The organism is Vreelandella sp. H-I2 (assembly GCF_052959335.1).
In genome coordinates this window covers 1-57,671 of sequence record NZ_JBRAMC010000011.1, presented here as the reverse complement: position 1 = coordinate 57,671, position 57,671 = coordinate 1, and the positions used below count along the sequence as shown (strand labels likewise).

Below are 57,671 nucleotides of genomic sequence, written 5' to 3'. Positions count from 1 at the left end.
CCCTAAACTCATAGAGAACAGTAGTGCGGCAAAGATTCTTTTAAGTGTCATAGTCATCCTCGAGATCCTTTTAATAACGGTAAGTTGCATTTATTGCGTGAGCGAAGTTTAAAAGCGGTGATTACTTGTACGTGACTTACCAATTAGCTAGATAAACGCCACTACACTACTAACTTAGCGTTATAGCGTGGGCGTTTATGTCAGTGATATATGACAGTCGTTGTAAGTTTTTAGCTAGAGACATATGGCAAATGGCTTACACCATGAGGGCGCGAGGAGAGTAGGGAGCCTGATATAATGGCTGAAAACATATTTGGAGCGATATTGTGGCCACTGATTCCCCGATAATTATTGCGCTTGATTACCCGTCATTAGACGCAGCGCTCTGCATGGCCGATCAGTTAGACCCTGCTCGCTGCCGGGTTAAAGTCGGTAAAGAGCTATTCACTCGCAGCGGCCCTGCCGTGCTTGAGGCGTTGCATGGGCGTGGGTTTGAGGTGTTTTTAGATCTTAAATTCCATGATATCCCCAATACCGTTGCGAGTGCGGTGCAGGCGGCAGCTGAGCAGGGCGTCTGGATGGTCAATGTCCATGCCAGCGGTGGGCGGCGGATGATGGAAGCCGCCATACAGCGTCTGGAACAACGTGGCTTAACTACCCATTTAATCGCCGTCACTGTGTTAACCAGTATGCAGACTGATGACTTGGCCGATATTGGTATCAATGTCTCATTGGCTGAGCACGTGGAGCGCTTGGCGTTGCTGGCAAAACAGAGTGGCTTACACGGTGTGGTCTGTTCGGCCCAAGAGGCTTCGCAGCTTCATGTGTCGTGCGGTGAATCGTTCTTGAAGGTAACACCTGGTATTCGGCCAAGCTTTGCAGCTGCGAATGACCAACAGCGGATTATGACTCCTAGCAAGGCCATTGAAGCGGGTAGTAGCCACTTAGTGATTGGGCGACCCGTTACTCAGGCCGCCGACCCTATGGAGGCGCTGGAGGCGATTGAGTCGGAGTTAGGGCGTCGATAGTTGGCGTTGATTGATACACTGAGATGGTGACTATTCTCCCTCGACACCAATAACCGGCTTAATTGTTCCCCAAAAGCGACAACTGGGGCATTGCCACTGTAGGGAATCGCTGGCGAAGCCACAGCGTTGGCAGCGGTGGCGCGTACGGTTAAGAAGGAGCGCATCGGTATGATGCTTTAGTAATAGTAGGCGCGTATCCGGTGAGGTTTTTCCGCTAAGCCGCTGGCTTTCAATATACAGGTCAATCAAATAATCAAGCCCCCCTAAGCTCGGTACTGCGCGCAGGCGTTCGCCGATCAATTCAATGGCTTTGTCAACGCCGTCACGCTGATGAACGAGCTGCCCTAGCGCAATAATGATGCTGGTGTAAGGGGTTTGTTCAAGCAGGCGGTAGAGGTGGGCTTCGTAGCCTGCTTCATCATTATTACGCAAATAGGCGTGCTTGAGAGCAGGTAGCATGGTGGGAGTGTGGGCTGTGTCCTGGTGCGGAATGCTGTCTAATCGCTCAATAGCGCGGGTATAGTGCCCGTTGTCCATCTCTAGCTCAGCTAATAATAAGCTGGCACGAACGCATTTCTCATCCAACTGCAGGGCTTTTTTGAGATGCTTTTTCGCTAGAGGTCGACTGGCTTCACTAATTTCCTCCAGTGCCAGCTCGCATAGCCAGTGCGCCGCAGGGCGACGCATTTTCGGATGCTGTTTAAGCAGCGGCTGAATAACGTCAAGGGCTTGCTGCCACGCTTTTTCACGCTCTAATAAGTCGACGAGCAGCTGTTTGGCAGCATAGCGGTGATCATCATCCCCGCTATGTTCCAGCAGGGTAGTGAGTAGCCGCTGGGCGCGGTCATGAACACCCAGCGCCATAAAATCCCGAGCAAGTTCCAGCTGGATCTGTTCGTTGGTTTGCTGCGAAAGGGCAGGGCGAGCCAATAGGTTTTGGTGAATGCTAACCGCTTTGTCGGCCTCGCCGCGGGCACGAAATAGTTTACCCAAGGCGATGTGAGTATCCACCGTCTCGCTGTTAACGGCGAGAACATTGATGAACATATTGATTGCTTCGTCGGGTTGCTCGTTAAGCAAATAGTTAAGCCCGACGAAGTAATCTCGCGATAGTGCCTGTGAGGGCTGAGCTGGCAGTTGAGAGCGATGTCGGCGACGCCCTGCTTGGCGGTAACCTAACCCGTAACCGATGGCAATGGCGGCCACCAATACGCCTAGCAGCGCGACATCCAGCATTTATGCCAGTTCCTTGAACCCCTGGGTACGTAGGCTATCAAGCTCTTTACGTTGCTGCTTATTCTGTCGTTGACTACGGGCCAGGGTTGCTTTTAATCGGACGTAGACGCCTAACATTGCGAGCATGCCCAGCACGACACCAAACACTAATGTTGCGAGCAGCCAGACCGAGAGCGATATAGCGGGTAGCTCTAGCCAAATAAGATTCAAGGCAATCGTTTGCTGATTATTAACGGCAAACAGAATACCTACGAGTACTACTATCAGCAAAATGACGGCCAGAATCAGCCCTTTGATCCAACGCATTTGAATTTCCTAGTCTGTGACGTTCACGGTAGCACTATTGTGTACGACTCAAGCGGCGACGTCATCCCGCTGAAGGCCGGATAACCAATAGCCGCGTTTAGTAACCGAGTGCTCGACTAGCATCTACCTGTTCGCGTAGCTCTTTGCCAGGCTTAAAATGCGGCACATATTTGCCTTCAAGATCAACCGCATCACCTGTTTTTGGGTTACGCCCTACGCGCGGCTCCCGGTAGTGTAAAGAAAAACTGCCGAAGCCACGGATCTCAACGCGTCCACCGCTGGAGAGAGAGTCCGTCATATCGTCCAGAATAATACGCACCGCCGTTTCAACGTCTTTGGCGGATAATTCCGGCTGACGCATCGCAATTTGTTCGATTAATTCAGATTTAGTCATCGGTTAGCTCCCTGCGAACATTGAAGGCCGTGACGCGCTCTCGACCTCATAAATATTCAATTCAGCATACTGCTCAATTGAATATAAAACAATTCAGATAAAACAAGGTTCTAGACTCATTAACAGCATAGGCGAAGGAGGGCGCTGGCGCGACCCCACAGCTTAGGTATACTGGCTCCTCATTTATTTGATTGGAGAGGATGACGTTGAACGACGACAATTCCCCTGCTGCCATTTTGCGCAAACGGCTTTATTGGCACTCTCGGCGTGGTATGTGGGAGCTTGATCTGCTGCTTATCCCTTTTCTTGAACAGCGTTTTGACCATCTTTGTGAAGCGGACCAGCTTGCCTATCAGCAGCTCATTGAAGGTGAGGATCAGGACCTTTTTGTGTGGCTAATGCATCGCGAGTGGCCTGAAGAACCCAGCCAGCGGCGTATTGTACAAATGATTGTTGAGCATGCTGAAACCACCGATAATTCTGCCTATCGTACCCTCTAGACTGTGGCAGCTTACGCAATGCTGTCTGTTCATAGTCATTGCGATGCTGGGCTACTGGGTGGGAGGTAAGCTAGCCGCTTTGGCATTGATTGTGTTAGGTGGTGCTCTTGGTTGGAGCGCCTATCTACATCAACCTGAAGGACTACTTTCATTGACATCGACAGCGTCGGTAGTTCATGGCCGCTGGCTGCTGACACGCAATCGAAAGACGGCAGGAAGTGAGCCGATGCTAAGTGCGGGAGTGGGCGAAAAGCTAAATGAAGAGCTGGGTGAAGAGCATCAGGTGCGCTGTGACTATTTAGGACCCTGGTTAATAGGGCTTTATATCGGGAAGCAGCGGGTTTGGCTGTGGCCTGATAGCGCACCTTCTGAAAGCCTGCGTGAGGTAAGGCGGTTATTCCACCGCCCAGGCCGCTAAATCTTTCATAGTAAGCGAAGTGGCGATGGCCTCCGACTGCTGTTGGGGCCAGTCGGTGGTGAAGTGCAGCCCTCTTGACTCATGCCGTTGCTGTGCCGCCAGCACCGTTAAAAGTGCTAATTGAAGCGCTTGCTGTAAGCGTTTGCCTTCGGGGTCTGCTAGCGCTCCTTCCATCTCTTCCAAGCGGGTTAGCAGTATTTTTAAATGTTTCAAGGCGGTGCTTAGCCCGGCAGTACTGCGCACAATAGAAACCTGCTGGCTCATGATAGCCCGCATGCGATGACGCATATCGTTGAACACTGTTTTGGGTAAGGCAATGGCTGCGGCTTGAGCCGGAGGCTGAAATTCGACACTTGGAGAGTCGTCGCCTTGTTCCTTCAATGCGTTAGCACAGCTGCGCGCAAATACTAAACACTCTAGTAACGAGTTACTGGCCATTCGGTTGGCACCATGCAGACCCGTGTAGGCTGTTTCACCGATGGCATATAGGTTTGTAACGTCTGTAGCGCCTTGCAGGTTAGTGGCGACACCACCACAACTATAATGAGCCGCAGGCACCACGGGAATTGCTTGTTGGGTGATATCCAGACCTCGCGAGGCGCAGTGGGTCAAAATAGTGGGAAAGTGGTGATGAATCGCTTTTTCCCCCAAGTGGCGAATATCCAGCCACACATGGCCACGCGTGCCCCGCTGTATTTCGGCATCAATAGCGCGAGCGACCACATCGCGGGGGGCTAGTTCTGCGCGCTTATCTAGCGCTGGCATAAAACGCTGGCCATATTCATCAAGCAAATGCCCCCCTTCACCGCGAACCGCCTCGCTAATTAAGAACGCCGGGCCTTCTGGGTCATAGAGACAGGTTGGGTGAAACTGCTGAAACTCTAGGTTAATTAGCCGTGCACCAAGCGCTGCAGCCATCATCATGCCTTCGCCGCTGCTTGGCGCGGGAGTGGTGGTATGGCGATAAAGGCCACTTGCTCCGCCGGTGGCTAAGACAGTGTAGCGTGCAGTCAGCGAGCGCCATTGTAAGTGAGCATCACAGCCATAGGCACCGCGGCAGGCACCTTGGTTATCTTGCAGCAGACCTATGATTGTGAGGTCGTTGCGCTGAGTAATGTTGGGGTGTTGTGCAACGCTGTTTAATAGGGTGTCTACTACGGCGCGGCCGGTGGCATCGTCGGCGTGGATGATGCGCCGAGCATTGTGGCCGCCTTCGCGGGTTAGGTGATACGGGTAGCGCGCTGCAGGGTCGGTCTCTGGCGTAAAAGGAACGCCCTTATCGATCAACCACTGTATGGCAGCGGGGCCGTGGGTAACAGTAAAGCGCACCGCCTCTGTTTCACATAGCCCATCGCCAGCAATTAACGTGTCATTGATATGCGCTTCTAGGTCGTCATCTGGCGAGAGGACTGCAGCAATGCCGCCTTGTGCCCATCGGCTGGCGCCGTGATCATCTTGAGCGGGACGAACCAGGGTCACTGATAGATGATCAGCAATTTCCAGAGCAAGGGTTAATCCAGCGACACCGCCGCCAATGATAAGTACATCGGATGTTGGCGTGGTCATTTGACCGCTCTCCTTCATGCTGACCGAAATCTTGCACACACTAAATATAGCTAGCGTTTGCATAGCGCTAAAATACAGAAGGCAGGCATCATAGCGTAGCGATTAATGTTTAGCGATGTTTGAGGACCAGAAAAGAACGTTGTTCGCGCGCCGGAAAAGGCTGGGCTAAATGCAGCGTGAAGAGGTAATCAAAATAGGAGCTAAATGGCTGTGGAAGTAGCCAGTGATAGAAGGAGAGGTGCAGAAAAAGTAAAGATAGGGAAAGCGAAGATAGAGAAATTAATGCTAGATAATGGTGCCCGGAGCCGGACTTGAACCGGCACGGGGTTGCCCCCGAGAGATTTTAAGTCTCTTGCGTCTACCGATTTCGCCATCCGGGCAGAACATCACAATGCTGTTTCGCTGTTTAGAACAACACAACTGTACAAAGATGGAGGCTGGAGTCGGAATCGAACCGGCGTACACGGAGTTGCAGTCCGCTGCATAACCACTCTGCCATCCAGCCTCAAGAGTCGTTGGAGCGGGAAAGTAGATTAGATGGGGCTGCCCCCAGCCGGACTGGCGCACCAGCTCACGACCCTAGCCTGCTTTACCACACTTCCAAGTTGGAGCGGGAAAGGAGATTCGAACTCCCGACCCTCGCCTTGGCAAGGCGATGCTCTACCACTGAGCTATTCCCGCTCGACTCGAGGGCGAATTATACGGATCGCCACCAGCTTGTCAATCAATGAATTAACTAGAGTTCCTTATTTACTTATCAGCAGCTTACATGGAGCGGCTAAGGTGCGGCCAGGCGGCTTTGAGGTATTGAATCATCGACCACAGCGTTAAAATAGCGGCGGCATAGAGAACCACAATGCCTAAAAGAGCAAATTCATGTGCGGGAGGAAGTGCCAGCAAGATTAGCAGTGATACCATTTGCAGCGTTGTTTTTAGTTTGCCTACCCATGACACGGCCACCATGCCTCGCTTGCCCATTTCGGCCATCCATTCGCGTAACGCTGAAATGACAATTTCACGGCCAATAATGACTAGGGCGGGTAGCGTTAGCACTGCGGTATCAAAGCGCTCAATTAAGAGTGCCAGAGCAACGACGACCATGAGCTTGTCAGCTACCGGGTCTAAAAAAGCGCCAAAAGGCGTTGACTGATTCCAGCGTCGCGCTAAATAGCCATCCAGCCAATCGGTAATCGAGGCCAGACCAAAAAGGCCTGCCGCTACAGGCATGCTCCAGCTGAAGGGCAGATAAAACAGCACCACCAGTAGCGGAATAAAGGCGATTCTCGCCAATGTTAGTATGTTAGGTATATTCATCGCAGGGTGCGATCCTTGCCGGAAAATCAGAGGATTCGAAGTGTCTGGGGCTCATTCTATCCCCCTTGGCCGATAGCATCCATGCCGACGAGGAGTTTATCCGTTGAGTGCCCGGTAAATACTCTCGGCTAACGAGGCATTAATGCCAGGTACACGGGCGAGTTCGTCGCGGCTGGCCTTTTGCACCCCTTGCAGTCCACCAAAAAAACGCAGCAGTTCCCGCCTGCGTTTAGGGCCGATGCCCGGTATATCCTGCAGCGTTGAGGTGCGTCTCGCTTTGTCACGCTGGGCGCGGTGGCCTGCAATGGCAAAGCGGTGTGACTCATCGCGGATGTGCTGGATCAAGTGCAGGGCTGGGGATGCCGGGTCCAGATTGAGTGGGTTGTCGGCGGTTTCTAAAAACAGGCTTTCAAGCCCTGCTTTACGCGTTGTACCTTTAGCTACACCCAACAATATGATGTTGGTGATATCGAGCTCTTGAAAAACGTCGCGGGCCATATTGAGCTGACCCTTGCCGCCGTCGACAATCAGGATGTCGGGGGCGACTGCTTCCCCGCTTTTTACGCGCTTGAGGCGTCGTTTGAGAGCCTGCTGCATGGCGGCGTAATCATCGCCGGCAGCCACCCCTTCAATGCGGAAGTGGCGGTAGTCGCTTTTACGCGGGCCTTGATGATCAAACACGACACAGGAGGCAACGGTCGCTTCGCCATGGCTGTGGCTAATGTCAAAGCACTCCAAGCGCTGCGGCGTCTCTGCTAAGCCCAGTGCTTTCTGTAGCGCGGTAAAGCGCTGGGTTAGCTGTGTTTGATTGGCCAGTTGTGAGGCCAGCTGTTGTTCCGCGTTGGTAATGGCAAGCTGTTGCCACTGAGCACGGTAGCCGCGCACTTGGCTGGTTACACGAATGCGTTTTCCTGCATGCTGAGTCAGTGCTTCGGCGATAAGCTCGCTATCATCCAGCGGGTGGCTGGTAATGACTTCATTGGGAACGTTATGCGGCTGGCCAAAATAGTATTGACTAACGACTTCAGTGAGCAGCGTCTCAAGGGGTAGGTCCAGATCGTTTTTTGGCGTGTGATGGCGTGCCCCCAATAGCCGACCATCGCGAACGCTTAGCACTGAAACACCAAGCGCGCCAGGGCGTTGAGCGAGAGCAAAAACATCGGCATCTCCGCCGCCCGTGTCGACAAACTGACGCTGTTGAAGTTGCCGCAATTGCTGTACTTGGTCGCGTAGGCGAGCGGCTTCCTCAAAATTGAGAGCTTGGCTGGCGGCTTCCATCGCTTTCATCAATTCTTCGGTAACATGCTCACTTTTACCTTCCAGGCACATTACGGCGTGTTCAAGGTCGCGCTGATAATCCTCAGCAGAAATATAGTCGACGCAAGGGGCGCTACAGCGCTGAATTTGATACTGCAAACAGGGACGTGAACGATGGGCAAAGACACTATCTTCACAATTGCGGATTCGAAATATTTTTTGCATCAACGCAAGGCTTTCACGCACGGCCCCGCTGCTAGGGTAGGGGCCTAGATAGCGACCATCATCACTGCGTTGGCGGACGCGCTTATACTCAAGCGCAGGATACGAATGGCGGTCGGTAACAAAAACAAAAGGGTAAGATTTATCATCGCGGAGCAAAATATTGTAGGGCGGGCGCAGTTGTTTGATTAGCGTCTGTTCGAGCAGAAGCGCTTCGGTTTCAGTGCGCGTTACGGTTACTTGAATGTCGGCGATGCGTCCAACCATGGCCTGGGTTTTGGTGTTTAACTGGCCACGGAAATAGCTGGCCAAGCGTGCTTTTAAGCGCTTAGCTTTACCCACGTAGAGCGTATTGCTTTGTTCATCAAGCATACGATAAACCCCCGGAGAGGTGCTTACCGAGCTCAAGAACTGTTTTGAATCAAAAGTCATGTCAGCGTGTCGGTACCCGATAACAACAGGGGAATTTGGGATTATAGCTAGGTAGCGTCAAACCCCTCGACCAGCCCATGACGGAGCGCTAAATGAGTCAGCTCAACGTCAGTGGCAACCTGTAGTTTATCAAAGAGTCGATAGCGGTAGGTATTTACTGTTTTAGGACTTAAATGCAGGCGATCAGAGATATCTTGTACGCGCTGGCAGTTAACAATCATGAGGGCAATCTGAAGCTCACGGTGGGAGAGGTGGCTAAAGGGATTATCTTCATTGGTAAAGTGGGAAAGCGCTAAACGTTGGGCAATTTCCTGGCTTACGTAACGGCGACCGTGGAACACTTGGCGTATGGCGTCGGTCATTTCTAACGCATCCGCGCCTTTGCTTAGAAAGCCTGAGGCGCCAGCTTCCAACATGCGACGCAGCACACTGTCTTCCATATGCGCCGTTAGAATTAATACCTTAACGTCTGCCATCGTACGGTGAATGCGCCGAGTGGCTTCAAGCCCGCCGATGCCTGGCATGCGAATATCCATTAACACAATGTCGGGCTTCAAATGGCGGCACTGTGTCACCGCGGTTTCGCCATCGTCGACCTCGCCCACAATTTTAATGTCACACTCTTCGTTTAGCAGGTGAGCAATGCTAGTTCTAACTAGATGATGATCATCGGCGATAAGTACACTGATCAAGGGGCAGGCTCCTGCATGGAAACATCATGGGCTGAGGCGTTGGCCTTGTTCGCTACTCTATCTTGTTAATTGCATATAGATCTTATTAATTGCATGTAGATCTTATTAGTCGCATATAGAGTGCCACAGCTGAAGGCAAAGGGGAATTAGTTAGGCCTTATGGTGCAAAAACTTGACCGAGGGAAAGGTTCAACGTAGTATCCGCCTCGCTGTCAAAAAAGTGCAGTACGTGGGGCCTTAGCTCAGCTGGGAGAGCGCAACACTGGCAGTGTTGAGGTCAGCGGTTCGATCCCGCTAGGCTCCACCAATATGCAGCTTAACTGAATTCAGCTTCACCAAATTATAGAAAAAGCCTCGTTGATTAAACGAGGCTTTTTTCGTATTCAAAAAGCGTTAGTTCAGTAGTCTTTTGCTGACTTGCTATTTTCTCAGCAACTTACTCAGCAACCCTGCCTAGCAGTAAGAACTCAATCAATGCTTTTTGCGCATGCAGGCGATTACCTGCTTCCTGCCACACGACGGCGCGCGGGTCCTCAAGAAGCGTTTGGCTGATCTCTTCGCCGCGGTGTGCCGGCAGGCAATGTAGAAACAGCGCATCTTTGTTTGCCTGATCCAGCATGGCTTCTGTTACTTGAAAGCCAGCGAAATCTGCTTCACGTATAGCCTGTTCCTCTTCTTGGCCCATCGAGGCCCAGACATCGGTAGTGATCAGGTCAGCTTCTTTAACCGCGGCTTGTGGGTCATGTAATAAAGAGATGTGATCGCCTGCTGCCTCCATGATGTCGGCACGGGGCTCATAGCCTTTCGGGCAGCAGATGCGCAGGTGAAAGCCAAACTGGCGAGCGGCATTGATCCACGAGTGGCACATGTTGTTGCCATCACCAACCCATACCGCTGTGCGACCCTTTACGCTGCCACGTAGTTCGGTCCAGGTCATTACGTCAGCGAGTAGTTGGCACGGGTGGTAGTCGTCGCTGAGTGCGTTAATGACGGGGACGCTGCTGGCGCTGGCGTAGGTCTCAAGCCCGGCGTGTGAAAAGGTGCGGATCATTACCGCATCGACCATTTCAGAGAGGACGCGAGCGGTGTCTTCAATTGGCTCCCCGCGGCCTAGTTGGGTATCGCGGGGAGAGAGAAATAGCGCATGGCCGCCAAACTGTGCCATTCCCGTTTCAAATGAAACCCGCGTACGCGTTGATGATTTTTCAAAAATCATCGCCAGGGTGCGGTTGGGTAATGGTGTATAAACAGGACCTTGGGCTTTAAGATTGGTTTTAATCGTAATGGCGCGCTGGATCAAATAATCCAGCTCGTCCGGGGTCAAATCTAACAAGGTCAGGAAATGGCGTGTCGCCATAAGGGATTCTCTCCGCGCAAAAACACTATCCTAGCTATGCTGCAGGGGATGCGCAACGCGAACGGCATGCGTAGAATACCACTGACACGTTAAAGCTGAGCGCTCTACTCAGGTACTTTTTAAGTGCTAAGTGTGTGGGCTCGGCCATTGATAAGCGAGGAAATTTTATGAGCACGACTGCCGAAAACATTCAGCGCCAAATTAGCGAAAACCCGGTTCTGATTTACATGAAAGGCTCGCCCCAACTGCCTCAGTGCGGTTTTTCTGCCCAGACCGTTCAGGCGTTAATGAGCTGTGGCGAGCGCTTTGCGTTCGTTAACGTTCTGGATAATCCGGATATTCGCGCTGAATTACCCAAGATTGCCAATTGGCCGACATTCCCTCAGCTGTGGGTAGAAGGCGAGCTGGTAGGGGGCTGTGATATTGTGGTTGAAATGCATCAAAGCGGCGAGCTCGAAAAGCTGGTAAAAGCGGCTGCTCAGCGCGCCGGTGCTGCGGAAGGTAGTGATAACGCCTAGCGGTCGCCGAACACTCCGCACCAGGCGGTTGGCGGGCTGCGGTGCAGCCGCTAGAATGACGCTTGTTCCCGCATTGTTTTGTTATGCATCGTGGCACTTACTTCGCGCTGCCTAAGCGTGAGGTAAGTTAGCCCGCCGAAGGAAAGACAGCTTCATGAGCTATCAGGTTCTGGCCCGCAAATGGCGACCTCGCACATTCCACGAACTCGTTGGTCAGACCCATGTTCAGCGCGCCTTGGTGAATGCCCTTGATCAGGGACGCTTGCACCATGCGTACCTATTTACAGGTACACGTGGTGTGGGTAAAACCACCTTGGCGCGTATTCTTGCCAAGTGTTTGAACTGTACGGCCAACGGGCGTGGTGATGAAGGCATTACGTCTACCCCGTGTGGGCGGTGCGACAGCTGCCAAGCGATTGATGATGGGCGCTTTGTTGATTTAATTGAGGTCGATGCGGCGTCAAGAACCAAAGTGGAAGATACCCGCGAGTTGTTGGATAACGTGCAGTACGCACCGACTCAGGGGCGTTACAAAGTGTACCTGATTGATGAGGTGCACATGCTCTCGACCAGCAGTTTCAATGCGCTGCTTAAAACGTTGGAAGAGCCACCTCCTCACGTTAAATTTTTGTTGGCCACTACCGATCCGCAAAAACTGCCGCCGACGGTGCTCTCGCGCTGTCTCCAATTTACTCTTAAGCATATGCCACCAGAACGCGTGGTGGAGCATCTAACCTATGTGCTAGGGGAAGAGGGTGTCGCGTTTGATGAGAGTGCCTTGTGGCTGCTGGGCAAGGCCGCTGAAGGCTCGATGCGCGATGCGATGAGTCTCACCGATCAAGCGATCGCATTTGGCCAGGGAGCCGTTCGCCATGCGGATGTAGCTGCCATGCTGGGCACACTGGATCATCGCCATATTCTCGCCCTGGCTGAAGCCTTGGCCGATGTGGATGTACAGCGATTATTGGCAGAAGTGGCGCAGTTAGCAGAGCAGGGGCCGGATTTTGCCGCTGTGCTGGATGAACTCTCCAGCATGCTGCACCGCTTGGCAGTCGCACAGATGGTCCCGGACGCCGTTGATAACAGTCACGGTGACCGTGACGTCATCTTGCAGCTTGCGAGCCGCTTTACCGCTGAAGATATTCAGCTCTATTACCAAATCGGTATCCAGGGGCGTGGCGACATGGTACATGCACCTGATTTACGCAGCGCGTTAGAAATGACGCTGCTGCGCATGCTGGCGTTCCGCCCCCAGGGTGTGCCGAAACCACCACGTACGCAGCTACCATTGCGCCGCGAGCCTTCAGAAACTGTGGCTAATGAGGCGAATGCTTCCGTGCAGGTTGCTGATACGGCCTCATCAGTCCCGGAACCCTTGCCAAAAGTGAAGTCAGCGCCAGAAGCTGAGGTAGAATCAAGCTCAGCCTCATCAGGGCTGGAGATTAGTAATAGCCAAGTGGCCTCACAGCCTTCAGTGCCAGTGGTTCAAGAAGCGTCGTCTTATCAAGAAGAAACGCCTGCCCAAGAGTCGCCTCCCTGGGCTGTTGAGAGTGAAATGGCAAAGCCTGAACGTGAGGCAGCCGAGGCTGACGTTGCCCAGCAAACTTCTGAGCTAGTCACAGCTTCTGAAGCACCAGCGTCTCCGGTACCAACGGCACCTTTAACGCCAGAACCAGCCGATACACCAGCGCCTGTTTCTGTGCCGGTAGAGACGCCTGCTGTTACGACCACGACTGGCAAGCTGGATAATGCACAATGGCTGCAATGTTTTGATTCACTGGGCCTGGGCGGCTTAACGCGCAATTTAGCGGGCAACTGTTTAGTGGAAAGTGATGACGGTGCCCTGCTGACGCTCCGTTTAGACCCTAGTCAAGAGGCAATGCAGGCGGAAGTGCACCAGACGCGTATTGAGCGGGCATTGAAAGAACAGGGTATGCCGCGGCGGATAGCGTTCTACGTTGCCGAATTAGCGAGCCATTTGGAAACACCCAGACAACGTGAAGATCGCCTTAATCAAGAACGTCACGCGAATGCGGTTGATCTACTCAATCACGACCCCCATGTACAGAAGTTACAGCAGGCATTTGGCGCAACATTGATAGAATCCAGTGTTAAGCCTGCCGATGAGATGCGCTAAGTTCAACTTTATATACCCATGATATCAGCTGTACCTTTTAACCACCTTGGAGATATAGCCATGTTTAAAGGCGGAATGGGCGACTTGATGAAGCAAGCCCAAGAAATGCAAGAAAAGATGCAGCGTGCCCAAGAAGAAGTAGCCAAAGCCGAAGTGCAGGGTGAAGCGGGCGCAGGTATGGTCAAAGTGACCATGAACGGTCGACACGACGTGTCAAACGTATCTATTGATCCCAGTGTTATGGAAGAGGACAAAGAGTTACTGGAAGATTTGTTAGCGGCGGCGGTCAACGATGCTGTGCGCAAATTGGAAGTTAGCTCTAAACAAAAAATGGAAGAAGCGACGGCTGGTTTGAATTTGCCGCCCGGCTTTAAGATGCCATTCTAAGCAATGCGCTTCTCTCCTCTCGTTGAGCAGTTAATGGATGCTTTTCGCGTACTGCCAGGTGTTGGGCCTAAAACGGCTCAGCGGATGGCAATGCACTTACTTGAGCGTGAGCGGCCGGGTGGGCAACGCCTTGCTGCGGTCATTCAACAAGCGATTGAAGAAGTAGGCTACTGCCAAAGATGTCGAACGCTCACTGAAGCTGAAGTATGCCTACTATGTGAAAGCCCGCGACGCGATGATGCCTTGCTTTGTGTGGTGGAGTCGCCTGCCGATCAACTAGCGATTGAGGAGGCGGGAGGTTTTAAAGGCCGCTATTTTGTTTTGCATGGTCATCTTTCGCCGCTAGACGGTATCGGCCCCGAGTCAATTGGGCTGGATTTGCTGGAAGCGCGCGTCGCAGAAGGGCTGGTCGAAGAAGTGGTGCTGGCGACTAATCCTACGATCGAAGGTGAGGCGACGGCGCACTACATTGCCTCGCAGCTAGCAGAATACGGCGTTAAACTTTCGCGGCTTGCCTATGGTGTTCCTATGGGCGGAGAGCTGGAGTATGTTGATGGCGGCACATTGAGCCGTGCGTTTAATGGTCGCCTGCCTTTTGCCAGCGAATAAGCCTATCTAAACGCAAGCGCTTCGGCGTTTGCGCCAACTTGGAAGAATGCTTTTGTCCTCTCTTACTCCCTCTTTTCAATGGCTTGATACCCCAGAGGCGCTTGATGCCGCCTGCGATCAAGTAGCCGATGCTTCTGTGATTGCTCTGGATACCGAGTTTTTTCGAGAGAACACGTTCTTTCCAGTGCCTGCGCTGATCCAATTTACCGCAGGTGAGCTGGCTTATCTGATTGATCCGGTCGCCATTGCTTGTACCGATAAATTCCGCGCTCTGCTGCAAAATAGTGCGATTAAGTTGCTTCACGCCTGCAGTGAAGACCTGGAGGTTTTTCAGCACTGGGCGGGCGTATTGCCGGTACCGCTAATTGATACCCAGGTGGTACAAGGCTTTTTGGGTGAAAACCCGGGCATGGGGTACCAAAAACTGGTCGAGTTTTGGGTCGGTGAAACCCTGCCAAAAGAGGAAACACGCTCAAACTGGCTAGTGCGCCCCCTAACACCTGCGCAGTGCCATTACGCCGCGCTGGATGTTATCTATTTATTGAAAGTTTGGACGCTACAGGCTGAAAAGCTCGCTACGTTAGGTCGTCGCGAGTGGGTGGAGGCTGAGTGCGCCAGTTTGATTGAACAGGCAGGCCGCAGCGTTGATAACGATCAACAGTGGTATACCCGCCAACGCCAACTATGGCGCTTGATGCCTCGTCAAATGGAGGCGTATCGGCTGATGACCGCATGGCGGGAAGGCGAAACACGCCGTCGTGATTTGCCGCGCAACTGGTTAATCAGTGACAAGCTATTATTCGCAATCGCCGAAAAGATGCCCAGTAATCGCTTCGAGCTCGCAGAAGTCGAAGGCGTTAAGCCAGTGCTAATTAAAAAAGAGGGCGATGCACTGCTGGCGATGGTGAAACAAGCCCAGTACTGCGACGAAGCTACCTTACCGGCACCCTGGCCAGACCCCATGCATCCAACGTTCAAATCCCGCTTTAAAGCACTCAAGAAGGTGGTGACAGCCAAAGCCAGTGACTTGGGCGTAGCGCCAGAAATGTTAATGCGTCGGCGAGATATTGAAACGCTGGTGATGCAGGATTTGGCCGGGGAGCCTTTCTCTTGGCCAACCGGTTGGCGGGGCGAGTGCTTGAATGATGCGCTGGCCCAGGCCCTTGAGGAGCGATCATTATGAGCGACAAACTGATTTGCGAAGTTTTCAAAAGCTCACGCAAAGATGAGATGTATTCTCAATTGTCTCCTTAAGATGTTGATTTAAGATAAATTACCAACTCTGTACCTCAATGTGATCCATAGAGTGGTACAGAAAAATGTTATTAATGCAGGATAGGCACGGTACTTTTTATTTACGAGTGATGCTCACAGATGAGCTTAGGCAGCGCATGGGCATCACAACTGGGCAGGGTGAATACCGAAGGAGCTTAGGCACCAAGTCTAAACGGGAGGCTGCTAAGCGGCTTCCTGAAGCGTATGTACAGGCTGTGAGTAGTAACAGCACTAGAACAAAGAGTCGTGTTAGGACAGCTCCTAAAGAGCCTCTACAGCGACAGCGCAAGTATTGCCTTTCGACCTTGCTTCTAAGCCATTCAAAACACCAAAAGTTGACAGGTGTATTACCCACAACTATTTCTAACAGATCGTACGCTATTGGTTTGTTATTAAACCACGTTGGGGATAAACCTGTTGACCTCTACTCCAAAGAAGACGCTAGGCGCTTTCGCGATACACTATCAAACACCCCTAAAAAAGGGTATCCCAGTAAGACTATCTCGATAACTACCCTCAACAATATCCTGTCCCAAGTCATTAGTTTCTTTAATTGGTGTGAGAGGGAAGGGTACGTAATTGTTAACGTATTCAAAGGGATGAAAGTACAAGTGAAGCGTTTACAGTCCTCTTATCGGGGAGAATTCACGCTTGAAGACCTTACCAAAATATTTGTCCATATCAATACTGCTGGGGATTCACGCCTTGACAGGACACTTGTCCCTTATATAGCGCTGTATACGGGTTGTAGGCTATCAGAGGCTTGCAACCTATCCAAAGACGACATTTATCAAATCGATGGTCTTTGGTGCACACATATTCGGCAAGACAAGCCCTATCAGCGGCTTAAGAATCCAGCTTCAGAGAGAATCATTCCTGTTCACAGTGAGTTGATAAAGCTGGGGCTACTTGACCATTGTGCTAGTGTTGAAGATAGATTATTCCCTACTACCAAATCCGCTCAAGTGTCTCAGTGGTTTGGTAAGTTGCTGGAGAAACTAGACATTGGGCCTAACAAGACCTTTCACAGCTTCCGCCATACTGTGGCTAATATAATGAAACAAAATGGCGTAGATGTATCACTTGCAGCCGCTCTACTTGGTCATTCTACTAGGACAATGACTTACGACCGTTACGGAAAGACACTTAAGCCTGAAGCCTTAGTAGACATTGTAGAGCTTATAAAGCTTGAAGGAGAAACATTGTGACTATCCCGACATTTTTGCTATTAGCAACACTTTCAATGCCAGTTCAAGATGGTCAACACAGCTACGACCTAGCCCTTGATTATTGTAAATCTCAAGGCTCAACACTCGCCCAATACACTGTCAAGGCTGATAAGGTGATATTTAGCTGTAGTAACGACCTCTCCAAGCGAATAACCATTACAAGGTAGGGGGTAACCAGGGGTTTTAGGAGAATGCTTTTTAGGCACCCTTAAACCCCTTATAAACACACGCACTAGCGCATTATTTATCTGTTATTTACCACACCATCAATAAAAGATTCATACGCTCTGATAAGTACGCTCCATCTTTCCTTGTCAATGCAAGAACCAGCGACACCATACAATATATCAATATTGTGATAAGCCTCATTAGAGAGGTAATCGTCAAGCTCTTTTTGAGACATTCCAATCAATTCTGACATGTTCATATTAGCTCCTTTTGATATGTGAGAGAACACCCACAACTGACATATAAACCCAATCTCACACAATGTCAAAGAGTGACTGAACGGGGTATTCTACAACCTGTCTTAAACATTTTAAGACTTAGAGAATATGGTCAGCACCTATATTTACCAACAGAAAGTTACCACAAGTAGTGAGAAGTTAGAACAATTCTTTAAGTTGAATTTCTTTATCTCCCTTCCTTTTAAAATTTCTCAAGTTAATCCTTAGAATTTCAGAAGAACTTCTAAGAAATGGGCTTATAACAGACAGCTAACACAGAGCCTAATGGGTTAATAAGACACTGTACAAGACACTGGCATAGCCAAATGCTGTACAGATTTATTACATCACCTAGAAGGTTACTCTTAGTTGGGCACATCACATCATTGCATTCGCGCCCCTCTACCAGTGTCGTTAAAGGCTCTCAGAAGACATTGTACATTTCACTGGTCTATGACCAATACACTGTACGATAGAACTTCTGGGGACTTTTAAAGCACTATTAGTACCTTTTCGATGGAAGGGATGACTGATGTCATTTTATTCCCTTCACCTAAAAGCTTCCTTTCTCAGTCTTGGTACAACCCTTGAAGTGTTATTAAGAAATAATCCTATTGACAAAATGTTACTAAAGGCTGTATACTTAATTAACAAACTAATAAAAAGTTAAGAAGCACATTTCAAGAAGAAAGCTAGCAGACATTGTTCCGGGCATCTTTTAAAAGATCGCTTCCCGGATTTACTCACGTCTATCCAAAGACCGTGTAGTAATTTTATAGGGTCTTCTCTCTAAGGGAAATGTACACACCCTGCAAAAGGGATTCATTAGCCACGAAGATAATAAACACTGTGTTAACAGCACTGGTGGAGATTACTGCATTCTAAATTTGAAGAGGAAGAAGAAATGACAAACGTAGTTAGTTATGCAAGCGCCTTGATGGGATCAGGTAAGACTCAATCCTTTATTGCGCAGATTGATACAGAAGATAATGTAGTTTACTCAGTTCCAAAAATTGAACTTAGTGAGTCGATAGCGAAGCGCATTAGGGAAGCTGGTAATGAGTGTGAAACTATTAACAGCAAAGACAATAATCCCATTCCTGTTCGGAAGCGTGTTGAGCAAGCACTTACAGAAGGGCGTGATGGTTCAGTAATTATCATTACTCACGCTACCTTGATGAACATTAATGCTGAGTATCTGCAAGGTTGGAAAGTAGTGGTTGATGAAGTACCGGAAATAAACAGAAATGAGCATAAGCGTGTTGGTGGTAATACCTTCGACAAGCTTTTTAGTGACCTACTAGATCCTGACATAGAAGAGCTTTTTGGAGTTTGCAATTACAAGCCAGAGCTTGAAATGACTGTACGGGGTTTGTATGCAGACTCATTGAAAACAGGTAACCAGCCTTACAGCATAGTGCTTGGTGGTCTACTGTCTGAAACTGGTGTAGTGACTAAAGAAAATGAAAAAGATGGCTCAGGTGTAACCTTCTTAGTTCATGACCACCACGATTATTCTCACGTAATTAATAACGCTGAAGAGTTTCATGTCATGGGGAATGGAATCGAGAAGACACTGTTTCACCTTTGGGTAAAGAAATCTGGATATGACATTGAAGTATCCAAGTATATGCCAGAATTTGGCGGTTACAAAATTCCTCCTACTTTAGTGCCATTGGTAAAAGGTAACAAGTTTTCAAAGAAGATGATGTTAACGAAGGAAGACGGAACATACTCTGATAACGGAGAGTTCAACAAAGACTGCCTAGGCTGGAAGCTTCTTGAAGAGGCTCTTGCATACCATCGCGGCGAACCTGTTTTGGTTCAAGTATTCAAGTGGATGAAGGTATTCCCATTTGCTAAATACGAAAATGTTGAAGTGACAGAGTTCGATCTTCGTGGCCTTAATGATTACGCTGACAACTTCCATCGAACTGTTAATCTGATACACGGTAACCCAGAGCCTATCGTTGCACGAATGAATCGAAAGCTTATGGAAATCATGGGAATTGATGTAAAGGATGGTGAAGAAGCAATTCGCCATGCACGTTATATCGAGCCTATCGCACAGTATATGCTGCGTACCAATATGCGTAAGGGTGATTCTCAGACGAAGGCTACTGTGACTATCGTGCCGACTATGGAAGTTGCTGAAGCATTGCAAGATACTTTACAAATCAAATGTAATATTGATAAGAAAGTAATGGTTGAGCCTCCTAAAAAAGCGCCTACTAAAGCCAAGCTTGCTCGTGAAGAAAAAAAGACTAAAGCTAAAGAGATGGATGCTAATGGTATGTCTGCAAGGGCGATCGCTAAAAAACTTGGCATGAGCAATAAGACTATTTCAAACTGGATAAAAACAGCCTAAAGGAGAAAGAGACGAATATGGAAAAATAGGTCGCAGGTATAGTAATATGCGAAATTAATTTAGCGTAAATATTAATGCCACAGATTATTAAATCACTTTCATGCCTTGCTTATTAGTCGTCTAAATGGGATTATGAATGATAATTAACGTAGGAGGTATGTATGAAAATCTGGTTAGTTGTTTTGTTTGCTATAGGAGTCGTTGTATTCATATATGCAATCTATGGATACTTTAATGGACGCAAGCGTGAAATGCTTAGAGCTGATATGGAGTTTTTTAAAGTCAGGGATAGCTTTTATCGTACCATTGAAATTGAACAGAGTGAAGATGCTCTTCACATCATTAAAGATATAGTTGATGAGGATTTTTCAGATACATCAGAAATAGGTCGAAGTAAAATAATTGAATATTTAGGTTTTTGCACTATAAAAGCTAAGGCTGAAACAATAATTCGTGAGCATGGGGAGGTATTAAAAAGAAAGAAAAATCAAAGTTTATATAAAGATGAATACGGCATTTCTAATGTTTCCAAGTGGGAGTCCGAGCGTAATTATTTTGTCAAAAAAGTATTGCTTCCTAAGCTGAAGCAGTCTTGTGAGTCGGATAAGAGACATGAAAGCTTTAGAGATAGTTTCTTATGTTGGGTTGATTGTCATGATGATAAAGAGTTAATCGTCTTCTGGGAGGGGAAAGTGGATGATTGGATTAATGAAACAACATGTTTTTCTAATGACTTGATGACTGAACCTGAAGATGAAGAGTACCTTGAGTACGATGACTCTATGACAGGGGTTGAATATGAAAATTATATTGAAGCCTTAGCTTATAATTACGGATGGGAACCCACACGGACTCCAGCAACTGGTGATCATGGAGCGGACGTGATCATTACGGACGGAGATGTCAGAATTGCCATACAATGTAAGAAATATAGTTCCCCAGTAGGAAACAAAAGCGTCCAAGAAGTCTATTCTGCGAAGGATTTTTATGAATGCGACCATGCGGTTGTAGTTACAAACTCAAGCTTTACTACTTCTGCGAGACAGGTAGCGGATAGTCTTAATGTTAGTTTAGTTCACCATGGTGACCTTCAGCAAAACCTTGAATCGCTTTCAAACAACGAGACCGATGTATTTTTAAAGTACATAAAGCGAACTTATCCTGAAGTGAGAGATGAGTAAATGTCGCTTTCTTGGCCTGGAGTGATTGATCAACTCTTAATAGTTGGGCGGTTTCTTCATGAGCCTATAGGAGGGTGACCCCGCTACATATTTCATAAACTATAAAGGTGTGGTCAAAAAAGTATATTTCAACGAACACAGCCAAGGAAGATCCTTTTGTGTTCATTAGGTGGTAGTTGACAACTCAAACGAATACACAAATAATGAACACACTCAAAAGAATACATAACACTGGGATGTGTCAATATGACGTTCATTCGTGCCTACCTTCGTGCTTCAACTGAAGATCAGAACGCTAGTCGTGCTAGGGAGGCTTTGGAAGCTTTCGCCAAGGATAAGGGAGCGAGGGTAGCTTCTTGGTACATCGAAAATGCTAGTGGTACTAGAGCTGACCGCACTGAGCTAGCGCGCCTGATTGATGATGCCCAAGCGGGAGACATACTTCTGATTGAACAGGTTGATCGTCTAACACGTCTCACTAAAAGTGATTGGGACAAGCTGAAAGCTGCTATACAGAGTGCAGGGCTTCGTGTGGTCTCTCTTGACCTACCAACTAGCCATGTAGCTATGACAGTAAGCGCCAGCGATGACTTTACAGGGCGTATGCTGGATGCGGTTAATTCAATGCTCATGGATATGCTTGCCGCTGTTGCTCGCAAGGATTATGACGACCGCCGAAGAAGACAGGCAGAAGGGATCGAAAAAGCTAAGGCTGAAGGTGTCTACAAGGGGCGTCCTGTAAACGAAGCGCTACATTTACGGATATTGGAACTTAGAGGTCATGGCCTAAGCGTTCGCAAGACAGCAGAAATTGTTGGCTGTGGAGTAAGTACGGTACAACGTGCTGAGAAGCGCACCAGTTAGCGCTAGCATGAATGGACGCATGAACTGGAAAGAGCTATTAACTTACTTTTTTATACTGAGGTTTTATGATGAGGGTAAATCTTTAATGTCAACAGTGAATTATACAGAGTTTAATGTGCTAGTTCGAATTTTTTAAGTTTACCTAGATTTCTTTTGCGAATATGCTGAGGTGTAATGTGGAGATTGAATTATGTTAAGAGTTATCCCTGATAAAAATTGGTGGGAAAAAGAGCGTAAAAAACGTAATGCATTATCTACGTGTCCTTACGCCAACTCATATAGATGTCCTCGACACTATGAGAGCTTAGATTTGCTTTCGCGTATTAATGTAATAGCAGGAATATCATCTGAGAAAAAAGAAGAATTGACAGCTTTTTGGGATAGAACCATTTTTTCGTCTTTGTGTGATGAAGAACTGCCTTCAGTTTCAGTGAACAGCTTTGGTGGTCTCTCATCAGTTAGCAATTTTTGCCCAGAAATATCTTTCAAATATTTTCGCTACTACGCTGATTACATGTATGAACATATAGATGAAATCGATAGAGACTCAGGGGTTCGCATAGCGGAAAGAGATAAACTTGAAAACGATTGGAAGTATCAGTGGATGTCAGTTGGCGCTAGATTTTATTTAGACTGTGATGTTTTTGAAAGAGTTAAGCAGTTTAATGATGAGCTGGGTAGCAGCTTTTTAAATAGATTACACCCAAATATAATTCTTCAAATAAATAGGATGGATAATTGTTTAGACGCTAATGACTCAGCAGGGGCCCTTCATGCCGCTTCTAATATTTTAGAAACTATGGCGAAAGAAACCACTCAAAATCCAAATGTAGAAAATGAAACATTGGGTAGCTTCTTTGAGCAATTTAGGAAAAAAACAAAATTACCAGAATATCTTATAGAGGCAGTTATGAAGATTTATAAATTACGTGGCAAGTTACCAACAGCTGGCCATGGTAGCTTAAACAAGCCTGAGCTGACTATGGCACAAGCTATTACTATTGCGGCAATGACAAAAGCAATTTTAGAAATAGAATATAGAAGTAAAGATTAAAAAAAAGCATCATATATTTTTTTAAGCTAGAAAAAAATGAAAGCACATTCATCTTATTTCGCCTTTTTTAATTATTTTTCGTCGACGAATATGAATGACTTGTCCCCATATTTCCTATACCTTACTATTTTTCATGATTACACACTACACCGGTAAACTTGGCGCTATCTTGGATGTGCATTTTTAACTCTCTATTAAGTACAGCAACACTTATATACATCATTATTAGAAGTTTCGAGCCCTGGGGAAATAATTGGCACCGCCATCTTTACCCCTGGTAAGTCCATCGTCATTGTGATTATCGATTTATTGCAATTCATGTACCTTGTTAATGACATACTCATGTTTAATACTGGTTCACTCTCGATCATAGGTATTTTAACGTGCAAGGCTCTAGCTATCAGGGCATCAAACTCAGCGATAAATACTGTCAACTAACACAACTGACACTGTATGCAGCCACTGGCGTCTATGAACAAATTGAGGGAAAAGACCTTTTTCAGGCGTTCGAGTAGATAGCACCCTTCGACTATTAACCCGATGCCAGATTAGCTGGCTTCCTCTGATTGGTATCAACCCTAAAGAGTACTCTAAAGGCTTGGGTCTGAAACAAGTGTGTATGTGCGTACCTGCCAAGTATTTATAAACTTTAGAAAAAAATTATATAGTAAGTAAGCGTTTGCATAGAACGTACCTATGCCAGATACCTATGTGAGTACTATGCCAATGCTCAAAATCTGCCCGTGTGCTTGTCCAGACCAGTATCCACTATGATGGGGGGTGCTTGAAATTCTAGGTTATTGAAATGCTGTTGAGATAAAAGCAAGAAATGCACTGAGCACATAAAAGTAGTCTATGGCCTAGCTCAACATTTTCATAAGTAAACCCATGAACTTTAAATGGTTTACCAGTGGTACATAAAGTGGTACATGAAGCCAAAAATAGTGAGAGCTGCTAGGCAAGGTAACTGGGCAAAATCTCGTGTATAATAGTTTTTACAGAGTTGCTATGCTCCTTTTAAATCAATTGGTTAAGGCTTTAACTTAGGAGCGATCATTATGAGCGACAAACTGATTTGCGAAGTTTTCAAAAGCTCACGCAAAGATGAGATGTATTTATACGTCGATAAGCGTCAAGGGTTAGCAAATGTCCCTGAACCACTGCTTGAAACCTTCGGCAAGCCTGTGTCGGTTTTTACCATGTTGCTGACCGCTGACAAAAAACTGTCACGGGTAAAGGCAGCAGATGTCGTGGAAGGAATTAAAGATAAAGGCTTTTATTTGCAAATGCCGCCGCCCAAGGAGGCTTATTTGCTTGATGTGCATCGGGCACACGTTGCCTCTGTTTTTGATGCACGTGCAGATGAAGAGTAACGACAGCCGTTTATGAATTTTCTTGCCCATGCCTGGCTGGTCAGCGCGGGTAGCGATGATTTTCTCTATGGCAATTTAATCGCCGATGGAGTTAAAGGGCGCGATTTAAGTGATTGGCCCGTTGCCACGGCTCAGGGGATTCGCCATCATCGCCGTGTCGATGCATGGGTGGATAGCCATCCAAACGTTGTGAATGCACGGCGGCGCGCGCCAACCGGCCAGCGACGCTATGCGGGTATTGCCCTGGACATGATGTGGGACCACTTTTTGGCGCGGGATACGGCGGGGCAGATAGATCAGGAAGAGATTATTGGGCGATGCTATCGGCTGCTCTCAACCCGCTCTGCGCCGAACCGGCTGGCGGGTATGATGCCGTTACTCGTCGAGCATGACTGGTTAAGAGGCTACGCTGATTTTGATTTTACTTGCCGCGCGATAGCGGGGATCGGGCGCCGTTTGTCTGGCCCCAATCAGCTTGCCGCCCTGGTGCCCTGGCTGAGTGACGATTACCGAGTGCTAGAGAACGATTTTCAAGCATTATGGCCAACGCTGTTGGCTGAATTAAGCCACACCGATACACCAACATAAGGCGTGTTTCCGTGTGGTCATGAAGGAGAAATCGATGGAAACAGCGATGCGCGAACGCTTTTGGGAGCGCTTTACTCTGGAGGAATTGACGCCCCCGGAGTGGGAGGCGCTGTGTGACGGCTGCGGGCAATGTTGCCTGTTAAAGTTGCATGATGAGGACACCCAGGAACTGGCGGTGCTTAACGTTGCCTGTCGCTTGTTAGACATCAAAAGCTGCCAATGTAGCGATTATCCTAATCGTTTTGACAGCGTTCCTGACTGCACCCAGCTTACACCGGCCTTGGTTAAAGAGTTCACTTGGTTACCACAAAGCTGTGGCTATCGGCGCGTGGCGGAAGGGCGCAAACTGGCAGGTTGGCATCCGCTTTTAAGCAATGACGCCGAGCGTGTGCATCGCAAGGGTATTAGCGTGCGTAGCTTTGCCGTGTCGCAGGACGAAGTGCCAGAGCAGCAGCTAGAGTCACACATCATTGCCGTGTTGCCTATGTAATTCCTACCGTTTTAAGCACTGGGCTGTCGCTTAGGGGTATCCCAAATAGATAAAAACGTTTCTTTAACCGGGGTAAGAATTTTTTTATCGGGCGTTGGGCTAGCTACCTTTACTTTTGGTTTACGTGGTGTGTCCCAGATAGTGGGAAAGTGCTCTTGATGGTTCATTTTCTTCACCTAAAGACTAAACGATAGTTTATACGACTAACGTATAGTATGGCGTAAGATTAATGATGATGGAATATTTTTTGGAAACTATTTTCATAAAATTCATTTTGTCATTAAAAAGCAGTGCTTTTGCACTGCTAAAATAACGCTTGAAAAATTTACTTAGTCAGTAGCGCTAGCTAGGTTGGCGAGGGCTGTGCCAACCCTAGCGCCCAAAGGATAAACGCGTCTTGGCGCGCGGCATCCCGCCAAGCTTTGAAGCGGCCGGAGGCGCCACCGTGTCCACTGCTCATATCCGTGCGCATCAAAATAGGCGCTGAGCCCTGCTGTTGTTGCGCCACTTGCGCATAAAACTTGGCGGGTTCCCAATAGCTGACGCGGGTGTCAAACCAACTGCCCTCAATCCAAAGCGCAGGATATGACTGAGGCTGGATGTTATCGATAGGCGAATAATCGCGTATTCGAGTGGCGACTTCCGGTTCTTCCGGGTTGCCCCATTCACTGTACTCCGCAGTAGTAAGAGGAAGATCGGGGTTCTGCATAGTACGCAGCACATCCAAAAACGGTACGTCTAGTAGGGCGGCGCAGAACGCTTCAGGGGCGCGATTGATACAAGTGCCCACCAGTAGCCCCCCGGCACTGGCGCCATAGGCCACAATTCGCTGTGAGTCACTAACGCCCTGTTCAAGCAACACTTCGCGGGCAGCCATAAAGTCGTTAAAGCTGTTTTCTTTATGGGCCATCTTGCCGTTTAAATACCAGGGCTCACCGCGTTCACCACCCCCCCTTACGTGGGCGACGGCAAAAGCCGCGCCGCGTTCAAGCAGTTCCAACCGAGCGATGGAAAACCAGGGGTCTAGAGCCTCGCCGTATGCACCATAGCCATACAACAGCGTGGGTAAGGGCTGATCGGCCAGGTCGGCACGCATGACCACCGAGACAGGGACTTGCTCACCATCCTGGCTTGTCGCCCATAGACGTTTGCTTATTAACTGTTCCGGCTGCAAATTGCCATATACAGGTGCGCGTTTCAGCAGTGTCCGTTCGCCGTTGGACAGATCGAGCGCGAACCAGCTGGGTGGCTGAGTAAAGGATTCTTCGCGTAGGCGCAATACCTGACTATCGAAGTGCGGCTCGTCTTCAAGCATCTGCGAACAGGGCTGCTCGGGCAATGTCAGGTATTCATCCAGTGTGCATTCATGCTGTGCGTCAAGTACCAACCGCCGCAAACGCACCTGCGCCTGGTCATGATCACGTTCAGCCAGCATCAGTCCCCAAGAGAACGCATCAACGCCCTCCAGCGTGGCCTCTTCACGGTGGCTAATTAATGTTTGCCAACTACCTTGAGAATAGCCAAGCTGGCTATCAGGCAAATAATCGAGTTGAAAATGAGCGCCTGCTTGGTTATGTAGGCGATAATAAAAACCTGGACGATGGTCGATGCTGTATTCAACCCCCGGTTGGCGCGTCTGAATGCATAGCGGCTTCGTGGCAGGGGTGTGGGCGGGCAACAGATGGATTTCGCTGGTGTCTTTTGAGCCGCTTTCAAGCAGCAGCCATGACCGTGAGCGCGTTTTGCCGATGCCGAGCCAAAACTCTGGATCCTCTTCACGTAGCACCAGCACGGGCTCTTTTGAAGCACTAGGTTCGGCTAGCGACAGCGGTAAACGCCAAATACTATCGGGTCGCTGCGTGTCATCAAAGCGAGTAAACAGCAGGGTGGCCGTGGTGGCGGTTTGGTCTTCTGCCCAGCACAGGCCCGCACCAATATCGTTGAGCAGTGGTATGGGCGTGCCGCTGGGGAGTGCTTTCAGCCAGAGTGTAAACCGCTCATCGCCTTGGGTATCTTCTGTCCAGGCTAGCCACTGTTCATCGGGTGAGAGGGCCATATCGCCCATGTCGTAAAAATCGTGCTTTGCGGCGCGGGCGCTAACATCGAAAAAACATTCATGTTGTTCAGGTTGGCTATTGGGGTGACGCCACCAGCTTGGGTAGTCGTCCTCGGCGCCAGTCTTGCTCCAGAACGTGAAGTGATCAAGCGTTGTCTTAAGGCTGGTCACGGCTAATTCGCGGCGTGCGAGGTGGCTCTGGTATAACGTTTCCTCTAACGGAGCGAGCGGAGCAAACCAATCGGCTTGTTGTTGGTTGGCGGCTTCTAAAAAGGCGGTGACTTCTGGGTCGCTGCGCGCTTCTAGCCAGTGCCATTGCGGGTCATTAGCGCGATAATAGCGCGCAGCGGGTAAACCTGTGTGTATGCCTTGCTGTGCTTTCATAAATTGATAGGTACCATAACGAGAAATTAACGTCGGGTGAGTTCACCCACATGAGGGTTATTATGCTGTTTGCAGATTCAACATTACTGCTGTGGTTGAGTTATTACGGGCTGTCGTTGTTAGTGATTGTCGCGGTCTACTTTGCGTTCACTTTTCTGCCTCGCTTGCCACGCTTAGTGCTGACCTGGGCTGTCGCTGGGGCGATATGGGCACCCGCCAGTTTCCGGTTGCCGCTCATAGAGGAGGGGGAATTCTATACCGGTTGGGCACCTTCGGCGATGGTGGCAGCGGTTGGCTTTTTAGAAAACAACGGCGCCGCGCTACGTGGCGGCTTGATGTGGCTGGTGTTGGGTATGGCGCTAGGTGCGCTGATAGGTGTCGCATTGTGGTGGTGGCGTCGGCCTGGCGAAGTTGAGTATATTGCCCAGGAAGAGGAGCGTGCCGATGATGACGAAGCGCCACGCCGTCGTGAACCGGTGATTGGTTGATGAATCACTTAGGAAGCTGGTTGGTATCTGGGCATGTGTGAAGCGTATGTGTGAACTGCTTGGCATGAGTGCCAATGTGCCCACCGATATCTGTTTTAGTTTCTCGGGCTTTTTGCACCGCGGTGGGGGCACTGGCCCTCATCGAGATGGCTGGGGAATAGCCTTCTACGAAGAAGGCGGTTACCGCGATTTTCGTGATCCACATCCATCGGTTGATTCACCTATCGCCCGGCTGATTTGCGACTACCCGATTAAGTCCCATGTGGTGATCAGTCACATTCGTCAAGCTAACGTGGGCGGCGTTAGGCTCGCCAATACCCATCCTTTCACTCGTGAAATGTGGGGTCGGCCTTGGTGCTATGCGCACAATGGCCAATTAAGTGGCTGGGAGAGTCTCACATTAGGCGATTATACGCCCGTCGGTAACACGGATAGTGAGCACGCCTTTTGCTGGTTACTGGGAGAACTGAGGCGCACTTTCCCTACGCCGCCTGCTGAGCCCGAAACACTGTGGAAACGCTTGCATCAGCTATGTGAGCAGCTAAGAACGCTGGGCGTCTTCAATATGCTGCTGTCTGATGGTCGGTATTTGTTTACTTTTTGCACCACTAAGCTGGTCCACATTAAGCGCTGTGCTCCCTTCGGTGAGGCCGAGCTTTCCGACGCTGAAATGACAGTTAATTTCGCTGAACACACCACCCCTGACGATATTGTGTCGGTAATTGCTACTGAGCCTCTCACTCATAATGAAGTCTGGCAGCGTATGGTGCCGGGGGAGCTGTTGGTTTGGTGCGACGGAGAAATCCAGTCGCGTTATTGTCCATAATAGTCTGAGTCCTTTACGTTATTGAGAGGAGGCTTGTTTTTTTTTGGTGCTTTCAAATAGGCTAAAGTTGAAACGTAAGTTTTAATCGAACGTTTTACAGCCTGTCGTGGGTCGTATATCGTTGGGCCGATGAACTTAGCCACAATAGCCTAGTGACAACAACAAGGTCGGTGATCACGCCGACACGATTAGCGGAGATTGCCCATGAGCGAACACGCCAACGCCGCCGTTTTACGTGGCCCAGCGCTTGAAGGGTTGGATCAGTACGATTCAGTCACGGATGTTTTTCATACCGCAGTAACACGTTTTAAGGATAAGCCAGCCTTTTCCTGCATGGGAAAAACGCTCACTTTCGCCGACCTTGATCGCTTATCTGCAGATTTTGCCGCTTGGCTAGAGCATGAAGCCGACCTTGTCCCCGGGGATCGTATTGCTATTCAGCTGCCCAACGTACTGCAGTTTCCGGTGGCGGTGTTTGGCGCATTGCGGGCAGGCTTGGTGGTGGTCAATACCAATCCGCTTTATACCGAGCGGGAAATGGCAAATCAGTTCAAAGACTCCAACGCGAAAGCCATTCTCATCTTGGCCAATATGGCGGATAAGCTCGAGAAAATACTCGATAAAACAGATATCAAGCATGTATTAATTACCCAGCTTGGCGATTTGCACGACGTGCCCAAACGCTGGTTAATTAATGCTGTGGTAAAGCACGTTAAGAAAATGGTGCCGGCTTACTCGCTGCCCGGTGCGATTGGTTTTCGCGATGCGCTGAAAAAAGGCAGTTCGCTTAGCCATACCGAGGTCAAGAAGACGCCCGACGATTTAGCGGCGCTTCAATACACCGGTGGCACCACAGGAACACCGAAAGGGGCAATGCTGACGCACCGCAACTTGATTGCCAATATGTTGCAGGCCCGTGAAGCTATTGGTGCCCACCTGACCGATGGCGAAGAAATGGTCATAGCGCCACTGCCGGTTTATCATATTTATACGTTTACCGTTAACTGCTTGTTTTTGATGGAGACAGGTAATCACTCTTTGCTCATTACCAATCCACGTGACCTGGATGGCTTTGTTAAAGAGCTCAAAGGGCTGCCCTTCACTGCCTTTATCGGCCTCAACACGCTATTTAATGCATTGTGTAACCGGGACGACTTCAAGCAGCTCGATTTTTCCAAGCTGAAGCTGACTATTTCAGGCGGCATGGCGCTGACCAAAGCCGCGGCGCAGCGCTGGGAGCAAACTACGGGTTGCCCGATTGCTGAAGGGTATGGTCTGACTGAAACATCGCCGATCGTTAGTTTTAACCCCACCGATGCGATTCAACTAGGCACTATTGGTAAGCCCGTGGCGGGCACTGCAGTAAAAGTCGTGGATGCAGAGGGTAAGGACGTGGCAATGGGCGAGCCAGGGGAGTTATGCGTACAAGGGCCGCAGGTAATGAAAGGCTACTGGCAGCGCGAAGACGAAACCCGTGCCTCTATCGATGAGGATGGCTGGTTCCACACCGGCGATATTGCCATCCTTCAGGAGGATGGTTACATCCGGATTGTGGACCGCAAGAAAGACATGATTCTGGTCTCTGGCTTTAATGTGTATCCCAATGAAGTCGAGGATGTAGTGGCTGCTCACCCTGATGTGCTTGAGTCAGCGGCGGTCGGCGTGCCGGATGAAAATGCTGGTGAGGCGATCAAACTGTTTGTAGTGAGTAAGAATAGTCAGCTTGATGAGCAGACACTACGCCAGTGGTGTAAAAAAGAACTCACCGGTTACAAGGTGCCCAAGTACATCGAGTTTCGCGATGAATTGCCTAAAACCAACGTGGGCAAAGTGCTACGCCGTCAACTTCGCGACGAAGAACCCACAAAAGTGTAACTTTAAATGATGCTTCAGCGCTGTGGTTAGGCGTCTCGGAGCTGAAAGCGTTACACTATACGACCCGCTCAATTGAGCGGGTTGATTTTTTATAACTCTTACTAAAATCTCTTGTTAAATGCCCAAGCGAATGGAAGCCGACTCAATCGTGACCACCGAGACATCTCCAGCTCCCTCCGATAGCCAACGCCTCGCTGCGCTGAAACAGGCCGTGGGCGAAGTGATGTTGCGCGATGCAGAACGGCTGGAACGACGCCTGGCCGGTTTGAGCCGACGTCTGCGAGATAACAAGCCGATTAGCCGTGGGTTGCAGGAAGTGCAGCGCGAGATTAGTCGCGCTCAGCAGCAACTTAGCCAGCGTGAGGCCCAGCAAATCACGCTTAACTATCCGCCAGACCTGCCGGTGGTAGAGCGTCGAGAGGATATTCTTAACGCCATACGTGATCATCAGGTTGTGGTGGTGGCGGGGGAGACCGGTTCCGGCAAAACCACCCAGCTACCTAAAATATGTTTGGAGCTGGGGCGAGGCCGTCAGGGCTTGATTGGTCACACCCAGCCACGTCGCTTGGCCGCCCGTAGCGTGGCCGGTCGTTTGGCAGATGAGCTGGAAGTCACTTTGGGGGACCAAGTCGGCTATCAGGTCCGCTTCACCGACCAGAGTAGCCCGAGCACACTAGTCAAATTGATGACCGACGGAATTTTGTTGGCCGAGACGCAACATGATCCACTGCTGTTGCGTTACGACACGATTATTATCGATGAGGCTCACGAACGAAGCCTGAATATCGATTTTCTGCTTGGCTACCTCAAGCGCTTGCTCCCCAAGCGGCCTGACCTAAAGGTCATCATTACCTCGGCGACCATAGATGTTGAGCGCTTTGCCCAACATTTCGGAACGGCGAAAACGCCAGCGCCAGTGGTGGAAGTCACCGGGCGGACCTATCCCGTCGAGGTACACTATCGGCCTCTGGTGCGTGACGAGGACGATGAAGAAGACCGCACCCTGCAAGAAGGGATTTTGCATGCGGTGGAAGAAATTGAAACCATTGAGCGTGAGAAAGGTTGGCTGCATGGCCCTCGGGACGTACTGATATTTTTACCCGGCGAGCGTGAAATCCGTGAAACAGCGGATACCCTACGCCGTGCCGAGCTGAAAGGTACCGAAATCCTACCGCTCTATGCCCGGCTTTCGAACGAAGAGCAGAATCGCGTATTTGCGTCCCACCGTGGGCGGCGTATCGTGCTTGCTACCAATGTCGCTGAAACATCGCTGACGGTGCCTGGGATTCGCTACGTGATCGATCCCGGCCTCGTGCGTATCAGCCGCTATAGCTACCGCTCTAAGATCCAGCGCCTGCCGGTGGAAGCGGTTAGCCAAGCCAGCGCTAACCAGCGTAAAGGACGTTGTGGTCGGATCGCCGAAGGCGTTTGTATTCGCCTCTACAGCGAAGAAGATTTTTTATCCCGGCCTGGCTTTACCGATCCCGAGATCCAGCGCACCAACTTGGCGTCGGTAATCCTATCGATGCTGGGTCTTAAACTAGGCAATATAGAAGCATTTCCGTTCGTTGATCCGCCCGATAGCCGCTTTATCAAAGACGGCTTTCGTTTGCTGTTTGAGCTTGGTGCGGTGGATGAACAGCAGCACCTCTCACCGCTTGGTCGTAAGTTGGCGCGGTTGCCGATTGATCCACGCCTGGCACGGATGGTGTTGGCGGGCGCCGAGGTCGGTAGCTTGCGCGATGTGCTGATTGTGGTCTCGGCATTGGCCATACAGGATCCTCGAGATAGGCCAGCAGATAAACGCCAAGCCGCCGATCAGGCGCATCAGCGTTGGCACGACCCCGATTCAGACTTCGTCGCCTTGTTGAATTTGTGGCACGGCATTGAAAATGCCCGGGAGGCGCTGTCGGGTAATCAGCTACGCCGTTGGTGTCGTGAGCACTATATCAATTATCTGCGTATGCGCGAGTGGCACGATACCTTCCGCCAGCTCCGTCAGTTGCTGCGCGATATGGATATTGAGGTGCCCGCGCCGCCGCCGCGGGATGAAGATGAAAGCGAAGAGCAAGCACGCCAAGCACGGCGTAAAACCTCCGGTAAAGTGCACCAGGCGCTGCTGTCTGGGCTACTCTCCAATCTGGGTACACTGATTGAGAACCGGGAGTATCTGGGCGCCCGCAACCGGAAGTTTATGATCCACCCCGGCTCAGGATTAGCTAAAAAATCGCCAAAGTGGATCATGGCATTCGAAATGGTCGAGACATCGAGACTGTTTGCTCGTACTGTGGCCAAAATAGATCCTCAGTGGATTGAACCTCAAGCACAGCATCTGGTTAAGCGTAGCTACAGCGAACCGCATTGGGAAATGAAGCGCGCGCAGGTGGTGGCATTTGAGCAGGTGACGCTGTTTGGTCTGCCGATCGTAGCGCGGCGCAAGGTACATTACGGCCTGATAGCACCACAAGAATCACGCGATTTGTTTATTCGTCGTGCGCTGGTCGAAGGTGAGTTTCAGACCAAAGGCGCTTTTTTTGATCATAATCGAGCGTTGATTGACGAAGTTGAAGCACTGGAAGATCGCGCTCGCCGGCGTGATATTTTGGTCGATGAAGACACGTTGTTTGATTTTTATGACCAGCGAATCCCGGCCGAAATCGTCAACGGCAAGGGTTTTGAGCATTGGCGTAAGCAAACCGAACAACGCGACCCCAAATTACTGCATTTCGATCTGGATTCGCTTAAAGCGCGTGACGCCGGGGATGTCACCCAGACGCAGTACCCCGATCATTTAACCCTGGCGGGTGTAGCGTACCCGGTTAGCTACCACTTTGATCCTGAAGCGGAGGACGATGGTGTCACGCTGACCGTACCCGCCGCGATGCTTCCGCAGGTGCCTGTGCACGCACTAGAGTGGCTGGTGCCAGGATTGCTGCGTGAAAAATGCATTGCACTGATGAAATCGTTACCCAAAAGTATTCGCCGCCAAGTAGTGCCGATACCCGATTGGGTCGACGCGGCACTTGACACCCTGGTGCCCGATCAACGTCCGTTAACCGAGGCGCTAGGGGAATTTATTCGACGCCGGACATCGACACGGGTACACCCTGACGATTGGCGTTTAGACCTGCTCGAACCGCATTTAATCATGAATATTCGTGTAGTTGATCACGCAGGCGAAACCCTTGGGCAGGGGCGTGATCTCCGTGCATTGGAGCAACGCTTTGAAGCGGCAGCCAGCGCTGGTGCGCAGGCGTTGGCTGAACAGGTCAGTCACGAGCCTGCTGTTGCAGGCCTGCCTAAAACGCCGCTCCCCCCGTCACGAGTGACTACCCAGGCAGGTATTCGCGTAGAGGCGTATCCTGCCCTGGTAGCCGACGCCAGCGAGTTCAAGGTGGCTTTGTTTGATCACCCGGCAAAAGCAGAGGCCGCCCATCAGGAAGGCATTGCGCGGCTAGCCATCGTCAAGCTGCCCGAACAGGCCAAAGCGATCAAACAGTTGCCCGGGGTAGAAAAGTGCGCGCTGCTGTTTGCCAAAGTGGGTAGCAAGCAGGCGTTGATCGACGATCTATTGTTGGCCGTGTTTACTCAGGTGGTTGCTCAGCACCCACTGCCGCGCTCAGATGACGAGTTCAGTCAGCGGCTAAAAGAGACACAGCCCCAGCTCGTTGGCGAGGCCAAAGCACTGCTAGTGAAGGTGGACGCCGCGCTTCAGGGCCACCTTGCAGTCAGCAAAGTACTAAAAGGTAAGCTCAATTTTGCCTTGGCGCTGGTGTATAGCGATGTTAGCGCACAGATGCAGCGTCTGGTCTACCCAGGCTTTATTCGTGATGCCGGTGAGTGGCTGGATGAATATCCACGTTACACCGAGGCGGCACTGATTCGGCTTGAAAAGGCTGCTCGTGAGCGTGGCCGCGATCAAATGATGATGCAGGACGTCCAAGCGCTAGAAGCCCGTTTTGATGCCCGCCGCGAAAGCGAACGGCGAGGGCAGGTGGAAAACCCTGAATTGGTTGCTTTTGGCTGGTGGTTGCAAGAGCTTAGGGTCTCACTATTCGCCCAGCAATTAGGCACCCGTATGGCAGTCTCAGTGAAGCGACTTGAAAAGCGTTGGCAAGAAATAATTAGCGCTTAGCGAGTTGATGGAGAAGCCGTTGAAATGAGTATTTGAGAATAGCGGTTGAAAAAGCTGCTGGAAAAACCGCTATTTTACGCACACAGTAACAGTATGGGTTCGCCGTAAGTTACGCGCTAGCTATTGATGATGGCCAGTCACATCGGCAAGCCGCTTAGAGGAGATAGGCATGACACATGTGGTGATTACCGGTACAGGTCTCTATACACCGGAACACGCCATTGATAATGCGGCCCTGGTGGCGGCATTTAACACGTGGGTAGACGCTGAAAATGAGCAGCACGCTGAGGCGATTGCGCAGGGTGAGCGAGAGCCGCTGGCTCACTCCAGCAGCGAATTTATCGAAAAAGCCTCAGGTATCAAGAGCCGCTATGTGCTCGATGCGTCGGGTATTCTTGACCCACAGCGCCTAAGGCCTAAACTGCCTCAGCGGGGCAATGATGAACCTTCTATCCAGTGCGAGATGGCAACTGTTGCTGCCCGACAGGCATTGTCCGCTGCTAAGGTAGATGCCGCGGACATTGAACTGGTTATCGTCGCCTGCTCGAATTTAGAGCGTGCTTACCCCGCCGTGGCGGTAGAAGTACAGCAATTCTTGGGTACCAGTGGTTACGGGTTTGATATGAATGTGGCCTGCAGCTCTGCTACGTTTGCCTTGGAAACGGCTGCAAACGCGATTGCCTCTGGCAGCGTAAAGCGTGCACTGGTAGTTAACCCGGAAATTTGCTCGGCGCACCTGAATTTCCGAGACCGTGACAGCCACTTCATTTTCGGTGATGCTTGTACCGCGATGGTACTTGAAAGCAGTGTCGTCGCCGTTGCCGATGAGCAATTTGAGATTCTTGGTACACGCCTGATAACCAAGTTTTCCAATGCGATCCGTAATAATGCTGGTTTTCTCAACCGGGTAACGGACAGCGACCCGCTGGCGCTGGATAAGCTTTTTGTGCAGGAAGGAAGGCGGGTGTTTAGAGAGGTCTGTCCGATGGTTGCTAAATTGATCACGGAGCATCTGGCGTCTTTGGAATTAAGCGGTGACGATCTTAAGCGCATGTGGCTGCACCAGGCCAACCGCCATATGAACGATTTAATAGCCCGCAAAGTCCTGGGTTACGAACCAAGCGAAGCCCAGGCACCGATCATTCTGGATCGTTACGCGAATACCAGTTCAGCGGGCTCTATCATTGCTTTTCATCTCCATCGCGAGCAGCTAGTGGAGGGTGATGTTGGTGTGATTTGTTCGTTTGGGGCAGGTTATAGCGCTGGCAGTGTCGTCATTCGCCGTCTCTAAGCCTCTGTATACGTGCTGCGCAATTAAAAAGGAAAATGTCATGTGGCAGTGGTTAAGTAACGAAAAAACGGCGCTTTCGCTGCGCATCAAAACATTACCGCTACTGTTGGTGACGCTACTAGCAACCGGCGGCTGCGCGAGCACACAAACAGCGGAAAATGCAAACCCTGACGATCCATGGGAGGGTTTTAACCGTAAAGTGTTTGCGTTTAACGATGTGCTGGATCGCTATGCGTTGAAGCCAGTGGCAAGAGGCTATCGCACCATTACACCTGACCCGGTGGAAACCGGGGTAGGCAATTTTTTTGCCAATTTAGGTGAAGTTCGTACCGCGCTCAATAGTGTGTTGCAAGGCAAACCAGCTAACGCGGGGCTCGCCACATCACGGTTTTTAATTAACTCAACGGTAGGTATCGGCGGGTTGCTGGATTATGCTACCGCGATGGAAATTACCGCGGACAAAGAAGATTTCGGCCAAACGTTGGCGGTATGGGGATGGAATGATTCGCGCTACCTAGTGCTGCCTTTCTTCGGCCCGAGCACGTTGCGGGATACCACCGGTTTGCCGGCTGATATGGCAGCCTATCCCGTTACCTATGTCGACGACGATACCGTTCGTATCAGCTTGACAGCACTCAATCTGATTGACACACGTGCGGGTTTGCTTGATCAGGAAGAATTGATTCGTGGTGATCGCTATCGTTTTATTCGTGATGCTTATTTACAGAGCCGCCAATTTGAGGTGCACGATGGGGAATTGGGTGATGATCCGTTTGCCAGTGACACCTTTGATTTTGATGACAGCGACTTCGATGACAGCGACGTTGATAACAGTGATGGGGATAATAGCGACTTTGGTGACAATGACGTCACCGATTGAGGCTGATAATGGCTCATTCTAAGCAGTTGATTGCGGTGATCGACGAATCAGGTCATGAGCGCGATGCACTGGCTGAAGCGATTACCTGTGATGGTATGTGGGTGTATGCGGCGGATAACATCGAACACTTGCCTGCTGACACAGCACTTATTGTTGCTCATGCTCGTGCAGTATCCAGGCAGCAGTGGTCTCAGTTAACGCGCCGCCTGCCGACCCTGGTGGTTAGTGACTCGCGTCAGGACGCCGACTTGATCAAGGCAGTTGATGTAGGGCTAGTGGACTATATAGTCCACCCTCTGCGTCACGCCGAGCTGCTGCGACGAATGATCCGTAAGGCCATTGAGCTCAACGATTTGGCGCTGGAGCGCGAGCGTGACCATGCGCGGCTGGCGGAGTTAAATGAGAGTTTAGAGACACACCTGGCGCTGCTGCGGATGGATCAGCAGAGCGGAGGGCATATTCAACGGCGGTTGTTACCGCTGCGGCCCAAAGTGATTAATGAGGTGTATTACGACTATATATTTGCACCTTCGCTCTATCTGTCCGGTGATTTCCTCGATTACCAACGTTATAACGATCGTTACAGTGCCTTTTATTTCGCCGATGTGTCAGGGCATGGCGCCTCATCGGCGTTTGTTACCGTTCTGCTCAAATATTTATGCAACCGCTGGCTGAGTGAGTGGGATGGTCAGCAGCCGGAGAATCTGCCACCTGATTGGTTAAAGGCGATGAACCGTGAATTGCAGGGCACCGACATTGGCAAACATGCCACCTTATTTGTCGGTGTTATTGACCATGAGGCGCATACTCTGCACTATTCGCTCGGCGCGCAGCTTCCCATGCCTCTTTTAGCGGCTGAGGGAGAGTTACGCCGTTTAGAAGGCGAGGGAATGCCGGTAGGCCTTTTCCCCGATGTGGAGTATCCTTCCCTGAGTTGTGCATTGCCGAATAAATTTCGTCTATGGCTCTGCTCAGATGGAGTATTGGAATGCTTGCCGGGTAAAACGCTCGACACGCGGCTCAAGGAACTTGAGCAATTAGTAAGCGAGAGTGTCACGCTTGAGCAGTTGCGCGAAAGGCTAGCCAAAACAAACGCACTTCTTGCAGAAGGAGATGCGGAGTTTGATGCCAACCAAGAGCGCGATGCTTTACCCGATGATCTAACAATCATGATGGTGAGCGGATTTGGTCATGCTGATTGAAGAAGGCCGCATTAAAGCGGCGTTCGATTCTGGTGTTTTTGTTTTAAAACTGTGTGGTGACGTGCGCTTGACGCTCTGCGCCACATTGGATACCCAAGCCCAACGTCTCGCCGAGACGCCGGGTCTGCGTGCCGTATTGATTGACCTGCGCGAAGCTACCAACGTGGATTCTACGGCGCTTGGCTTTTTGGCTAAGGTCGCGATGGCGGTGAAAGGACGCCTGGAGCAGTCGCCGACGATTATTGTCGATAATCCTGATGTACGGCAGATGCTGGATGTGATGGGCTTTGCGCGCTTTTTCACGCTGATGGAAGCCCCGTTACAGCAGCCAACAACCCTTAACGATGCCCTTGAAGAGTTGCCTGAAGAACCCGCTGATGAGGAAGGACTACGCGATCGGATCCTGGAAGCCCACCGCATTTTAATGCATATGAACGAGCATAACCGCGAACAGTTTCAGCCACTGGTTGAGATGCTTGAGTCGCAAGACGCCGCTACCCATCACTAACCTTTTCTGAATGCCCCTTCTGTATGCGCCCCTGGCTTTTTTCCAGGGCCATCTCAGTTGGCGACAGTACGTTATGGCAAAGTAGTCGCCTGTATAGATGGCGTTCAGTCCCGACAAACGCCTTGAAATCGTCTATGATTAGCGGCCTATCTATTCCAGCGCGTACTTTATCGCCTTAAGGAGACCCATGGATCTTAATCCTCGCCGGGTAGCACTGTTGGTTGCCGCCAATACGGCGCTTGCGCCTTTTGCTATCGACGCGTACTTGCCTGCCATGGGGATTATCGCCGAGAGCATCGGGGCCAGTATTCATCGTACTGAACTCTCCATCAGCGTGTTTTTGTTCGGCTTTGCATTGGGCCAGCTCTGCTTTGGACCGCTTTCGGATCGCATGGGCAGAAAGCCAGTGTTACTAGGCGGTTTGGTAGTTTTTATGCTGGCAAGCTTAGCCATTACGATGGCGGACAGTTTGCCCACGCTGCTGGCTTGGCGGTTTATTCAAGCGCTGGGAGGCGGGGCCTGCGTGGTCAATTCGGCGGCAATTGTGCGCGACTGCTTTAGCGGGCGTGAGGCCGCCAAGGTGATGTCCACCATGGCGATGATTATGATGTTAGCGCCACTGGTAGCGCCAGCTGTGGGCAGTTTGCTGCTACATGTTGCCGGTTGGTGGCTAATTTTTGTTTTTTTAGCCGTCTATGCCGCCTTTTTACTGTGGTTGTTAGGAACACGACTGCCTGAGACTCGTGATATGTCGTTACCCGCCGCATCACCGCGCCAAGTCATACGCAACTATGCCAGCGTGCTTAAGCATCGTGAAGGCATGGGCTATATTTGCGCTGTGGCAGCCTCTTTCGCTGGCCTGTTTGCGTTTGTGACCGCTTCGCCGTTTCTCTACCTTGACTATTTTGGCCTGTCTCCCGGTGTCTATCCGCTCGTTTTTGGCGTCAACGTCGTGGTCATTGCGCTTTCTAATCAGGTCAATATTCATTTGTTGCGCAAGCGCACACCGCAACAAAATTTACGCTTGGGACTCCTCGTACAGTTAATAGCTGCGCTGGGGCTAGTCGCAGTGACCGCCCTCAATATAGCGTCGCTAGTGATTGTGGTGCCGCTGATTATGCTGTTTACCGGAATGATTGGACTAATTACGCCCAACGCAATCTCATCGTTGTTGGATCATTTTGGCCATATTAGCGCCACGGCAACGGCACTGTTAGGAGGCATACAATTTACCTGTGGTGCTCTCGCTGGGGTAATGGTGGGGTTGTTTGAAGTTGAGCATCTTTGGCCAATGGTGCTGACGATGCTGGGCGCCGCTCTGCTGGGGAATATTGGCGTACGCAAACTAACCAAGGCGCCCGCCGTAAATGAGCAGCAGGGATGAATAGCCTGCTGGCCTGGGTTAACTTACCGTTCAATACTTGGTTAGCTTGCTCAGCCGTGCTGCTGCTGGGAGCCTTCGTCCAGCGCGCGACCGGCTTCGGTTTGGCCGTTATCGGTGCGCCTCTGCTGCTGATGCTCGAGCCAAAACTGGTGCCCGTCATTCTAGTGCTGTTTGGTTTTACCGTCTCGCTGATGATGGTACGCCACTACTGGCACGAGGTGCGGCTCGACTCTATCGGCATGGCATTAGTGGGACGCCTTCCTGGCAATGCGTTGGGAATTTGGCTATTACTCGCCGCTCCAATGTTTCTGTTAGAAAAACTGATTGCGATCATCGTACTGTTTGCTGTGCTCGTTACACTGTGTCGCTTTCGACTGCCGGTCAACCGAATAACGCTATTTGGTGCCGGTGTGGTATCTGGCATATTTGGCACCGTTGCTGCTATTGGCGGTCCGCCCATGGTGTTGTTAATGCACGGCTTGCCGGCTGATCGTGTGCGAGGAAACCTTGCCGCCTTTTTCATCTTGACCTCAATGTTGACCTTAATCACCCTCGCCTTGGCTGATCAGATTCAGTTGTGGCATTTTCAGGTCGCGCTTACTTTTTTACCCTCGGTATTGATCGGCAATACTATCGCTAATGCTATTGCGCACCGCTTGGATAGGCGCCTATTACAAGGCGCATCGCTGGCCTTATGTACCTTCGCTGCACTAGGACTTTTATGGCGATGAAGAATTTGGTTTATCCCGCCTGGCAATAATTTCTCACCGCTTACTCACTGTCATGAAGTTGTCATCTAACCAGTGCAAGGTATGCCTTGCGAAGGCCAGATCCCTACATGAACAGGAGTATTTCGCATGAACCGCATTCTAAAAACCACCGTGCTCGCGGCTGCCATTATGAGCGTTGCCGGTGTTGCTCAAGCCCGTGATCAAATCCGTATCGTAGGCTCCAGCACCGTTTACCCATTTGCCAGCTACGTAACTGAAGAGTTCGGTGCTACCACTGGTAATCCCACGCCTGTTATCGAATCAACCGGTTCGGGCGGCGGTTTGCGCCTGTTCTGTAACGGTGTAGGTGAAGGCACGCCCGATATCACCAACGCTTCACGCCGCATGAAAGTCGCTGAGTTCGAGCGTTGTGAAGAGAATGGCGTCACCGATATTACCGAAGCCAAAATCGGTTCTGACGGCATCATAATGGGCCAGTCAAGCTCAAACGACGACCTAGACTTAACCCTTGAGCAAATTTTCTTGGCCGTTGCTGCTCAAGTGCCGGTTGATGGTGAGTTGGTTGATAACCCCTACACCAACTGGAGCGACATCGACTCCTCGCTGCCTGATCGTGAAATTTCCATCTATGGACCGCCGACTACTTCTGGTACGCGTGACGCGTTTGAAGAGTTAGTCATGGAGACGTCTTCTGAAGAGATGGACGAGTATGAAGAAGCTTACACTGAAATCCGTTCTGACGGCGTTTACATCGATGCCGGTGAAAACGACAACCTGATCGTTCAGCGCCTATCAGAAGACACCGGTGCGTTTGGTATCTTCGGTTACTCTTTCTTGGAAGAGAATACTGACACGATCAGCGCTGCCAGCATTGACGGCGTAGCGCCGGAAGCTGAAGCCATTAGCTCGGGTGACTATCCCATCGCGCGTTCACTGTGGTTCTACGTCAAGAACCAGCACGCCGAAGAAGTACCGCCGATGTATGACTATGTCGACATGTTTATGAGCGAGATGATGATCGGTGAAGATGGTTATCTACGTGACATCGGCCTGATCGTACTGCCGGAAAATGAGCGTGAAGAGTGGCGTCAGGCGGTAGCAGACCGCACTACCATGTCAGCAGATGTTCTTAAGTAATTAGTGACGCTAGAAATGAAAATGGCCGGCAGCGTAAGCTGTCGGCCTTTCGTTTTGCGGCAGTTATATATTGGCGTTTGTCACATTGCTGTAATGTTTGTGCCCCAAAGTAGTCGCCAATACGATTTCATTAGGTAATGCGAGAGAAATTCGATGCAGACTAACCAGCTTCTTCTGATTTTTTGCGGTGCGTTACTGCTGCTGGGGCTGCTAGCGTTTTTTGCTGGCCGTTCAAAAGCCGCCCGCCTACGCAGTGCTGGAACGGCTATGTTTGCTCAGCCAGATCAATACGCTTGGTTTACCGTGCTCTCGACCGCCGGGCCAGCGGTGCTAGTGAGTACGCTGGGCGCTTTTGTTTTGCTAATAATGGGCGCCGATATTCCAACGCTCTATCTGCTGGCGGCGAGCTTAGTGATAGCCGCCATAGGGCTGATGGTAAGTCTGAACCAAGTTAAACCTGACTTTCACGCCCGTCAGGCCATTGAGCGGGTAATCCGCTTGGTCTTGGCCGGGGCAGCGTTAATCTCAATTTTCACGACGTTCGGCATTTTGTTCTCGATCATCTCCGAGGCATTGCGTTTTTTCCAAATGCACAGCTTTTGGGAATTTATTACCGGCACTACATGGAATCCAGGCGCAAGCTTTTTAGCATCAGCGGGTCGTGGAGACGGGGCTGGTGCAGAATTCGGCTCAGTACCGCTATTTGCCGGTACCTTTATGATTACCGCCATCGCTATGCTGGTGGCGGTACCCATTGGCTTGCTGTCAGCGATTTACATGTCAGAGTACGCGCCGCGTAATGTGCGCACTATTGCGAAACCGGTTTTGGAAGTATTGGCGGGTATACCCACTGTTGTATACGGCTTTTTCGCGGCGATTACGGTGGCGCCGATTATCGTCAACATCGCCGGATTTTTTGGCCTTGATGCTTCTTATAATAACGCCGTCGCGCCAGGTGTCGTGATGGGTATTATGATCATACCGTTTATTTCATCGCTCTCCGATGATGTGATCAACTCGGTACCGGATAGCATGCGTCAAGGGTCGCTGGCATTGGGGATGACCAAAGGGGAAACCATTCGTGATGTAGTCATTCCTGCCGCGTTGCCAGGGATTATCTCAGCAGCGCTGCTAGGTATGTCGCGGGCGCTGGGAGAAACCATGATTGTGGTAATGGCCGCAGGCATGCGTCCCAATTTGACCGCTAATCCGCTGGAAGATATGACCACGGTGACAGTGCGTATTGTGGCAGCTTTAACAGGGGACCAGGAGTTTGCAAGTGCTGAAACGCTGTCTGCTTTCGCCCTTGGTTTGGTTCTATTTGCTGTCACGCTTGCGCTGAACTTGGTGTCTGTGCTGATGATCCGTCGCTTCCGCGAAAAATACCGCGTGAATAACCTGTAACGCTGAGGAACTGTTTCGATGAGCCATACTTTTGACGAAATCAGCCAGCAGCTTAAGCGGCGTCACCGTAAGTCTGCACGCCTTAAATGGATCTCTATGGGATCATTAGGCTTGGCAGGCTTGTTTCTGGTGCTCTTCTTTGCCGATATGCTGAGCAAGGGCCTTCCCGCGTTTCAGCAGGCGTATATCCAGACAGAAATTAACTACACCGAAGAAGCAGAAACCGATGGACGCCAAGCGTTCGATGAAGAGTTACTTCCCATTATCAGTCGAACGATGGTGCGTGTGATCCCGATGGAGCTTCGCAACAATCCCGGCATGATCGGTACCAGTGAAGAACAGTGGATATTGGCGACCAGCGAGGTGGATCAATACCTAAAGGGTCACCGCAATAGGCTGAGCTCCGAGCAGCAAGAGACCGTTGATGCGTTGGTAGAGTCTGGCAAGGTAGACCTACGGTTTAGTAAAACGTTTTTTACCAATGGTGATTCAAAAATTGCTGAGTACGCAGGGATTTTATCGGCTGTGGTGGGTACCGTAATGACAATGATTGTTACCCTAGCGATATCTTTTCCTATCGGCGTGATGACAGCGGTTTATTTGGAAGAGTTTGCCCCGGATAACCGCTTTACTCAGGCGATTGAAATTAACATTAATAATTTGGCCGCGATTCCGTCTATTTTGTTTGGTTTGCTGGGTCTAGCGATCTTTATCAACTTCTTTGGCGTCCCTCGCTCTTCACCATTAGCGGGCGGTATGACGCTGGCCTTAATGACGCTACCGGTGATTATTATCTCAACGCGCACCGCGCTGCGCAGCGTGCCGGATTCCATTCGTCACGCTGCGTTTGGGGTAGGCTGTTCACGCTGGCAGGTCGTACGTGATCACGTTTTACCGTTAGCCATGCCTGGCATTATGACCGGCTCCATTATCGGCCTTGCGCAAGCGATGGGTGAAACAGCGCCGCTGATTATTGTTGGGATGGTGGCGTTTATTCCTGATGTGAGCGCTTCATTTACCGAAGCAGCGACAGTGTTACCTGCGCAAATATTTACTTGGTCAGGTGAACCTGAGCAGGCGTTCGTAGAGAAAACGGCCGGCGGTATTTTGGTACTACTCACCATACTCATTTCACTCAACGCTTTTGCCGTTGTGTTACGTAAGAAATTTGAGCGCCGCTGGTAGGCCAGTGCGTTATAGAGGACATTGCTATGAATAGCCAAGCACCTGTAATGAACGACCAGCATGAACCAGCCGTTGGGCAGCCCTATACACGTAACAATCAGGCCTGCCATGATTTAAGCATCCGGGTCCGCGATTTGAACCTGTGGTATGGAAAAAACCAAGCGCTGAAGAATCTTAATATCGATCTATTCCAGAAAAATGTGACGGCGCTGATTGGCCCTTCCGGGTGTGGGAAATCGACCTTCTTACGCTGCCTCAATCGCATGAACGATTTGATTCCTAGCGTGCGTACGGAAGGGTTGGTCGAGATGGATGGGCGTGACGTTAACGCGTCTAAAATGGACGAAGTGGCGCTGCGCCGGCGGGTAGGGATGGTATTCCAAAAGCCAAATCCCTTTCCGAAATCCATTTATGAAAATGTAGCCTACGCGCCGCGTATGCACGACTTGGTAAGCCGTAAAGCTGAGCAGGATGAATTGGTTGAAAAAGCATTGCGCGACGCAGGGCTGTGGAACGAAGTGAAAGACAAGCTGCAGGAACCGGGCACCTCTCTGTCCGGTGGTCAGCAGCAGCGGCTTTGTATTGCCCGTGCCATTGCGGTTCAACCCGATGTGATTCTGATGGATGAGCCAACCTCAGCGCTTGACCCAATTTCGACAGCGACTATCGAAGATTTAATGGATAAGCTGAAAGAGCAGTTCACCATTATTACGGTGACGCACAACATGCAACAGGCGGCGCGGGTAGCGGACTATACGGCCTTTTTCCACCTGGGGGAAATCATTGAGTACAACGATACGAAAGTAATGTTCTCAACCCCGGCCAAGAAAAAAACCGAAGATTATATCTCTGGTCGTTATGGCTAATTAACGCCTACTTAGCAGGCCCACAATAGAACAGTGGGCCTGCTTGATTTTGTGTTTTTTTAACCGTAAATATATGCTTAATCGTATATTTGGGATCAGCTTTCGAGATACAGATAGCGCAACAGAACGGACGCCGAGAAAATTAAGATTAGGAGTCATTATGGCACTGCGTATTGGTATCAACGGTTTTGGTCGTATTGGGCGCTTAACACTACGCAGTCTATGGCCAGAGATTGAGGCGGGCAGCGTTGAGCTTTCACGTATCAATGACCCCGGTGGTGATGCGGCGACATTTGCCCACTTACTGGAGTTTGATTCGGTACACGGCCATTGGGTCCCAGGGCAGGGCATCTTAGCAGCTGATAACGCTATCGTTATCGATGGTAAATCTATTGCTTTTAGCGCTAATAAAGCAACTGCCGATAGCGACTGGTCCGGCTGCGATGTGATTATCGAATGTTCTGGCAAAATGAAAACTACTGAAAAGCTTCAAGCGTATCTCGACCAAGGCGCCGGACGTGTAGTAGTGAGTGCGCCTATGAAAGAAGCGAGCGTGCTCAATGTGGTGGTGGGAGTAAATGATCATCTTTACGACCCAGCTCAACATAAGATCGTCACTGCTGCTAGCTGCACCACCAACTGCCTGGCACCGGTGGTCAAGGTCATTCAGGAAACCTTCGGTATCCGTCATGGCTCAATGACCACGGTGCATGACATCACCAATACCCAAACGATTCTGGATGCCCCGCATAAAGATTTGCGTCGTGCGCGCGCTTGCGGCATGAGCTTAATACCCACCACCACCGGTTCAGCAAAAGCCATCACAGCCATTTTTCCAGAGCTGGAAGGTAAGCTAAACGGTCATGCGATACGTGTGCCCCTGGCCAACGCTTCCCTTACCGATATGGTGTTCGAGCTTGCGCAGGAAGTGACGGTAGATGAGGTTAATCAGGCGCTTAAAGCTGCCGCCGATGGCGAGCTTGCCGGTATCCTGGGCTACGAAGAGCGCCCGCTGGTGTCGATTGATTACCGCACCGACCCGCGCAGCTCGATTATTGATGCGCTCTCTACCATGGTAGTCAACAGCACTCAGTTAAAACTCTATGCCTGGTATGACAATGAGTGGAGCTACGCCAATCGTACCGCTGAGCTGGCGCTAATCGTCGGGCGTGAGCAGGTGGGTCGTGGCTGAATCAATGCTTGCGCGGGTAAAGGCGCTACCTTTCGAGGTGCGCCAATACATACTGATTACCGGCAACTACTGGGCATTTACGATCACCGACGGCGCCTTGCGCATGCTGGTGGTGATGCACTTTCACCAGCTGGGCTACTCGCCGTTAGAAATAGCCATGCTGTTTCTGTTTTACGAAGCTTTCGGCGTGGTGACTAATCTAGTAGGTGGCTGGTTGGGTGCGCGGTTAGGGCTCAACCGCACGATGAACGTAGGGCTGGGACTGCAAATTATTGCTCTCGCCATGCTGATGGTGCCCGCTAGCTTGCTGACAGTCGCTTGGGTGATGGCCGCTCAGGCGCTGTCGGGGATTGCCAAAGACCTCAATAAAATGAGCGCTAAAAGTGCGGTTAAGGTGTTAGTGCCCAAAGAGAGCGTCAATGCCAATAGCGCGCTTTACCGCTGGGTAGCGATGCTGACCGGCTCTAAGAATGCGCTAAAAGGGCTGGGCTTTTTTGTCGGCGGGCTGCTGTTAACGTTGATTGGTTTCCAGGCCGCTGTATTCGTGATGGCGGTGATGCTTGGTGGCGTATTGCTACTTTCACTGCTACGGCTCAAGGCGGATTTAGGCCGCCAAAAAATAAAGCCCAAGTTCTCAGAAATTATCTCAAAATCACGCGCGATTAACGTGCTCTCTGCGGCGCGTTTTTGCCTGTTTTCGGCGCGGGATGTATGGTTCGTCGTAGCACTACCGGTGTTTTTATATGATCAGAATGGCTGGACACACTGGACGGTGGGCGGACTGCTGGCAATATGGGTGATCGGTTATGGCGGCGTGCAAACCCAGGCGCCGAAATTAACCCGACTGATCAAGGGAGATGCGCGGGCGCTTACCGCTGGCTGGGCGGCGTCGCTGGTGGTGTTGGCGATTATGTTGGCGATGCTGCCCTTGGCGCAAGTGGGCTGGCTGGTGGTTGGGTTACTCGCCTTTGGGGTGCTGTTTGCGATTAATTCCAGCTGGCACAGCTATTTGATCGTGCATTATGCTCGCGCCGATGGCGTCTCCATGGATGTCGGCTTTTACTATATGGCCAATGCCATGGGGCGATTAATGGGCACGCTACTATCGGGCTGGTTGTATATGGCTTACGGACTGAGTGCCTGCCTGTGGGTATCAGCGGCCTTAGTGGCAGCGAGTGCCTTGATGGCACTGGCGTTGCCATAAGAATCATTAAGTAAGCTCATCTTAGTTATCCGTTTCGAATCATTTAGATTGACGGCTCTATAATATATGATTTTTCGTATATTTAGAGGGCTGGCGTATGTTTGCAATATTGTCGTCATGAACCCGGCGTAGGGTGACAGTCACTAACTACATAAGAGGCTGTTTATTTATGACGAAGCGCCGCGTGTTATTCCTCTGCAATGCTAACTCTGCACGGTCTCTAATGGGGGAGGCGTTGCTTCGCCATATGGCAGATGATCGTTTTGAAGCGTCTAGTGCCGGTTCTGAACCCGATGAGCCCCACGCATTGACGCTTGAAGCGTTGCGTAAACATGGGCTTCCTACCGAAGGCTTGCGCAGTAAGTCGTTAGATGAGTTTGAAAGCGAGACCTTCGATTTTGTCATTGTGCTGTGTGACAAGGCTCAGCAAGCCTGCCGCGATTGGCAAGGTGAGGCGGGCGAAGTGCTGTCCTGGGATATTCGTGACCCTCGCTTAATCGGCAAGTCAGATGCTTATGAGCAGGCGTTACTAGAAATTCGTCGGCGTCTGCAGCTCTGGCTGCCCCTCGATGCAACTGCTTAATCTTACTAAAAGGGGCGGGTCGAGATGAAATGGATTAACAACTTAAGCGTCAAAGCCAGTTGGACGCTCGTATTAGTTGCCTTTAGCGGCTTGGTGGTCGTCATTGGCGCACTGGGTTTGTTCGCCAACCATTTTGGCCGTGAAGCATTTACGTCGCTTCATGAACGGGACATGGCGCAAATTAGTAACCTGGATAGTGCCTACTCCCAGCTCTTGCGTGCGCGTATTCAGATGAATCGTGCAGCTGAGTTAATTCGTACCCCGTCGTTCGATCGACCTGACTCATTGATAGAAGAAGCCCAGCGGTTGCTTGATGCCGCGACTGAGAATTTCAATCAATTTACAGCCAGCGACTTTGATCAAGAGCAGCAGGCGTTAGTTGATCAGTTAGCGTCAAACTTTCAATCATTTGTTAACAATAACCTCAGCCTTCAAATGATGATGCTTGAAGAGCGCGACGTATCAGGTTTCTTCTCGGGTGAGTCGCGGGTGGATGAGAGTAGTCAGCACTTTGTGGCAAGCGCCGAAGCTTTTTTAGACGCTTCCGCTCAGCGGGGAAACGCCTTGCTTATACGCTTTGAGCAGGTCTCATCACTACTTTTTTGGGGTGTGATTGCAGCGCTTGGTGCTGCGCTGTTGGTAGTGACGGTAGTGGTATGGGGCGTGCGTAAAAACGTGCGGCGCCCATTAAAGACGATCACTGGGCACTTCCAGCGCATAGCTAACGGGGATCTGTCTGCACCGGTAACGGCGCACTCATCCAATGAAATTGGTCAGCTGTTTAGTGAGCTAGCCAGTATGCAGCTCGCTTTGACAACGACTGTTAATCGCCTCACTACCAGTAGCCAGCAGGTGTATAGCAACAGCCAGGAGATGACCGAACAGAACCAACTCCTGGCGAGCCAAACCGATACCCAAGTGTCCGCCTTGCAGCAGATGGCAGCGAGCTTGGAACAGCTTACCGCCACGGTTAATCAGAATGCCGAAAGTGCGGCCCATGTTAAGCGGTCAACGGCGGATGTGTCCCATAAGGCACAGCAGGGTGATGAAGTGATTACCCAGTTTATTGCCACCATGGAGGCGATAAATGGTCATTCCGACGAGATCCAAAGCATTATTCGAATGATTGAAAGCATTGCTTTCCAAACCAATATTTTAGCGCTCAATGCATCGGTTGAAGCGGCGCGTGCCGGTGAGCATGGGCGTGGTTTTGCGGTAGTCGCCAATGAAGTGCGTGCGCTGGCAACGCGCAGTGCGAATGCCGCCAGCGAGATTCGAACTCGAATTGAAGCGTCGAGTGCGAGTATCCAACAAGGCAGTATATTGTCGCAGCAAGCAGGTGAACATACCCGTGCCATCATGCAGGCGGCGGGTAACGTGAATACGCTAATGACGCAAATAGCTCATGCATCAGAAGAGCAGCGGCGTGGCATTGAAGAGGTCAATCAGGCGGTCGTGCAAATTGATACCACCACACAAGAGACCATGCGCTTAGTCAATCAGGCTGCCCACAGCGCAGAAGGATTATCCCAAGAGGCGTTACAGATGCGCGAGTATGCCGGTCAATTTAGTGTTACCGAGGACGCCGCTGGGGCAAGCCCACAATATGCTCAACAAAATGGTGTCGAATACCCTGAATGGGAGCAGCTTAGCCAAGAGGGATCAGCCACAGCACGCCCCCAGCAGGATGAAGGTAAAGCCTGTTTGCTAGTCGCCTCATAACGTTGATCATCGATTTGCTAAACCGCCCTGGCTGACATGGCACCAGGGCGTTAATCGAGGTGAATTAGCCTAAGAGATCGCTGACTAATCGATTAGCTCGACGGCCACTGCCGTCGCTTCGCCGCCACCAATGCATAAACTTGCTATACCTCGTTTGCCACCCTTTGCGCGCAGCGCGTGAATCAGCGTGGCGATAATGCGCGAGCCGGTAGACCCAATCGGGTGGCCTTGGGCGCAGGCACCGCCAAAGACATTGACCTTGCTATGGGGAAGGTCCAAGTCATCCATGGCCATCAGTGTAACCACCGCAAAGGCTTCGTTAATCTCGAATAGGTCTACGTCATTAACGCCCCAGCCCAGCTTTTTCATCAGTTTTTCAATCGCCCCCACAGGGGCAATGGTGAATTCACTGGGGTGACGTGAATGGGTTGTATGTCCCAGCATTCGGGCGAGTGGCTTAATGCCATGCTGATCTGCCGCTGCCTGGCTGGCCAAAATAAGCGCGGAAGCGCCGTCGGAAATTGAGCTAGCGTTGGCGGCGGTAATCGTACCGTCTTTAGCAAAGGCGGGGCGCAGCTGACGTATTTTGTCGAGCTTAGCTTGGAAGGGCTGCTCATCGTGTTCGACCAAGGTTTCGCCTTGGCGGGACGTAACAGTGACGGGGGCCATCTCGGTCGCTAAGTGACCTGCGTTGGTGGCTGCCATGGCGCGTTCAAGCGAGGCAATCGCAAAATCGTCCAGGCGTTCGCGAGTGTAACCGCGATCAGAGGCGACATCCTGAGCAAATACACCCATCAGTTTGCCCGTTTCGGCATCTTCCAGCCCATCCAGAAACATATGGTCTTTCAGCTCGCCATGACCCAGCCGGTAGCCACCGCGTGCCTTGGTAAGTACATGAGGGGCGTTGGACATGGATTCCATACCCCCGGCGAGCAAAATATCGCCACTGCCCGCTTTAATTAAGTCGTGTGCAAGCATCGTGGCTTTCATGCCGGAACCACATAACTTATTGATAGTGGTGGCCCCATTGGCATCTGGAATACCTGCTTGTCGCATTGCCTGACGAGCGGGTCCCTGCTTAACCGCTGCTGGCAGTACGCAGCCCATAATACCTTCGGTGATCGCGGCAGGATCGATGCCTGATGCTTCGATCGCTGCTTTAACAGCGACTGCACCAAGCTGTGGCGCCGTCATGCTCGCAAGGCTACCCATCATGCCGCCCATGGGCGTGCGTTTAGCAGCTAAGAATACAATGTCGGTGGGGTTGCTCATAACTAATCTCCTTCAAATTTATTGTGATTATCATAGTGTGTAGTGGGTGATGCGTTGACCCGTAAGCGGTGCTGTGGTTTTCTCAAAGGTAACCAAGCAAGCGCTAGTGTAAATAACATGAATGTAATGAATGCATCCCCTCGCCGCAAGGAATTGACGCGTCTGGCCGCTCAGCTATTCGTCCAAGAGGGCTTTGACCGTACCACCGTGCGAATGCTTGCGCAGGAAATGGGTATTAAATCCGGTAGCTTGTTCCATCATTTTAAAGATAAACAGGAAATCCTCGCAGCGGTCATCGAAGAGGGCACTCAAAATGCGTTGATAATTGCCCGCAAAGCTTTGGATGAGTGCGCCGCCGATCCTGAAATACGCCTGCGCACCATGGCCCGTGCCCATCTCGAAACCCTCTTCACTGACCGTAATGCGCACGTGGTGGCGCTTTTTGAGTGGCGTCGTCTTGACCCTGAGGCGCGTGCCCATCTTAGCCATTTGCGCGATGCTTATGAGGCACTCTGGGTCGCCGTCATTGATGATGCGCTTGAGGCAGGCCTCATCCGTGGTGATCGATTTCTTGTATCCCGCTTTGTGCTTGGCGCATTGAACTGGACAGTGCGCTGGTACGACCCCAACGGCCCCCGCTCACCTGATGACCTTGCTGATGAGCTTGTCGCTATGATCATGCCTGCCTCGACTTGAGGTTTCGCTGACGACGCCTCGACCAACGTCTAACCTTACATTTTAGAAGAGTGCTTGCTCTCTGCGACGATTACTTTTAGCGTTGTTTTTAACTTAAGGCTTCCGTTAACGTCAACGGATAATTATAACGACGGAATACGTAGCTGCCCTTTTTACTCTGTGCTCATTACCAACTACATAAGAGAGCCACCATGACAGCGACACCACAATCCTTACCCGACTACCAGAATTACCTAGATACCTTCTCCATTGATAATGTCATTGCCCGCCTGGATGATCATCGGGACGGCTTGCTTAATGCTTATGAAGCCTGCTGTGGTCGCCATGTGCGAGCCGGGCGTGGTGATGTGCTAGCGCTGGTTCAAGAGGATACCCAGGGGGCCATCCATACCTTGACCTACGCCGAGTTAGACGAGCACAGCGCTAAGTTGGCTGGATGGTTTCAAGCCCAAGGGCTAGGCAAAGGCGACCGTATTGCCTGCATGCTACCGCGGTCACCACAATTATTAATTGCGGTGCTGGCGACATGGCGGATTGGCGCGGTTTACCAGCCTCTGTTTACCGCATTTGGGCCCGATGCCGTCGATTATCGGCTCGGACGTGCGGGCACTAAACTAGTGATCACCGATCACGCCAATCGTTATAAATTCGATGGCCTCAGCCAATGTCCGCCAGTATTGGCAGTAGGCGGCGCAACCCGGGAGCACGCGGATGACCATGATTGGCAAGCGTCGTTGACGCATACGTCAATGAGCGATAAGCCGCCGCGGCTGTCTCCCGAAGAACCGTTCTTGCAAATGTTCACTTCGGGTACCGTGGGCAAGCCGAAAGGCGTTGCTGTTCCACTGGCGGGGATGACCGCCTTTGCAATCTATATGGAACTCGCCATTGACCTACGTGACGATGACCGCTTCTGGAACATGGCCGATCCTGGCTGGGCCTATGGCCTTTACTATGCCATCGCAGGTCCATTGCTGCTGGGTGTGACAACTCATTTCTGCGAAGCAGGGTTTAGTGCCGAAGGAGCGCTGGCGTTTATGAAGCGTCATCACATAACCAATTTTGCCGCCGCCCCGACCGCATACCGTCTGATGAAAGCATCGGGCCTGTTCGATGACGCTTATGAAACACTAGAACTGCGTGCAGCCAGCTCGGCAGGTGAGCCTTTGAATACTGAAGTGGTCACCTGGGTGGAGAGGTCGCTGGGTTGCCCGGTCATGGATCACTACGGCCAAACCGAAACCGGTATGACCTGTAACAACCACCATTCTCTTGATCACCTTAAGCATGTGGGTGCGATGGGTGTGCCGATGCCGGGTTATCGCTTGGCGATTTTGGATGCAGAGTATCATGAGCTGCCTGCCGGTGAGCCTGGCGTGCTCGCCGTGGATATCAAAAACTCCCCCGCGCATTTTTTTCAGGGTTATACCTGGCAAGAGAAGAATCCGTTTGTGGAAGGTTATTACCTCACGGGTGACGTGGTTATACGCAACGAAGATGGCACCTTCCAATTTGCGGGACGTGACGACGATATTATTACCACGGCGGGTTATCGGGTTGGGCCAACGGATGTCGAGAACAGTGTAATGACGCACCCTGCCGTCGCAGAGTCAGCAGCAGTAGGGCAGCCCGATGAAATTCGGGGTGAAGTCATTAAATCGTATGTTGTGCTGCGCGAAGGCTTTGAGGCCAGCGATGAGTTGGCCGAAGAGATTCGCAAGCGTGTCCGCGAGCGGCTCTCCACGCACGCGTTTCCTCGCATTATTGAGTTTGTTGATGAACTGCCCAAAACCCCAAGCGGCAAAATTCAGCGTTTTAAATTGCGTGCCCAGGCGGCGGAAGATGCGAAGACAGGCGAATAAATACAACGACCATAGGGAATACGGTTATGCAGGTTAAGGACAGTACTTTTTTAATTACCGGTGCCGCCTCAGGGTTGGGTGCAGCAACCGCCGAGCGGTTAGTCGCCGCTGGCGCGCGCGTGGTGTTATGCGACCTGAACGATAGCGTCAACAGTCATGCACAACAGTTGGGGGTAAATGCGCGTGCCTTTATGGCAGATATCACCTCTGCTGAGCAAATGCAGCAGGCGATAAATGCGGCGGTAGCGTTGGGTGGTGAGCGCGGCCTTTCAGGCGTAGTGCATTGTGCGGGCGTGGTTAGCGTGGCGAAGCTGGTTGATCGCGAGGGTAACCCGGCTGACTTAGAAAGCTATGCGAAAACGATCAATATCAATCTGGTCGGTACCTTTAACGTTATGCGCCTTGCGGCAGCGGCTATGGCTAAAAATAACCCCACAGAGAGTGGTGAGCGCGGGGTTATCATTAATACCGCATCTATTGCTGCTTTTGATGGGCAGGTAGGGCAGTGCGCGTATAGTGCCTCTAAAGCCGGTGTTGTCGGTATGAGCCTTCCGGCTGCGCGCGAGCTTTCAAGGCATGCTATTCGAGTCATGGCGATTGCGCCTGGTGTGTTTGAAACGCCAATGATGAGTGAGATCCCTGATGAGGCTGCTCAGGCCTTAGCGGCTGCAGTGCCCTTCCCTAAACGGTTGGGTCGACCGGATGAGTTTGCACAACTAGCGGAACAGATCATCACCAATGCCATGCTCAATGGTGAAGTGATTCGCCTAGACGGTGGTATTCGGATGCAGTAACCCTTCCGAGTAACGGTTTTAAAATGACTCGTCAGCTTTTGGCTGGCGAGTTTTTTATGTCGAGTGCTCAAGGGCAAGTGGCATGAAGATCTTAATGTTAATGGACTGAACGACTAAAGTTGTAGTGGTTTAGGAGAGTAAATTCAAACAGTCGCTTGACTCTACAGGGCGCCCACGCTAGTTTTCAAACATGTGTTTGAATGCCATTTGGTCAAAAGCATTAATTAGGCTTTCAATCCCCCCGTTTTAGGAGACATGCGATGCCCAGTTATCAGGCCCCTCTGCGCGATATGCGTTTCGTCATGGACGAAATGCTTGATTACCCCACCCACTATGCGCGCCTGCCGGGTGGCGATGAGGCATCGCCTGATGTCGTCAGCGCCATTTTGGAAGAGGGGGCCCGCTTTGCCCGTGACGTACTACTTCCCATCAATCAAAGTGGCGATGAAGAGGGTTGCCTACTAGAAGGGGGCGAAGTTAAAGCGCCTAATGGTTTTAAAGAAGCTTACCAGCAGTACGTAGAAGGTGGCTGGCCGAGCCTGGCAGCCGACCCTGAGCATGGCGGACAGGGGCTGCCACCTTCGCTAGCAATGCTACTCTCGGAAATGATCTGTGCCACTAACCTCGCGTGGGGAATGTATCCGGGCTTATCCCACGGTGCAGCCGATGCACTTAAGCATCATGGTACCGATGAGCAGAAGTCGACCTATCTTACCAAGCTGGTTGAGGGTGTCTGGACGGGCACCATGTGCCTGACCGAGCCGCACTGCGGTACTGACCTTGGTTTGATCAAGACGCGGGCCGTGCCGGCTGATGGCGACGCCTATGCAATTACCGGCACCAAGATTTTTATTTCCGCTGGTGAGCACGATCTGGCCGAGAATATTATTCACCTGGTGCTGGCCAAGCTGCCTGACGCGCCGGAAGGCTCTAAAGGCATTTCTCTGTTTGTGGTGCCCAAGTTCTTGCCTGATGCTCAAGGCAGTGTTGGCGAGCGCAACGGCGTTAGCTGTGGTTCGCTTGAGCACAAGATGGGGATCCATGGTAACGCCACCTGTGTAATGAATTTCGATGGTGCCACCGGTTATCTGGTCGGGCCGCCCAACAAGGGCCTGGCATGCATGTTCACTATGATGAACGCCGCCCGCCTGGGTGTGGGTATTCAGGGGCTGGGTTTGATTGAAGCCAGTTTCCAGAACTCGCTGAGCTACGCGCGCGATCGTTTACAGATGCGTGGGTTGTCGGGTAAGCAGGCGCCTGATAAACCTGCCGATCCGATCATCGTCCATCCCGATGTCCGTCGTATGCTGCTGACTCAAAAAGCCTTTGCCGAAGGTGGGCGCATGCTGGTGCTTTACACCGCCCAAATGCTTGACCTTGTTGAGCATGGGCAGCCAGGTGAAGAGCGAGATCACGCTGAAACCCTGCTCGGTCTGCTAACGCCCATTGTTAAAGCCTTTCTGACCGAAGTCGGTTTTGAGAGCACTAATGAAGGGGTGCAGATTTATGGCGGCCACGGCTTTATTAAAGAGTGGGGCATGGAGCAGTTGGTGCGCGATGCGCGTATTACCCGCTTATATGAAGGCACCACCGGCATTCAGGCGCTCGACCTACTGGGCCGTAAAGTGCTCATGAGTCAGGGCGAAACTCTGAAAGTGTTTACCAAGGAGATCCACAAATTTTGTAAAGCTGAAGCGGATAATCCCGCGCTTAAAGAGTTTGTTGTGCCGCTTTCCAAGCTAAATGCAGAGTGGGGTGAGCTGACTATGGGTGTGGGCATGAAAGCGATGCAAGACCGCGAGGAAGTAGGTGCGGCGAGTGTTGATTACCTTATGTACTCAGGCTACGTCACCCTGGCTTACTTATTTGCTCGTGCGGCCAAGCAGGCGTCTGTATCTCTAGAAGGTGGCGATAAAGCTTTTTATACCGCCAAGTTGAATACGGCTCGCTTCTATTACCAGCGACTATTGCCACGCACCAAAACTCATGCACAGATGATTCAGTCAGGCGCTTCCAGCCTAATGGCTATCTCCAGCGAAGACTTTGGTTTAGGTTTTGAAATTTGAATATTGGTTTTGGGGTGGCAAGGCGCCACTAAGAAGCACTCTCTGATCAGGCGTTCTGATCGGTGGTTTGCGGCAGGAGGGAAACCTCCTGCCGCTTTTTTATCGTCTATACTTATTTTTCTTGCTATATTGCTACTCAGGCTTTAGAGTACGCATCCGCTGCCGGGGACGCCAAGCGTTACCAGCGGTGAATGAAGGTGAAAGCCTTCGGATTGTCAGGAAGTTAACGCTTTTACGAAAGCAGGCGGTTTTGGATGTGGTCAGGTTTGCATCGAAAACAACGCCCTTGACAACCACCAGGAACTGCGTAGAATACGCCTTCCTCGCTGAGGTAAGCCAAGTCAACGGTCAGCCAGGTAGCTCAATGAGCCACCACAGCGAAACAGCTCTTTAACAATTTGATCAGGTAATTCATGTGGGCGCTTGCTGATGTTGGTGACAAATCACCAAATATCAAGGCAAGCGGTCATGACAATGTAAATTGAAATGAATTCGTTTGAACCTTGAGCCAAGTTTGATCCGCTTTTGCTGCTGTCGGCTAGTCCGTTGGTTAGCGAGTAAGGATCACAATGATTTTAAACTGAAGAGTTTGATCATGGCTCAGATTGAACGCTGGCGGCAGGCCTAACACATGCAAGTCGAGCGGTAACAGGTCCTTCGGGATGCTGACGAGCGGCGGACGGGTGA

Annotated in this window: 50 protein-coding genes, 4 tRNA genes and 1 rRNA gene (1 of these 55 running past the window's edge); 40 read left to right on the top strand and 15 right to left on the bottom strand. The window is 50.8% G+C overall.

Annotated elements, in window-relative coordinates; translation table 11 throughout:
• Window positions 1–57 carry the 5' portion of a ComEA family DNA-binding protein gene (locus tag ACUVOF_RS20975; RefSeq protein ID WP_447046172.1) on the bottom strand. Its footprint begins 228 nt before the window's first position, so only the first 57 of its 285 coding nucleotides appear in the window; the start codon lies at window positions 55–57; the stop codon falls past the left edge of the window.
• Window positions 58–326: 269 nt separating this feature from the next.
• On the opposite strand from ACUVOF_RS20975, the gene pyrF reads away from it, so the two are divergent.
• Window positions 327–1,028: an orotidine-5'-phosphate decarboxylase gene (gene pyrF, locus ACUVOF_RS20970; protein ID WP_447046171.1), complete on the top strand. Its 702-nt coding sequence runs from the start codon at window positions 327–329 to the stop codon at window positions 1,026–1,028.
• 30 nt (window positions 1,029–1,058) lie between these two features.
• Here pyrF and lapB read toward each other — a convergent pair whose 3' ends face one another.
• The 3 genes from lapB to ACUVOF_RS20955 form a co-directional block, all read right to left on the bottom strand.
• Window positions 1,059–2,264 carry a lipopolysaccharide assembly protein LapB gene (gene lapB, locus ACUVOF_RS20965; protein WP_447046170.1) on the bottom strand — a complete coding sequence of 402 codons (1,206 nt, stop codon included), beginning with the start codon at window positions 2,262–2,264 and terminating at the stop codon, window positions 1,059–1,061.
• Window positions 2,265–2,570, bottom strand: coding sequence for a LapA family protein (locus tag ACUVOF_RS20960; protein ID WP_113270903.1), 306 nt, complete (start codon window positions 2,568–2,570; stop codon window positions 2,265–2,267). It abuts the gene before it with no gap.
• Between the two features lie 97 nt (window positions 2,571–2,667).
• A complete protein-coding gene (locus ACUVOF_RS20955) occupies window positions 2,668–2,964 on the bottom strand; it encodes an integration host factor subunit beta (RefSeq protein ID WP_007113226.1) in 297 nt (98 codons plus the stop codon).
• A 206-nt stretch (window positions 2,965–3,170) separates the two neighbouring features.
• Between ACUVOF_RS20955 and ACUVOF_RS20950 the strand changes: the two genes are divergently transcribed.
• Both ACUVOF_RS20950 and ACUVOF_RS20945 read left to right on the top strand, forming a co-directional pair.
• Window positions 3,171–3,464 carry an FAD assembly factor SdhE gene (locus tag ACUVOF_RS20950; RefSeq protein ID WP_113270941.1) on the top strand — a complete coding sequence of 98 codons (294 nt, stop codon included), beginning with the start codon at window positions 3,171–3,173 and terminating at the stop codon, window positions 3,462–3,464.
• Entirely contained in the window at window positions 3,424–3,882 is a 459-nt protein-coding gene (locus ACUVOF_RS20945) for a hypothetical protein (protein ID WP_447046169.1), read from the top strand. The genes ACUVOF_RS20950 and ACUVOF_RS20945 overlap by 41 nt, the downstream gene beginning before the upstream one ends.
• On the opposite strand, the gene nadB is transcribed toward ACUVOF_RS20945, so the two are convergent.
• The 7 genes from nadB to uvrY form a co-directional block, all read right to left on the bottom strand.
• On the bottom strand, window positions 3,859–5,448 hold the full coding sequence (gene nadB, locus ACUVOF_RS20940; protein ID WP_447046168.1) for an L-aspartate oxidase: 1,590 nt from the start codon (window positions 5,446–5,448) through the stop codon (window positions 3,859–3,861). The genes ACUVOF_RS20945 and nadB overlap by 24 nt on opposite strands.
• 293 nt (window positions 5,449–5,741) lie before the next feature.
• Window positions 5,742–5,828, bottom strand: a tRNA-Leu gene (locus tag ACUVOF_RS20935).
• 51 nt (window positions 5,829–5,879) lie between these two features.
• A tRNA-Cys gene (locus ACUVOF_RS20930) sits at window positions 5,880–5,953 on the bottom strand.
• 101 nt (window positions 5,954–6,054) lie between these two features.
• Window positions 6,055–6,129, bottom strand: a tRNA-Gly gene (locus ACUVOF_RS20925).
• An 84-nt stretch (window positions 6,130–6,213) separates the two neighbouring features.
• Window positions 6,214–6,762, bottom strand: a complete 549-nt coding sequence (pgsA, locus tag ACUVOF_RS20920) for a CDP-diacylglycerol--glycerol-3-phosphate 3-phosphatidyltransferase (RefSeq protein ID WP_447046167.1) — start codon at window positions 6,760–6,762, stop codon at window positions 6,214–6,216.
• A gap of 96 nt (window positions 6,763–6,858) precedes the next feature.
• Entirely contained in the window at window positions 6,859–8,673 is a 1,815-nt protein-coding gene (gene uvrC / locus ACUVOF_RS20915; RefSeq protein WP_447046166.1) for an excinuclease ABC subunit UvrC, read from the bottom strand.
• 47 nt (window positions 8,674–8,720) lie between these two features.
• Window positions 8,721–9,365 carry a UvrY/SirA/GacA family response regulator transcription factor gene (gene uvrY, locus ACUVOF_RS20910; RefSeq protein WP_447046165.1) on the bottom strand — a complete coding sequence of 215 codons (645 nt, stop codon included), beginning with the start codon at window positions 9,363–9,365 and terminating at the stop codon, window positions 8,721–8,723.
• A gap of 231 nt (window positions 9,366–9,596) precedes the next feature.
• On the opposite strand from uvrY, the gene ACUVOF_RS20905 reads away from it, so the two are divergent.
• Window positions 9,597–9,672: transfer RNA gene (locus ACUVOF_RS20905), tRNA-Ala, on the top strand.
• Between the two features lie 129 nt (window positions 9,673–9,801).
• On the opposite strand, the gene argF is transcribed toward ACUVOF_RS20905, so the two are convergent.
• Entirely contained in the window at window positions 9,802–10,722 is a 921-nt protein-coding gene (gene argF, locus ACUVOF_RS20900; RefSeq protein WP_447046164.1) for an ornithine carbamoyltransferase, read from the bottom strand.
• Window positions 10,723–10,889: 167 nt separating this feature from the next.
• Between argF and grxD the strand changes: the two genes are divergently transcribed.
• The 6 genes from grxD to ACUVOF_RS20870 all read left to right on the top strand — a co-directional run bounded on the left by grxD (window position 10,890) and on the right by ACUVOF_RS20870 (window position 16,856).
• Window positions 10,890–11,240 carry a Grx4 family monothiol glutaredoxin gene (gene grxD / locus ACUVOF_RS20895; RefSeq protein ID WP_113270910.1) on the top strand — a complete coding sequence of 117 codons (351 nt, stop codon included), beginning with the start codon at window positions 10,890–10,892 and terminating at the stop codon, window positions 11,238–11,240.
• Between the two features lie 154 nt (window positions 11,241–11,394).
• A complete protein-coding gene (dnaX, locus tag ACUVOF_RS20890) occupies window positions 11,395–13,377 on the top strand; it encodes a DNA polymerase III subunit gamma/tau (RefSeq protein ID WP_447046163.1) in 1,983 nt (660 codons plus the stop codon).
• Between the two features lie 60 nt (window positions 13,378–13,437).
• On the top strand, window positions 13,438–13,764 hold the full coding sequence (locus ACUVOF_RS20885) for a YbaB/EbfC family nucleoid-associated protein (protein ID WP_113270912.1): 327 nt from the start codon (window positions 13,438–13,440) through the stop codon (window positions 13,762–13,764).
• 3 nt (window positions 13,765–13,767) lie between these two features.
• Complete coding sequence (recR, locus tag ACUVOF_RS20880) at window positions 13,768–14,373, top strand: recombination mediator RecR (RefSeq protein WP_113270913.1); 606 nt, start codon at window positions 13,768–13,770, stop codon at window positions 14,371–14,373.
• 46 nt (window positions 14,374–14,419) lie between these two features.
• A complete protein-coding gene (rnd, locus tag ACUVOF_RS20875; protein ID WP_447046162.1) occupies window positions 14,420–15,556 on the top strand; it encodes a ribonuclease D in 1,137 nt (378 codons plus the stop codon).
• A gap of 136 nt (window positions 15,557–15,692) precedes the next feature.
• Window positions 15,693–16,856 (top strand): tyrosine-type recombinase/integrase, encoded by a 1,164-nt coding sequence (locus tag ACUVOF_RS20870; protein ID WP_447046161.1) that lies wholly within the window; start codon window positions 15,693–15,695, stop codon window positions 16,854–16,856.
• 265 nt (window positions 16,857–17,121) lie between these two features.
• Here the strand turns inward: ACUVOF_RS20870 and ACUVOF_RS20865 are convergent, their stop codons facing one another.
• On the bottom strand, window positions 17,122–17,298 hold the full coding sequence (locus ACUVOF_RS20865; protein WP_447046160.1) for a hypothetical protein: 177 nt from the start codon (window positions 17,296–17,298) through the stop codon (window positions 17,122–17,124).
• Window positions 17,299–18,227: 929 nt separating this feature from the next.
• Between ACUVOF_RS20865 and ACUVOF_RS20860 the strand changes: the two genes are divergently transcribed.
• The 7 genes from ACUVOF_RS20860 (at window position 18,228) to ACUVOF_RS20830 (ending at window position 25,241) form a co-directional block, all read left to right on the top strand.
• The gene (locus ACUVOF_RS20860) at window positions 18,228–19,691 is read left to right on the top strand and encodes a hypothetical protein (protein ID WP_447046159.1); all 1,464 of its coding nucleotides are present in this window, start codon (window positions 18,228–18,230) and stop codon (window positions 19,689–19,691) included.
• Window positions 19,692–19,852: 161 nt separating this feature from the next.
• A complete protein-coding gene (locus ACUVOF_RS20855; protein ID WP_447046158.1) occupies window positions 19,853–20,872 on the top strand; it encodes a restriction endonuclease in 1,020 nt (339 codons plus the stop codon).
• Window positions 20,873–21,118: 246 nt separating this feature from the next.
• On the top strand, window positions 21,119–21,736 hold the full coding sequence (locus tag ACUVOF_RS20850) for a recombinase family protein (RefSeq protein ID WP_447046157.1): 618 nt from the start codon (window positions 21,119–21,121) through the stop codon (window positions 21,734–21,736).
• A gap of 190 nt (window positions 21,737–21,926) precedes the next feature.
• On the top strand, window positions 21,927–22,790 hold the full coding sequence (locus ACUVOF_RS20845; protein WP_447046156.1) for a hypothetical protein: 864 nt from the start codon (window positions 21,927–21,929) through the stop codon (window positions 22,788–22,790).
• A 1,058-nt stretch (window positions 22,791–23,848) separates the two neighbouring features.
• Window positions 23,849–24,163, top strand: a complete 315-nt coding sequence (locus ACUVOF_RS20840; RefSeq protein ID WP_447046155.1) for a YcgL domain-containing protein — start codon at window positions 23,849–23,851, stop codon at window positions 24,161–24,163.
• Between the two features lie 12 nt (window positions 24,164–24,175).
• A complete protein-coding gene (locus ACUVOF_RS20835) occupies window positions 24,176–24,751 on the top strand; it encodes an acyl carrier protein phosphodiesterase (protein WP_447046154.1) in 576 nt (191 codons plus the stop codon).
• Between the two features lie 34 nt (window positions 24,752–24,785).
• Window positions 24,786–25,241 carry a YcgN family cysteine cluster protein gene (locus ACUVOF_RS20830; RefSeq protein ID WP_113270917.1) on the top strand — a complete coding sequence of 152 codons (456 nt, stop codon included), beginning with the start codon at window positions 24,786–24,788 and terminating at the stop codon, window positions 25,239–25,241.
• 346 nt (window positions 25,242–25,587) lie between these two features.
• Here ACUVOF_RS20830 and ACUVOF_RS20825 read toward each other — a convergent pair whose 3' ends face one another.
• Window positions 25,588–27,681, bottom strand: a complete 2,094-nt coding sequence (locus tag ACUVOF_RS20825; RefSeq protein WP_447046153.1) for a S9 family peptidase — start codon at window positions 27,679–27,681, stop codon at window positions 25,588–25,590.
• A 62-nt stretch (window positions 27,682–27,743) separates the two neighbouring features.
• On the opposite strand from ACUVOF_RS20825, the gene ACUVOF_RS20820 reads away from it, so the two are divergent.
• The 18 genes from ACUVOF_RS20820 to ACUVOF_RS20735 all read left to right on the top strand — a co-directional run bounded on the left by ACUVOF_RS20820 (window position 27,744) and on the right by ACUVOF_RS20735 (window position 50,294).
• Window positions 27,744–28,169: a hypothetical protein gene (locus ACUVOF_RS20820; RefSeq protein ID WP_447046152.1), complete on the top strand. Its 426-nt coding sequence runs from the start codon at window positions 27,744–27,746 to the stop codon at window positions 28,167–28,169.
• Window positions 28,170–28,215: 46 nt separating this feature from the next.
• Window positions 28,216–28,995, top strand: coding sequence for a class II glutamine amidotransferase (locus tag ACUVOF_RS20815; protein WP_447046151.1), 780 nt, complete (start codon window positions 28,216–28,218; stop codon window positions 28,993–28,995).
• Window positions 28,996–29,199: 204 nt separating this feature from the next.
• Window positions 29,200–30,870, top strand: coding sequence for an AMP-binding protein (locus tag ACUVOF_RS20810; RefSeq protein WP_447046150.1), 1,671 nt, complete (start codon window positions 29,200–29,202; stop codon window positions 30,868–30,870).
• Window positions 30,871–31,000: 130 nt separating this feature from the next.
• Complete coding sequence (hrpA, locus tag ACUVOF_RS20805) at window positions 31,001–35,005, top strand: ATP-dependent RNA helicase HrpA (protein WP_447046149.1); 4,005 nt, start codon at window positions 31,001–31,003, stop codon at window positions 35,003–35,005.
• Window positions 35,006–35,174: 169 nt separating this feature from the next.
• Window positions 35,175–36,296, top strand: a complete 1,122-nt coding sequence (locus ACUVOF_RS20800) for a beta-ketoacyl-ACP synthase III (RefSeq protein ID WP_447046148.1) — start codon at window positions 35,175–35,177, stop codon at window positions 36,294–36,296.
• 40 nt (window positions 36,297–36,336) lie between these two features.
• Window positions 36,337–37,176: an MlaA family lipoprotein gene (locus ACUVOF_RS20795; RefSeq protein WP_447046147.1), complete on the top strand. Its 840-nt coding sequence runs from the start codon at window positions 36,337–36,339 to the stop codon at window positions 37,174–37,176.
• A gap of 8 nt (window positions 37,177–37,184) precedes the next feature.
• A complete protein-coding gene (locus ACUVOF_RS20790) occupies window positions 37,185–38,378 on the top strand; it encodes a PP2C family protein-serine/threonine phosphatase (RefSeq protein ID WP_447046146.1) in 1,194 nt (397 codons plus the stop codon).
• On the top strand, window positions 38,368–38,886 hold the full coding sequence (locus ACUVOF_RS20785; protein ID WP_447046145.1) for an STAS domain-containing protein: 519 nt from the start codon (window positions 38,368–38,370) through the stop codon (window positions 38,884–38,886). Before ACUVOF_RS20790 ends, ACUVOF_RS20785 begins: the two co-directional genes overlap by 11 nt.
• A 187-nt stretch (window positions 38,887–39,073) precedes the next feature.
• Window positions 39,074–40,270: a multidrug effflux MFS transporter gene (locus ACUVOF_RS20780; RefSeq protein ID WP_447046144.1), complete on the top strand. Its 1,197-nt coding sequence runs from the start codon at window positions 39,074–39,076 to the stop codon at window positions 40,268–40,270.
• Entirely contained in the window at window positions 40,267–41,001 is a 735-nt protein-coding gene (locus tag ACUVOF_RS20775) for a sulfite exporter TauE/SafE family protein (protein ID WP_447046143.1), read from the top strand. The genes ACUVOF_RS20780 and ACUVOF_RS20775 overlap by 4 nt, the downstream gene beginning before the upstream one ends.
• Window positions 41,002–41,127: 126 nt before the next feature.
• Window positions 41,128–42,138 (top strand): substrate-binding domain-containing protein, encoded by a 1,011-nt coding sequence (locus ACUVOF_RS20770; RefSeq protein ID WP_447046142.1) that lies wholly within the window; start codon window positions 41,128–41,130, stop codon window positions 42,136–42,138.
• A gap of 153 nt (window positions 42,139–42,291) precedes the next feature.
• Window positions 42,292–43,542, top strand: a complete 1,251-nt coding sequence (pstC, locus tag ACUVOF_RS20765; RefSeq protein WP_447046141.1) for a phosphate ABC transporter permease subunit PstC — start codon at window positions 42,292–42,294, stop codon at window positions 43,540–43,542.
• Between the two features lie 18 nt (window positions 43,543–43,560).
• Window positions 43,561–44,727, top strand: a complete 1,167-nt coding sequence (pstA, locus tag ACUVOF_RS20760) for a phosphate ABC transporter permease PstA (RefSeq protein ID WP_447046140.1) — start codon at window positions 43,561–43,563, stop codon at window positions 44,725–44,727.
• A gap of 26 nt (window positions 44,728–44,753) precedes the next feature.
• Complete coding sequence (pstB, locus tag ACUVOF_RS20755; RefSeq protein ID WP_113270931.1) at window positions 44,754–45,593, top strand: phosphate ABC transporter ATP-binding protein PstB; 840 nt, start codon at window positions 44,754–44,756, stop codon at window positions 45,591–45,593.
• Window positions 45,594–45,753: 160 nt separating this feature from the next.
• The gene (locus ACUVOF_RS20750; protein ID WP_447046139.1) at window positions 45,754–46,785 is read left to right on the top strand and encodes an ArsJ-associated glyceraldehyde-3-phosphate dehydrogenase; all 1,032 of its coding nucleotides are present in this window, start codon (window positions 45,754–45,756) and stop codon (window positions 46,783–46,785) included.
• A gap of 4 nt (window positions 46,786–46,789) precedes the next feature.
• The gene (gene arsJ, locus ACUVOF_RS20745) at window positions 46,790–47,989 is read left to right on the top strand and encodes an organoarsenical effux MFS transporter ArsJ (protein WP_447046185.1); all 1,200 of its coding nucleotides are present in this window, start codon (window positions 46,790–46,792) and stop codon (window positions 47,987–47,989) included.
• Between the two features lie 169 nt (window positions 47,990–48,158).
• Entirely contained in the window at window positions 48,159–48,572 is a 414-nt protein-coding gene (locus tag ACUVOF_RS20740) for an arsenate reductase ArsC (protein WP_447046138.1), read from the top strand.
• 24 nt (window positions 48,573–48,596) lie between these two features.
• A complete protein-coding gene (locus tag ACUVOF_RS20735) occupies window positions 48,597–50,294 on the top strand; it encodes a methyl-accepting chemotaxis protein (protein ID WP_447046137.1) in 1,698 nt (565 codons plus the stop codon).
• An 84-nt stretch (window positions 50,295–50,378) separates the two neighbouring features.
• On the opposite strand, the gene ACUVOF_RS20730 is transcribed toward ACUVOF_RS20735, so the two are convergent.
• Window positions 50,379–51,566, bottom strand: coding sequence for an acetyl-CoA C-acyltransferase (locus tag ACUVOF_RS20730; RefSeq protein WP_447046136.1), 1,188 nt, complete (start codon window positions 51,564–51,566; stop codon window positions 50,379–50,381).
• A gap of 126 nt (window positions 51,567–51,692) precedes the next feature.
• Between ACUVOF_RS20730 and ACUVOF_RS20725 the strand changes: the two genes are divergently transcribed.
• The 5 genes from ACUVOF_RS20725 to ACUVOF_RS20705 all read left to right on the top strand — a co-directional run.
• Window positions 51,693–52,262: a TetR/AcrR family transcriptional regulator gene (locus ACUVOF_RS20725; RefSeq protein ID WP_447046135.1), complete on the top strand. Its 570-nt coding sequence runs from the start codon at window positions 51,693–51,695 to the stop codon at window positions 52,260–52,262.
• Window positions 52,263–52,453: 191 nt separating this feature from the next.
• Window positions 52,454–54,124 (top strand): AMP-binding protein, encoded by a 1,671-nt coding sequence (locus tag ACUVOF_RS20720; RefSeq protein ID WP_447046134.1) that lies wholly within the window; start codon window positions 52,454–52,456, stop codon window positions 54,122–54,124.
• Window positions 54,125–54,150: 26 nt separating this feature from the next.
• Window positions 54,151–54,918: an SDR family NAD(P)-dependent oxidoreductase gene (locus ACUVOF_RS20715; protein WP_447046133.1), complete on the top strand. Its 768-nt coding sequence runs from the start codon at window positions 54,151–54,153 to the stop codon at window positions 54,916–54,918.
• A 260-nt stretch (window positions 54,919–55,178) separates the two neighbouring features.
• A complete protein-coding gene (locus ACUVOF_RS20710) occupies window positions 55,179–56,984 on the top strand; it encodes an acyl-CoA dehydrogenase C-terminal domain-containing protein (RefSeq protein ID WP_447046132.1) in 1,806 nt (601 codons plus the stop codon).
• Window positions 56,985–57,561: 577 nt separating this feature from the next.
• A 16S ribosomal RNA gene (locus tag ACUVOF_RS20705) occupies window positions 57,562–57,671 on the top strand; the annotation flags it as partial.

Excerpts from the sequence above, each read along its gene's own strand:
- lapB (WP_447046170.1), bottom strand. The coding sequence starts at position 2,264 with ATGCTGGATGTCGCGCTGCTAGGCGTATTGGTGGCCGCCATTGCCATC.
- ACUVOF_RS20960 (WP_113270903.1), bottom strand. The coding sequence starts at position 2,570 with ATGCGTTGGATCAAAGGGCTGATTCTGGCCGTCATTTTGCTGATAGTA.
- ACUVOF_RS20955 (WP_007113226.1), bottom strand. The coding sequence starts at position 2,964 with ATGACTAAATCTGAATTAATCGAACAAATTGCGATGCGTCAGCCGGAA.
- ACUVOF_RS20945 (WP_447046169.1), top strand. The coding sequence starts at position 3,424 with ATGCTGAAACCACCGATAATTCTGCCTATCGTACCCTCTAGACTGTGG.
- nadB (WP_447046168.1), bottom strand. The coding sequence starts at position 5,448 with ATGACCACGCCAACATCCGATGTACTTATCATTGGCGGCGGTGTCGCT.
- pgsA (WP_447046167.1), bottom strand. The coding sequence starts at position 6,762 with ATGAATATACCTAACATACTAACATTGGCGAGAATCGCCTTTATTCCG.
- uvrC (WP_447046166.1), bottom strand. The coding sequence starts at position 8,673 with ATGACTTTTGATTCAAAACAGTTCTTGAGCTCGGTAAGCACCTCTCCG.
- argF (WP_447046164.1), bottom strand. The coding sequence starts at position 10,722 with ATGGCGACACGCCATTTCCTGACCTTGTTAGATTTGACCCCGGACGAG.
- grxD (WP_113270910.1), top strand. The coding sequence starts at position 10,890 with ATGAGCACGACTGCCGAAAACATTCAGCGCCAAATTAGCGAAAACCCG.
- dnaX (WP_447046163.1), top strand. The coding sequence starts at position 11,395 with ATGAGCTATCAGGTTCTGGCCCGCAAATGGCGACCTCGCACATTCCAC.
- ACUVOF_RS20885 (WP_113270912.1), top strand. The coding sequence starts at position 13,438 with ATGTTTAAAGGCGGAATGGGCGACTTGATGAAGCAAGCCCAAGAAATG.
- recR (WP_113270913.1), top strand. The coding sequence starts at position 13,768 with ATGCGCTTCTCTCCTCTCGTTGAGCAGTTAATGGATGCTTTTCGCGTA.
- rnd (WP_447046162.1), top strand. The coding sequence starts at position 14,420 with ATGCTTTTGTCCTCTCTTACTCCCTCTTTTCAATGGCTTGATACCCCA.
- ACUVOF_RS20870 (WP_447046161.1), top strand. The coding sequence starts at position 15,693 with ATGTTATTAATGCAGGATAGGCACGGTACTTTTTATTTACGAGTGATG.
- ACUVOF_RS20865 (WP_447046160.1), bottom strand. The coding sequence starts at position 17,298 with ATGTCAGAATTGATTGGAATGTCTCAAAAAGAGCTTGACGATTACCTC.
- ACUVOF_RS20860 (WP_447046159.1), top strand. The coding sequence starts at position 18,228 with ATGACAAACGTAGTTAGTTATGCAAGCGCCTTGATGGGATCAGGTAAG.
- ACUVOF_RS20855 (WP_447046158.1), top strand. The coding sequence starts at position 19,853 with ATGAAAATCTGGTTAGTTGTTTTGTTTGCTATAGGAGTCGTTGTATTC.
- ACUVOF_RS20850 (WP_447046157.1), top strand. The coding sequence starts at position 21,119 with ATGACGTTCATTCGTGCCTACCTTCGTGCTTCAACTGAAGATCAGAAC.
- ACUVOF_RS20845 (WP_447046156.1), top strand. The coding sequence starts at position 21,927 with ATGTTAAGAGTTATCCCTGATAAAAATTGGTGGGAAAAAGAGCGTAAA.
- ACUVOF_RS20840 (WP_447046155.1), top strand. The coding sequence starts at position 23,849 with ATGAGCGACAAACTGATTTGCGAAGTTTTCAAAAGCTCACGCAAAGAT.
- ACUVOF_RS20835 (WP_447046154.1), top strand. The coding sequence starts at position 24,176 with ATGAATTTTCTTGCCCATGCCTGGCTGGTCAGCGCGGGTAGCGATGAT.
- ACUVOF_RS20830 (WP_113270917.1), top strand. The coding sequence starts at position 24,786 with ATGGAAACAGCGATGCGCGAACGCTTTTGGGAGCGCTTTACTCTGGAG.
- ACUVOF_RS20825 (WP_447046153.1), bottom strand. The coding sequence starts at position 27,681 with ATGAAAGCACAGCAAGGCATACACACAGGTTTACCCGCTGCGCGCTAT.
- ACUVOF_RS20820 (WP_447046152.1), top strand. The coding sequence starts at position 27,744 with ATGCTGTTTGCAGATTCAACATTACTGCTGTGGTTGAGTTATTACGGG.
- ACUVOF_RS20815 (WP_447046151.1), top strand. The coding sequence starts at position 28,216 with ATGTGTGAACTGCTTGGCATGAGTGCCAATGTGCCCACCGATATCTGT.
- ACUVOF_RS20810 (WP_447046150.1), top strand. The coding sequence starts at position 29,200 with ATGAGCGAACACGCCAACGCCGCCGTTTTACGTGGCCCAGCGCTTGAA.
- hrpA (WP_447046149.1), top strand. The coding sequence starts at position 31,001 with ATGGAAGCCGACTCAATCGTGACCACCGAGACATCTCCAGCTCCCTCC.
- ACUVOF_RS20800 (WP_447046148.1), top strand. The coding sequence starts at position 35,175 with ATGACACATGTGGTGATTACCGGTACAGGTCTCTATACACCGGAACAC.
- ACUVOF_RS20795 (WP_447046147.1), top strand. The coding sequence starts at position 36,337 with ATGTGGCAGTGGTTAAGTAACGAAAAAACGGCGCTTTCGCTGCGCATC.
- ACUVOF_RS20790 (WP_447046146.1), top strand. The coding sequence starts at position 37,185 with ATGGCTCATTCTAAGCAGTTGATTGCGGTGATCGACGAATCAGGTCAT.
- ACUVOF_RS20785 (WP_447046145.1), top strand. The coding sequence starts at position 38,368 with ATGCTGATTGAAGAAGGCCGCATTAAAGCGGCGTTCGATTCTGGTGTT.
- ACUVOF_RS20780 (WP_447046144.1), top strand. The coding sequence starts at position 39,074 with ATGGATCTTAATCCTCGCCGGGTAGCACTGTTGGTTGCCGCCAATACG.
- ACUVOF_RS20775 (WP_447046143.1), top strand. The coding sequence starts at position 40,267 with ATGAATAGCCTGCTGGCCTGGGTTAACTTACCGTTCAATACTTGGTTA.
- ACUVOF_RS20770 (WP_447046142.1), top strand. The coding sequence starts at position 41,128 with ATGAACCGCATTCTAAAAACCACCGTGCTCGCGGCTGCCATTATGAGC.
- pstC (WP_447046141.1), top strand. The coding sequence starts at position 42,292 with ATGCAGACTAACCAGCTTCTTCTGATTTTTTGCGGTGCGTTACTGCTG.
- pstA (WP_447046140.1), top strand. The coding sequence starts at position 43,561 with ATGAGCCATACTTTTGACGAAATCAGCCAGCAGCTTAAGCGGCGTCAC.
- pstB (WP_113270931.1), top strand. The coding sequence starts at position 44,754 with ATGAATAGCCAAGCACCTGTAATGAACGACCAGCATGAACCAGCCGTT.
- ACUVOF_RS20750 (WP_447046139.1), top strand. The coding sequence starts at position 45,754 with ATGGCACTGCGTATTGGTATCAACGGTTTTGGTCGTATTGGGCGCTTA.
- arsJ (WP_447046185.1), top strand. The coding sequence starts at position 46,790 with ATGCTTGCGCGGGTAAAGGCGCTACCTTTCGAGGTGCGCCAATACATA.
- ACUVOF_RS20740 (WP_447046138.1), top strand. The coding sequence starts at position 48,159 with ATGACGAAGCGCCGCGTGTTATTCCTCTGCAATGCTAACTCTGCACGG.
- ACUVOF_RS20735 (WP_447046137.1), top strand. The coding sequence starts at position 48,597 with ATGAAATGGATTAACAACTTAAGCGTCAAAGCCAGTTGGACGCTCGTA.
- ACUVOF_RS20730 (WP_447046136.1), bottom strand. The coding sequence starts at position 51,566 with ATGAGCAACCCCACCGACATTGTATTCTTAGCTGCTAAACGCACGCCC.
- ACUVOF_RS20725 (WP_447046135.1), top strand. The coding sequence starts at position 51,693 with ATGAATGCATCCCCTCGCCGCAAGGAATTGACGCGTCTGGCCGCTCAG.
- ACUVOF_RS20720 (WP_447046134.1), top strand. The coding sequence starts at position 52,454 with ATGACAGCGACACCACAATCCTTACCCGACTACCAGAATTACCTAGAT.
- ACUVOF_RS20715 (WP_447046133.1), top strand. The coding sequence starts at position 54,151 with ATGCAGGTTAAGGACAGTACTTTTTTAATTACCGGTGCCGCCTCAGGG.
- ACUVOF_RS20710 (WP_447046132.1), top strand. The coding sequence starts at position 55,179 with ATGCCCAGTTATCAGGCCCCTCTGCGCGATATGCGTTTCGTCATGGAC.